The sequence below is a fragment of the Algoriphagus confluentis genome (genome assembly GCF_036245625.1).
Lineage (GTDB): Bacteria > Bacteroidota > Bacteroidia > Cytophagales > Cyclobacteriaceae > Algoriphagus > Algoriphagus confluentis.
Genome location: NZ_BTPD01000001.1, coordinates 513,024 through 570,694, shown reverse-complemented (window position 1 = coordinate 570,694; position 57,671 = coordinate 513,024). Strand labels below are relative to the sequence as shown.

The window sequence follows — 57,671 nt, the reverse complement described above, 5'->3', positions numbered from 1 at the left end:
TGCCATAAAGTCGCTGAGGTATCTGAAATTGACCCGATACGTCATCCTGACCCAAGGTGATTTCCTGATCGAGGTTTCCCGAATCATAAAGCGCTGCGGATTTTTCCAAGTCCTTGATCAATCCCATGCTGCTCTGATACCGTTCTTCAGCATTTTTGGAGACCAGCTTGGCTATGATGTCCGAAAACACTCTGGGATATTCTTCGCCAGATTCCCTAAGAGCCGGGGCTTTTTTGCTGATGTGGCAATGCACCCACTCCAGCGGGTCCTGAGCCTGAAAGGGCAGATTGCTTGTAGCCATCTCATACAAAGCCATCCCCAAGGTGTAATAGTCCGTGCGGTAATCGATATCCCGATTCATCCTTCCGGTCTGCTCCGGAGAAATGTAAGGGAGAGAGCCTGCGATACTGTTGGGAAAAGAAAACTCCTGATGCTCTCTGCTCAACTCGCTTGAGGCGCTGAAATCGATGACTCTCAGGCTTAAATCAGATGGATCGATCAGGACGTTTCTGGGGACCAAGTCCTTGTGAACGATTCCTTTTTCATGGATTCTACCCAGAATTTCGGCAAGATCCCGGGCAATTTTCAGTAGCTCCCTGATCGGAATTTTATGACCGGGAAGGGTATTTCGGTAGTCTTCCAGAGAAAGTCCAAAATACTCCATTTCGATGGCCAGATTTCCATTGCTGTGGCCGATCAAATCATATACCTCGATGACGCCCGAAACGGGAAGTTTGGTCACCATCTGGTATTCTCTGGTGATTCCTGCTATTTGTTCTTTCTTTGGGTATTTCTCGATAAGGGTCTTCAAGACTACGTTTTTTTGGTCTCTTTCCCTTTTTCCCACAAAAAGAATGTGAGGATAGGATTCACAGAGTATCCTCAGCTCGATATAGCCAGGCAGTTTTTCTTTGAAAGGGGTATCGAGCTTGGATTTCACAGGTTAAATATTGAAAAACCGGTTGAAAGTCTCGTGATAGGTCTTGGTGGCTTCTCCGATAAAAGGGTAACCATGACCACACAAAGCATGTTCAAAAGGGATTTCTTTGAGTCTGATAAAATCTTCGGCTTGAGGCTGACACTCCTGCATCCAAGCCAAACCCAAATTTCCGGATTTGAAAAATCCGATTTCCTCCATGGTAGGAATGGTAGTTTCATCAAAAAACTCATCCGGCTCTACCCAATTTTGAAGGGAATCACAGGCAATCATGATGCCTCCTTCCCGGTCTAGTCGAATGATGCTTTCGGGTCTTTTGGAGGTATGAAAAACGAAAAGAGAAGCGTTTTTCAGGGGTAGAGAAGCGCCTTCTTTCAGTTCGTGATCTACTTTTAATCCTTCCTGAACTCTCATTCCGGGCATCGCCCAAAATTCAGCCCCATACCGATCCACATAAAAGGGATCGTCTACACCATGCATGTCTCCAATTCGGATCACATGGGTCACTTTTCCCAGACTTTCCAATTCCATGAGCCCTTCCTCTTCCAGTCGGACGGTGTTAATAAGGGGCAGGTTTCCGTTTTCTCGGACGATAGTCATGTTGCGGCTGAACTGCCACATCGAACCGAAAAACTCATTTTTCATGGTGCCCATCACAAAGAATACGTCTGGCAATACTTCTTTGATTGGCCCATGAGGCATGGCAGGGTGGTAATTTTTCATAAGGTCTAGAGTTTTAATAAGGTAGAAATAAGTTTACAATCTTAAAAGTTAAATCGAATTGGGATAAGAAGTGTAGATTAGTTTCCCAGCATAGTCAAATTCTTTCCAATAGGCATGTAAATAGGCATTGAGATAATTTTTGGCTTCTTTGGAGATATTGCCGGAAAGGTAGTCCAAGAAGGTCTCTTCTCCCGTGCTGGTGTCGTGCCTTTTGAGATGGAACAGGGTCATGTCTTTTCCTCCCAAGATGGGTTTCAGAGAATCAAGCTTCCACCGGGCCTTACTCATGTCAAACACCTCTCCGCATAGTCCGGTAAGCAAGGGGTGCTTGTCCAGGGTCGATTCTTTCCATGAGGGGAAGTCTCCCTGAGGAGCTTGGAATTCAGGTAATTCAGGAAAAGGGTGGATTTCTTGTTGTTCCAGCTTTTTAATATACCCCTCGCTCAATCCTGCGGTACGAGCCCCTTGAAGGATGAGGTTGAGGTAGCGCCGAGTCGGAAGCAAGCCGGGTTTAACAAAGTCCGGTAGGCCTACATATACCCAGGCCTTGGCCTTGCCCGAATCGGTATGGACCTCGACTTCGATGCGGTCATAACCAATGCCGTAAGCCTCCAACTGATCCAACTGGGGCAATTGTTCATCTGGACAGGAGTAAAAGTTGCCTTCGACCCGGTCTTCGGGTTTTCCTGTAGGTTGGATGTTGCCCATACCTCCTTCATGAGCAAACCAGTGCTCCACGCTGAAGTCCAGTTTCCAACCTTGGAGTACTGCTTTTTGGATGTGGAGGGGAGTTACTCCTTTGGCACGGAGGGAAATCAGATTAAGGTTGGAGCCATATCCAAAATAATTAAACATTCTTTAGGGATTATAGCTGTATTCTTGGTCTTCCTGGATCATGATATTTTTTAATCTAGGATTGTCGGTCCAGAATTGAAGCAGATTTTGAAGCAAATACTCCGGGTTTTGAAAGGGATTTCTGGCCATGTGGGCCTGCCATCCTGCGGCTACCAAATCTTGGACGAGTATTTGTCTTTTTTCCGGGCTGTCGGGCTTGCCGGCATAGTACAAGTATTTGCTTGGGTGGTTGGCACAAAGGACAGGAGTGGTGCAGGATTTCCCTTCTTTGAGATTAAGGTAGATAAGAGACAGAGGATTTAGGTACCCCTTTACCCTGTCGGGAAAAGTCTTTTGCAGCCATTCCATCACAGGACCCCCATAGCCTACCACAGGCTGGGTTACTCCTCCTCCCAAATCAGAAAGCCGGGCGTTCAGCATTTTTCTGACATAGTCGGCAAAAGTACCATCGAAATGCCCGATACCTTCATTGTCTCCGCCCGGTGCACCCAGTGGCACAAAATCCACGATACTTTCCAAGAGCGTAAATCGAGTCCTTGAAAAGCGATTATAGCCCAATAAATTTTCCCAACGCCGATTGGTAGGGGAAAAGAGGTAGTCCAGGTAAACAAAAGTCTCTATGGGAGGGAAATGCAGAAGCTGAATCGATCGGGGTCTGGCCAGAGAAAGGCCCCAAGGCAAAATAAAGCGCATTTCCTTGCCCGTATCCTGAATTACTTTTTGGATTTCGGCTTTGTTCTGTTCATAGATTTGAAGACCTAATTTCCCTGCCTCCAAAAAAGCAGGGATTTTTTCCCGGTATATTCTCAAGTCGTGGTGGGGACTGGAAAGCTTCAGATTGAATTGTTCTCCAATTTTCCACACCATGGCCCAGGCTCCAAAGTAGCCGTCTCTTTCCAAAGTCTGATTGAAAAAATGAGCCATGTAGGTCTGAAGGGTGGTCAGGTTGGAGTTTTGCAGTCCTTCAGAGTAAGAGAAAAGTCTGGTGAATACATCTTCGTCTCCGTCTAAAATGATATCTATGCTTTTTTTCATACTTTAGGTAAAAATGAGTTAGAATGAATTAAATTTTGAAAATTTCCCCTCAAAAAAGAGATTCTTTTTCCATTGATATAAATTGAATAAAACTTAGGGGAATTTATCACTTTTTTCAGAATATTTTATTTTTTTTGAGTTTTTGTCCCTACATTTCTTTCAGTCAATTCAGCAATTGACCATCAGATTTTTGAACGTATCAACTAATTAATTTTAAATTATGTCTTCCTTTCTCATCGGGCGAAGTGCCCAGTCCAATTCCTATTTAATTTGGAAATTTTCGCTAACCAACGGACCCGTTTTTGAACAGGTGTCTTTAGCATCCTCCGCACAGCTTGAATCTACTGACAGAATTGCACAAATTGGCGGGTACCTACTGATTTGGGGAGCCGGTGAAGGCGCGGTCAACGGGAAAAACTATCCCTACAAACTTTTGGAGTTTGATCCCAGCTCTCAAGACCCGCTCAACGGGCCTGCTGTGCAGCAGGGAGTTTGGTCTTCCAAAAAGTTCTGGAATTACCGGAGTCATTATTCAAATGATCCGCATGAGCAAGACCATCTGCCACTCTACTCCATGGGCAACTTCATGCTTTTTTTTGTGGGAGGAGCGGGAAGAGGCACATACATGCTGTATAATTTTGATCCTAACCTGGCCAAACCCAATTCTTCTGACCCTTTGCCTTCCACTTATCTTCCCCAAGGGGGGTTTCCGACCATTCAGGAAGGACATGACTTGATCTATTTGAACAACTATGTACTGGATCGTCACATCAAGGAGTCTACATTCAGAATTTGGAGCTTTGATCCTCAAAATCCCGTGCCGCTTTCCATTCCGGAAGTGAATGGAGGAAAATGGAATAAAATCACACCTCAGCACAGCCTTATCGGATTGGGAGATCACTTGCTCACCTGGATACCGGGAGAGAGAGAGTACAGCATTTGGTCTTTTTCGCCAAAGGAAAAAGAACCTCTAAAGGAGGTGATTTCCGGACAGGAATTGCCTTGTGAAATGGCTGAATATGCTTCATTGACGTACTTTCAGACCAAGGATGCCGTAACTGCCACCCAGCCTGCACCAGGTACCATGGACTACTTCCGGACCAAAATTAAGCATGTGGTGTTCTACATGCTGGAGAGCCGCTCCTTCGACAACGTGGTGGGTTGGTTATACGAGAAGGACCGGTCAGCCATCCATACCCTGGGGAAGCATTCCCCTTATGCGGGTGTGGATCCTGACTTTTACAATTGGGATGGGGACAAAAAAGTATATCCCAAAAAGTTCAATGACGGTAAGCCCAGCGATAAGGTAGATCTATCGGATCAGCATCAGGACCCCTTTCATGACAATTCAGATGGCCTGCAGCAGATGTTTTATGAAAAGAATCCGGGCTATCCAGGCAAATCCAAACCGGATATGAGGGGCTTTGTCCAAAACAATTCCAGCACCGATGTCATGAACACCCTGACGCCTGAACAGCTTCCGATTCTCAATGGCCTGGCAGAAAACTTTGCCTCAAGCGATGAGTGGTTTTCTTCAGTACCGGGTGGAACGGACATCAATAGGGCATTTGCGTTGACAGGTTCGGCCATGAACCGTCTGGACACTTGGGAGGGAGGAAGTATCTATGCCAACTGGCCCCAATATCCGAGAAGACAGTCACTTTGGAAAGTGCTTTGGAATCAGGGGATTCAAGACTGGAAAATCTACAATGCCATCGAATGGCAGGGAGTTCCATTCACCTATCACCTCTACCTCCAAGGTCAAATCCCCAGCGTGGATGCAGATACCAAAGACTACATCGATACCGTGGAAAATTTTATCAAACAGGCCCAACAAGGAAAACTTCCGGCATTCAGTTTTTTGGAACCGGTCTGGATCGCACCAAACGGGACCACTTCCTACCATCCCGGAGCAGATATGGTTCCCGCCGAAAGGGCCCTCAATGAGGTATACGAGGCCATCAAAAACAGTCCGGCTTGGGAAGAAACCTTATTTGTGGTCACCTTCTCCAAACCGGGGGGGATTTGTGATCACGTGTCACCTCCCTATGCCACCAAGCCTTGGCCTAATGATTTGAGAGATGGATTTAGATTTGACCTGATGGGGCCCCGGGTGCCGGCGATAGTCGTGTCTCCTTGGGTAAAAGAAAAAACTGTGTTTCGGGCTGCAGGGACTACGCCCTACGATGCTACCTCTTTTGCGGCGACTTTGCTTCATTGGTTTGGAATTCCAAAAAATCAATGGGGTTTAGGGGATAGAGTCGATGCAGCGCCGACCTTCGAGGGAGTAATTTGCGAGGAGCAGCCCCGAAAGGATGCACCAAAGTTGCTTCCTCCTACGGATAAATCTTTTCCAAACACTTAAAAATACTTCCCGCCAACCCTGCGAAAAGTCAGCCTTTAAGGCTGGCTTTTTTTATTCTTGAAGGGTGGATTCCCCTGAGCTTTTCCCAAGAGTGAGCAGAATCACGGTCCCCAAAATCAATCCTGTACCCAGCCAATCCAGCGCCAAGAAACTCACACCCAACCAAAAGACAGCTGTAACAGCGGCAGAAAGTGGCTCCACACTGGTCAAAAGACTGGCTTTGGTAGCTCCGATGATCGTCACAGACTTGAGGAAAAAATAGAAGGCCAACACCGTACCAAAGACCACGATGTAAGTAAAAGCAGCCCAGGTCTCCCAGTCCCAAGTGCCAGAGAAATACCAGGGTTGGGTAACGAGGGAAAAAGTGACTCCTCCGATGAGCATGCCCCAGCCCGTCACCGCAGCCGGAGAAAAAGTCCTGAGCAATCCGACGGGCTGAATGGTGTAAAAAGCTAAAGCCAGGGCAGAAAGAATGCCCCAGAAAATTGCTTTTTCGGAAATGACGAGCTCTTCGGTAGAGCCATGGGTGACCAGGAGAAAAGTGCCTGAAAGGGCCAGGAATAAAGCAGCATACTCGATCAGAATCGGCCATTTTCGATGCTTGATAGCATAAAAGGCCACCACAAATACAGGCCCAATGTACTGAAGTATGGTAGCTGTGGCGGCATTGGAAAGGGATATGCTGTAGAAATACGTGTATTGGACTGCGACCATTCCCAAGATTCCGAAAAGAAGGAGACGGAGGGCATTTTTCGGCTTTCTCCAGATTTCAAAGGCTGTTTTTCTTTCTTGAATCAAAGAAAACGATATCAAAATCCATCCAGCAATACACATCCTCCAAGTGACCAGCCATGCAGGGTCAAGACCTTTCTTTTCGAACAAAAACTGGGCACAAGTGCCGGAAATCCCCCAAAAGATCGCCGAGGAAAGCGCCATGATGACACCGGGGACTTTCTGGTAAGAAGTAGGCTGAGACATAGGCTGTGGGTAAAAACAAGCGAAGATACCCGAAAAATCATCAGTCCCGGTCTGAATAAACTGGGTTAATTTGCAGGGTAAGACGGGAGAGGGAAGGCCGAAGGCCGAAGATGGGAAGAGCTTGTCTCCAAGGTAACGGGGAATGTCAAAACATTTGGAAATCAATCAGCCGTTACCTTTCCAAGTGGTCCTACTTGCTTCCCGTAGTGAAATAAGATTGAATTATTCAATTTCGAATATGAATTTAGACTTGGAAATTAGAAAAGCAACTTGGGCTGATGAAGAATCCCTTTGGGGGGTAATCCAGCCCATAATTCGTGCAGGTGGTACCTATGTGTTCGCTCCTGATTCTTCACGGGAAAAGATCATGGGCTATTGGCTGGGTGAGGACAAATTGACCTATATCGCTTGGATGAATGGAGAGCGTGTAGGCACTTTTTACCTGAAAGCCAATCAGCCTGATTTGGGAGACCATATTTGCAATGCAGGGTTTATGGTGGACCCAAAGCAAAAGGGGAAAGGTATTGGAAGATTCTTGGGGCAATTCGCTCTCAATGAGGCGAAATCCTTGGGCTATCAGGCTATGCAATACAATTTTGTCATTTCTACCAATCTTTCCGCTGTGAAACTTTGGAAAAGCTTGGGCTTTGTCATTATCGGGGAAATCCCTGAAGCTTACCGCCATCCCGAACAGGGTCTGGTGAGTGCTTTGTTGTTTTTCAAAAAACTTTGAAGGAATCCCGAACAGAATTTTCTTTGCTATGTAGCATTTTTGATTCGTCGCTCGTCTCTACTCTAAACCATGCATTGTATGAAATCCCTTCTAAGGATATTCTTGTTGCTTTTCTTCGTTTCCTGTGCTGATGAAGGGGATCTTGACTCAGCTTTCTTAGGAGTTTCTTATGAAGTCAGATTCGATAAAGTCCGCTTTCAGGTGAATGAAAAGCTATACCAACAGGTTAATTTTGACCGGGGGAGCAATTCCTTTTGCGCTAATCTGGCTGAAATCCGTGCTGTAAAACGAAGTGGAAATGAACTGCAACTGATTGTCAGGAGGAATTCTTCCTGTAATGGAGATTATCTTCTGGTTTGGGACGGGGGAGTGCAGGAAAGCAATCCTGAGCGAGTACAGCTGTACCTCTATCCTCAACTGACCGATTGTGGTTTGGGATCAAGTGTGGTCAATGATACCTTGAAAATAGACTTGAAAAGGGCATTTATGCCTCTGCAGGAGGGGGTGGTCAATCGGATGAGTCTCTACATCCGAGAAAACTGCAATTTCTTTGATTTCAATTGCGAAGGAAATTGTGATTTGGAGAAGAACTAATGGGGGATAAGCGGGGCTTGATTTAAGGAATACTAACGGGGTAAGATTTGATTTGAACTGGTCGGACCAAGAGTTGATTGACGGTTGCAAACGTCAATCCAGAAAGCATGAAGAAGTGTTATTCAAGCGCTACTATGGCTTTGTCATGGGGATCGGTCTTTCCTATGTCAAAAGCCGGGATCAGGCTCAGGAAATCACTCAGGATTCCTTTCTCAAATTTTTTGATTCTCTGAAAAAACTCGACCAAGCTCCAGCCATCAAGCCTTGGCTGAGAAGGATAACCGTCAATACAGCCATTGATTATTATAGAAAAAACAAACGGATACAAAATCACGAGGAAGCAGACGGGGATACACCTGTTTTTGACCCCGTGTATGCCCCGGACGACTTGGCCTATGAGGAAATTCTCAAGCTCCTCTACCAGTTGCCGGAAGACCAGCAAATCGTCTTCAACCTCTATGAGGTGGAAGGTTACAGTCATCGGGAGGTAGCCGAACACTTAAATATTACCGAAAGCTCCTCTAGAGTATACCTGACGCGGGCAAAAACGAAACTCCGTCAGCTGATCAAATTACATCTGAAAGAATATGCAGGAAGATAATCTGGACAAATGGCTCGCAAAGAACCTGCGCAGGCATCAGGACAATGATCCTGTTCCCTATGAAGAAGGGGCCTGGGAGGCTTTTCAGGCAAAAAGACCTGGGATAGGATTCAAATACGCCTACTGGGCTGGGGGAATCGCAGCATCGCTGCTTATTTTCTTGGCAGCCTATTTCGCTTTGGATTTGGGGAAATCTCAGGAGACAATTTCCAATGAAAGGGAACTCCTTACCGAGGAAAGGACCACCAATGCAGATCAGGAAGAATTTTTACAGGAGCAGCAAAACCAAGCCAACTCTGTCAATTCATCCGAAAATTTGGCGCAGAAGTCAGAGACCAAAAAAGAGCCGTCTTTTTCTTCCAAAGAAGAAAAGAATGACGGGAATCCTAGCCACGAAACTACCCGGCCGGAAAGAATCGAGCTTTCTAAACCAACGGAAAATAAACTGGCTGAAAAAACAATTGGTTCTCCTCAGCCCGATAATCCAAGCACTGCTCAGCTTGAAAGGAAAGAGAGTTCCTTACTGGCCCAAATCGCTCCGGAGGATGCCGAACAAAAAGATTCGCTGACTCAAGCTAAGGTAGAAGAACTTAAAAAGCAGATTGCCGAATTGACCGGAGAGCAGGAAAAGCAACCAGTCAGTGCTGAGGAATACCGGATCCGTTCCCTGTCATTGGGGTTTAGTCCCGGAGTGAGCAATTCCCAATCTGGAAATCAGTCGATTTCGGGAACCTCCTTGGGTTTGGGCGCTGAGATTAACTGGTCCTTGGGAGAAAAGCTGGCCTTAGGTTCGGGGATGGGAGTGAACTTTTTCAATCAAACCGCCCAGGGAGAAAGCTTCGTGCAGATAGCCAATGCTTCCTATCCAGTACGTCAGGAAGTGCAGGTATCCCAGGTACAGGTGGATGTTCCGGTTTACCTTACCTATCCTGTCAACCGCAAGCAATCCATTGCCATCCAGGCAGGGTTTTCCAATCTGATGGCCTTTACCAGCAATGCCCAGCAGGAGAATAGTTATCTCCGCCAAGTGGCGGTATTTGATGCCCAGTCGGCCAATTCGGATGGCTTCACCCTGAGGTCAGAGTCGGTGTCCAGCTTCACGGCGGTGGAAACTCCATCCTCCCGCTTTATCCCCTTTGCCACGGCCAATTTGGGGGTGAATATTCTGGTGTTGGAGTCCAAAAAAGCAGCGTACTTAGTGATGCCATTTTACAATTACCCCTTGCAGGATGTCTCAGGCACAGGCAATAACCCTGGTTTTTTTGGGGCAGCGCTGAAAGTCAACTTTGGTACGGTCCAAAAGAAATAAAACCGAAAGCTAAGCCAACGATACACCCCGGAGCGATTCGGGGTGTTTTTTTTGACTTAAATACCAAAACCTGACAGATCGTTTTTGAAGATTGACGGTTTATGTCAAATTTTTCCTCGTTTTTCTAAAATTCAAAAAATACCCATTAGTGGGTATAGGATTTTTAGTTTGAGAGTCTATCTTGCGAAAACTAAGGGGTTAAAAAAAAACGACCCGACTAGAGATTCTAACCGGGCCCCTTTAGATGTTTTCACAACGGAATAATCCTTATTGTGAATTGCTTCAAAATGGTAATGCTAATATAGATTTTAAACTTTCAACTTTTCAAAAAATATGAAAAAGATTTTGGGATTGGATCTGGGGACTAACTCAATTGGCTGGGCTCTGATCGAGCAGGATTTCGAAAAAAAGCAAGGGGAGATTTTGGGTATGGGCTCCAGAATTATACCGATGGGACAGGATGTTTTGGGAGAATTTGACAAAGGGAATTCTGTCTCCCAAACTGCTGAAAGAACAAGGTTGAGAAGTGTTAGGAGACTTAGGGAACGTCATTTGTTGAGAAGAGAACGATTACATCGAGTTTTAAATATTCTTGGATTTTTGCCTAAGCACTATGCAGATCAGATCGATTTTCACGAAAGACTTGGAAAGTTTTTGAAAGGAACAGAACCAAAAATCGCATACAATGGAATGGATTTCCTTTTCAAATCATCCTTCAATGAAATGCTGGATGAATTTAAAATTCATCAGCCACATCTTGTCGAGGTAGCTAAAAAAATACCTTATGATTGGACTATATATTTTTTGCGTAAAAAGGCCTTGACCGAACAAATTGAAAAGGAAGAACTGGCTTGGATAATTTTGAATTTCAATCAAAAACGAGGCTATTATCAACTTAGGGGTGAGGAGGAAGAGGAAAAGCCTAATAAGCTTGAAGAATTTTATTCTTTGAAAGTAGTGGAAATCAAAGTGGATGAAACTCCAAATAAAAAGGGAGACACATGGTATTCCTTGACCTTGGAAAATGGATGGGTTTACCGAAGGCCTAGTAAAGTGCCTTTGGATGATTGGTTAGGAAAGACAAGAGATTTTATTGTTACTACTGATATAGATGAAGAAGGAAATCCGAAACTCGATAAGGAAGGAAATCCAAAAAGAAGTTTTCGCGCTCCAAGTGAAGATGATTGGGGTTTGAAGAAGAAAAAGACAGAAAAAGAAATTCTTGATTCCTCCAAATCCGTTGGGCAATTCATTTTTGAAAGCCTTCTGACTGATCCCACTCAAAAAATCAAGGGAAAGCTGGTCAGAACCATTGAACGGAAATTCTATAAAGATGAACTGAAGCAGATTTTGGTTTCCCAAAAAAGATTTCATCCGGAACTCAGTGATGCTGATTTGATGGCGGATTGCGTCAGGGAACTATATAAACACAATCATTCACATCAGAATTTTCTTGCTAGTAAGGATATCCTTCACCTTTTTGTAGATGATATTATTTTTTACCAAAGACCTCTGCGAAGCCAAAAATCCACTGTGGCAAACTGTCCTTTGGAGTTCAAGACTTATGAAAAAGATGGAGTCAAAAATGTAATTCCTTACAAGGTGGCTCCGAAGTCCCACCCTATATTTCAAGAGTTTAGGTTGCTTCAGTGGATTTCTAATCTTAGGATTATCAGAAAAACTGATGACACGGATGTGACCATGAAGTTTTTGGATACCCAAGCAAAGATAAAGAGACTTTTGGATTATCTGATGACTCAATCTGAGATTGATTGTGGGAAATTGATGACATTTCTTCTTTCTTCAGAAGGGCTCAAAAAGAATGAAATAAAAACAGCGTCTGCAAAATATAAATGGAATTATGTTTTTGATTCTGAAACAGGAGAATCAAAAACGTATCCTGCTAATACCACCCGATCTGAATTTTTAAAAAGGCTAGCGAAAGTAGACGGATTTGACTTTACCAAGTATACTGATGAGTTCGAAGAATCGCTTTGGCATATTGTTTACTCAGTCACAGACAAGATTGAGTTTGAAAAAGCGCTTAAGAAGTTTGCCCGTAAAAACGCAATCGAGGTTATTTCTTTTGTGGAGAATTTCAAAAAGATCCCACCCTACAAAAGCCAATATGCCTCTTATTCCCTAAAAGCAATAAAAAAGCTGATTGCATTGATGCGATTTTACGAGAATTGGAACTCGGGGAATTTGACTGAGAACACGATTCTTAGAATCGAAAAAATTCTAGATGGAGAATATGACATTGAGATTAAAGATAAGGTCAGGGAATATTCTCAGTCAAGAAATCTAAATAGTGTAGAAGATTTTCAAGGTCTTCCAGAGTGGTTTTCTAAATACTTAGTCTATAGTCGTCACTCAGAGGTCTCCGAGTTAATCAAATGGACTTCCAGTGATGAAATGGCTGATTTTATTAAAGAATTCAAACAGCATTCCCTCAGAAATCCAATTGTTGAACAAGTGGTTTTGGAAACCTTGAGAGTAGTCAAAGATATTTGGGATACCTATGGAAATGGTCAGAAAGGCTTTTTTGATGAAATACATGTCGAGTTGGGTAGAGAGATGAAGAACCCCAAAGAGCAAAGAGCCAGATTGACCAATCAGATATCTGAAAACGAAAATACCAATCTAAGAATAAAGTCATTTTTAGCGGAACTACTTAATGACCCTTCTGTCGAGAATGTTAGGCCCTATTCTCCAATGCAGCAGGAAATCCTGAAGATTTATGAAGAAGGGGTGCTAAGGTCAGATATGGAGGTGCCTGATGACATTCTAAAAATAAGCAAGACCGCCCTGCCATCTTCATCTGATTTAAAGCGTTATAAACTTTGGCTAGAGCAAAAGTATAGGTCTCCTTATACCGGAAAAATCATTCCTTTGAACAAGTTATTTACTCCTGCTTATGAGATAGAGCATGTTATTCCGCAATCCAGGTATTTTGATGACAGTCTCAGCAACAAAGTGATTTGTGAGGCAGCAGTAAACAAATTAAAGGATAACAGGCTTGGGATGGAGTTTATCAAGAGTTTCCATGGGCAAAGGGTTACCTTAGGATTTGGTGAAGTGGTTGAGATTTTTTCTGAAAGTGCATACAAAGCATTTATTCAGGATAATTATTCCAAGAATCCCGCCAAGAAAAAAAAGCTTCTTATGGATGAATTGCCGGAACAAATGGTGGAACGGCAGATGAATGATACAAGATACATAAGTAAATTCATTACCTCCATATTATCCAACATTGTTAGGTCTGAGGCAAATGACACTGGCTTTAATTCCAAAAACATTATTCCTGGAAATGGAAAAATCACTTCGGCGTTAAAGCAAGATTGGGGACTCAATGATGTATGGAATGAATTGATTTTGCCAAGATTTGAACGGATGAATCAAATTACTGGAACCTCAGCCTTCACGGCTTGGAATGAGAACCATCAAAAATTCCTGCCCACCGTTCCTTTGGAATTTGCAAAAGGCTTTCACAAAAAAAGAATAGATCACAGGCATCATGCCATGGATGCCTTGGTCATTGCTTGTGCCACAAGAGATCACGTAAATTATCTGAATAATGAACATGCTCTTGGAAAGAAGTACAAGGGAAAAGATGAAATGCAGGCTAGAAGATTTGATTTAAGAAATAAGCTTTGTTTTAAGAAAAAGAACGGGCAATCTCAAGACAACTATGAATGGATTTTCACAAAACCTTGGGACACATTTACCCAAGATGCAAAAGAAAATTTAGACCGGATTGTAGTCAGTTTCAAACAAAATCTGCGAGTTATCAATAAGACGAGCAACAAATACCTCAACTTCAAGGATGAAAAGGGTAATCTAAGGGTAGATAATCATGGGAATCCGATAAAGGCACTTACGAGGCAAACCAAAGGGGATGCTTGGGCGATAAGAAAAGCTATCCACAAGGATACTGTTTCTGGTCTTGTCAATTTGAGAGTGGTTAAATCAGTGAGTCTAAGTATGGCCTTGGATAAACCTACCAACATCTTGGATAAAGGTTTAAAGAAAAAGATCGCTGAACTGATCAAGATGAATTACGATAAAAAGCTTTTGCTTAAATATTTCAAAGACAGGAATTATAAATTTGAAGGCAGGGATATCTCAAAGCTTGAGGTTTACTTTTTTGAGGAAGATTTGGCCGCATCCAGAGTGAATTTGGATACTTCATTCAATGAAAAGAAAATTCGATCCATAACTGATACAGGAATCCAAAAGATCCTTTTAGCCCATTTGGCAAAATACGAAGGAGTACAGGATGAAAAAGGAAAAGTTATTCCTGCCGAGAGTCTTGCTTTTACTCCTGAAGCAATTGAGGAAATGAATAAGAATATTCGATTTCTAAACGACGGAAAATTCCATCAGCCTATCTACAAAGTTCGAACCTATGAACCCAAAGGCAATAAATTTCAAGTTGGTTTTAAAGGAAATAAGCATTCTAAATACGTCGAGGCTGCCAAGGGGACTAATCTATTCTTTGCTATTTATGTCAATGAAGATGGAAAAAGGAGTTATGAAACCATTCCTTTCAACGTAGTCATGGAAAGGCTAAAACAAGGCGAAGGTCCTGTGCCTTCTGCCAATGAGAAAGGCGAAAAGCTCTTGTTTCACCTTTCTCCAAACGAATTGGTTTATGTACCTGACGACATTGAGGATGTCTTTAAGTTTAATCATGAAGACCTCGATCATTCTCGGGTTTTTAAAATTGTAAGTTTCACGGCAGGAAGACTTTATGGAATTCCCTTCAAATCAGCAAACTCAATCGTTGATAAATTAGAGTTTGGACAGTTGAATAAAATGGAATTCACGAAGGAGAAAGCTTCATGTATAAAACTTCAATTTAATCGATTAGGGCACTCAAAATAAAGAGGGATGAAGCCAGGCCAATCCTACCATATCTACAATCACGCCAATGGGTCGGAGAATATTTTCCGGGAGGAGAAGAATTATCGCTTCTTCCTCGAGCACTATACAAAGCATTTGGATAAGGTGCTGGATACCTATGCTTACTGTCTGATGCCCAATCATTTTCATTTGATGGTTGGAGTGAAGGAGGAGCTTGAGCTCATGACAACTTTTCCAAAGTTCCAAAACTTTGGAAAAGTTTACCTCTGACTTGCCAAAATCAATAAGAACCAAAAAAGCTAAATAAATGGAACCCGGCCAATCCTACCATATCTACAATCACGCCAATGGGTCGGAGAATATTTTCCGGGAGGAGAAGAATTATCGCTTCTTCCTCGAGCACTATACAAAGCATTTGGATAAGGTGCTGGATACCTATGCTTACTGTCTGATGCCCAATCATTTTCATTTGATGGTAGGGGTGAAAGAAGAGACGTTGCTCAGGAAAACTTTTCCAAAGTTCCAAACTTTGGAAAAGTTAGTTTCCAAGCAGTTTTCTAATTTTTTCAGCGCCTATACCCAAGCTTTCAATAAAGCCTATCAAAGACGGGGAAGCCTGTTTATGAAGAATTTTAAGCGTTTACCCATTTTAGATGAACATCAATGGCAAGAAACCTTTTTGTATGTCCATCTAAACCCAGTCAAACATGGATTTACCGAAAAGCTCGAAAACTGGAAATGGTCGAGTTGGCATGGATACGAAAATCAAAACAAAACCTCAAAGCTAAATCGAATTTACTATTTGAACTTTTTCGATAGTTGGGACCATGTCAAAAAATTGACAGAAACCAAAAAACAATTTGTCATAAGTCAAAATGTGGAATGAGCCAACTTTTCCAAAGTTCTAAAACTTTGGAAAAGTTAATTCAAATCATCTTCTCCCGTATGATCAAACGAACCCTTTTTTTCGGAAATCCAGCTTACCTCAGCACCAAAAACGAGCAGCTTCTAATATCTTTTCCTGAGCCAGATAAATCCGATAGGACCGTTCCCATCGAAGATTTAGGGATGATCGTCCTAGAAAACCAACAAATAACCATTACCCAAGGGTTGATTGCCAAGCTGACTGATAAAAAGGTCGCTATTGTCACTTGCAACAGTCAGCATCTTCCAGAGGGCCTTCTTCTTCCTATGCATGGGCATTCCGAGCAGACCGAGCGGATCAGATACCAAATCCAAGCTTCCCAGCCCCTCAAAAAAAATCTTTGGCAACAGACTGTATCAGCAAAGATTCATAATCAAGCCGCACATCTTATTGAAAAAGGGAAAGATTCCCCAAGGCTACACTACTTGGCTAAAAATGTAAGTTCGGGTGACTCAGGAAACCATGAAGCACAAGCAGCAGCGATTTATTGGCAAAGCTTATTTGCTATTCCAGATTTCAATAGGGAGCAAGCTGGTATTCCACCCAATAATCTGTTGAACTATGGTTATGCCATTTTGAGGGCGGTGATTGCCCGAGCTTTAGTCTCTTCTGGAATGTTTCCGGGATTGGGGATTTGGCATAGGAACAAGTACAATGCCTACTGCTTAGCAGATGATATTATGGAGCCATACCGTCCCTATGTGGATTTGGTAGTCAGTCACTTGGTAGAAACTGAGGATGATATCTCTGAAATAACCACAGGGATGAAAAAGGAATTGTTGAGTATTCCGGCTTTGGATGTGCGGATCGATGGTCAAAAAAGCCCCTTGATGGTAGCCGCTAGCCGGACGACCAACTCCCTTTTTGAGTGCTTTGCCGGAATCAGCCGAAAGATCATCTATCCAGAATATGGAGGATAAATTTTATTCCAGACTTAACCAATACAGAAGCTTGTGGGTCTTAGTTTTTTTTGATTTGCCTACCGAAACCCGCAAGGAGCGGAAGATTGCTACCAAGTTTAGAAAGAACTTGTTGGATGATGGCTTTGCTATGTTTCAATTTTCGATCTACATGCGCTTCTGTGCCAGTCGGGAAAATGCTGATGTACATACCAAGCGGATAAGGAATATGCTACCGGAGAAAGGGAAAATCGGGATTATGCAGATCACCGATAAGCAATTTGGGATGATGGAGATTTTCTATGGGAAAAAGGTGGTGGAAAAAGAATCCCCTGCCCAGCAGTTGGAACTGTTTTGATGGCTGGTAAACTTTTCCAAAGTTTCAAACTTTGGAAAAGTTATTTCGCTTTGGACTCAGCGATATCGCTTTTTTGAAGCTTCGTTTTTTTAATTCTATTTGAACATATAAAAAACAGCATACCAGCCACTTAGCGTGGGGTATGCTGTGATTCCTACAGGAAAGTACCATTTTGAAAGCAATTCACAACGATCAGGATCCAAGCGTCCTCCGGTATCGGGCTGTGATTCCTACAGGAAAGTACCATTTTGAAAGCAATTCACAACCAGTAGCTGGAATGATTGTAATCTCCATATGCTGTGATTCCTACAGGAAAGTACCATTTTGAAAGCAATTCACAACTGTAAACGATGATTCCCTTGGAATGCTGTTGCTGTGATTCCTACAGGAAAGTACCATTTTGAAAGCAATTCACAACTGATTATTCCATGATCATTCAGCGAGAATTGCTGTGATTCCTACAGGAAAGTACCATTTTGAAAGCAATTCACAACCCCGTGTTGCGGGGGCATAAAAACCATTAAGCTGTGATTCCTACAGGAAAGTACCATTTTGAAAGCAATTCACAACAATTTTTGATCTGAATCCATTCTTTGGTACGCTGTGATTCCTACAGGAAAGTACCATTTTGAAAGCAATTCACAACTGAAAGCCTTCCTTCCACTTTTTGCCTTCTGCTGTGATTCCTACAGGAAAGTACCATTTTGAAAGCAATTCACAACACTATTCTGCATTGAAAAGAAAAGGGAAATGCTGTGATTCCTACAGGAAAGTACCATTTTGAAAGCAATTCACAACGATAGTCCTGATTCTTCATTACTTCCTTTGCTGTGATTCCTACAGGAAAGTACCATTTTGAAAGCAATTCACAACGCTGGCTGAGTTTCACTTTAAATTCGCCCGGCTGTGATTCCTACAGGAAAGTACCATTTTGAAAGCAATTCACAACAAATCACGTTTTTCATTTTAAATCTTCCTCGCTGTGATTCCTACAGGAAAGTACCATTTTGAAAGCAATTCACAACCCAGTAGTCCAAATTATTTCCTTACCGATTGCTGTGATTCCTACAGGAAAGTACCATTTTGAAAGCAATTCACAACAACCCTGTTGATAATTATGGGTTAAGGTATGCTGTGATTCCTACAGGAAAGTACCATTTTGAAAGCAATTCACAACTGAGTTTGGTTTGAAGTCGGGTGATTTCAGCTGTGATTCCTACAGGAAAGTACCATTTTGAAAGCAATTCACAACATGCTCAACCTCCAAAATTTGATAAAATAGGCTGTGATTCCTACAGGAAAGTACCATTTTGAAAGCAATTCACAACTGAGGTTTTCGGGAGTGCCGTCCAAGACCAGCTGTGATTCCTACAGGAAAGTACCATTTTGAAAGCAATTCACAACTGACAAGGTATTGCTCCATCAGGAACTTGCGCTGTGATTCCTACAGGAAAGTACCATTTTGAAAGCAATTCACAACTATTGGGTTTGTGTTATTGGATTAGGATTAGCTGTGATTCCTACAGGAAAGTACCATTTTGAAAGCAATTCACAACTGATTACAGAATACAAAGAGGATCACAAAAGCTGTGATTCCTACAGGAAAGTACCATTTTGAAAGCAATTCACAACAGCGTGACTTTTTCTTTTTGTTCCAAAATAGCTGTGATTCCTACAGGAAAGTACCATTTTGAAAGCAAATCACAACGAATACTTCAATCTTGTTGCAAAGGTTGATGCTGTGATTCCTACAGGAAAGTACCATTTTGAAAGCAATTCACAACTGAAATACAGCACATCTGGATCTTCTCCTCGCTGTGATTCCTACAGGAAAGTACCATTTTGAAAGCAATTCACAACCAGCGTGAGATCCCGGAGGGAATTGAGCTCGCTGTGATTCCTACAGGAAAGTACCATTTTGAAAGCAATTCACAACGAGGACGAGCATGGTATCCTGGAATCCTACGCTGTGATTCCTACAGGAAAGTACCATTTTGAAAGCAATTCACAACCCCAGACTAAGTGTAGCCTTCATAAAGTCAGCTGTGATTCCTACAGGAAAGTACCATTTTGAAAGCAATTCACCGTAGATCCCTACCTAATTGCCAATACCCCCTTTCCCTTCTTTATCAAAATTTTTTTCTCCCTTAAACTTACTTTCTTAAAAATCAAGATTTTTCACCTAAATTCCTTTGGACTAAGTCAGCCTATGAAAAACTTTTCCTTACCATCCTTTCCGATGGCTTTTTTTGCCCTATTACTTTGGCTCCTGTCTGCAGTTTTGGCCCATGCACAGGAAGCTGATCCATCCTCTCCTTCCCAGTTGGAGCAGCATGTCGGTTTTCCCGTTTTAGGGGCTTTCGAGGATACACTCTTTTCGGTTTATTCCCGACTGGGTTCGCTTACCGCAGAGGAAAGGGCCAGAAGAATCACCGAACGGATTCAAAAAATCTCAAGAAACGGAAAATATATCGCCGATTCCCTGAAAGTCGAGGAATTGGAGAAGGCCTACGACATCCTCTATGGGCATGATATCATCGGTACTGTATCCCCCGGAGATATCAGGGATGAGCAATACGATATTCACAGTTTGGCACTGGCAGTCAGGGAGGTGATCAATCAGGACATCCTCCGCTATCAGAAGGAGACCAGCATGGAGGCCTTGCTCAAGCGGATAGCCTTGGCTCTTTCGACCATTTTGGCTGCCGTACTGATCATCTTCTTGATTCAGAAAGCCACCAAACGCCTGATCAAATGGATTTATTCCAAAGGAAACGGGTTATTCAAGGATCTGAACTACAAAGGCTATACGTTTTTGAGCTGGGAGAAAGAAAGAAGTTTGGTTTTAAGGGCGATCAAAGTGCTGAGATGGGTTTTCATTTTGATTCTTCTCTACCTCTTGTTGCCTGTTTTGTTCAGCATTTTCCCCTTTTCTGAGGATTGGTCAGACGACATATTAAACTGGGTCCTGCACCCCATCCGAAGTGTCTTTGAGTCTACTCTGGACTATCTGCCCAACCTGTTCAGGATTCTGGTGATTCTGATATTCATGAAATACCTGATTCAGCTGGTCCGGTTTATTTTCCGTGAAATAGAACTGGAAAGACTTCAGGTGGCCGGATTCCATCCGGATTGGGCGATGCCCACCTACAATATCGCCCGCTTTCTGCTTTTGGCATTTACTTTGGTCCTGATTTTCCCCTACCTCCCCGGCTCGGATTCTCCGATTTTTAAAGGAGTCAGTGTTTTTATCGGAGTGATTTTCTCTTTGGGTTCCTCCTCCGCCATCACCAATATGATTGCCGGCTTGGTCATTACTTACATGAGGCCCTTCAAGATCGGTGATCGAATCAAAATAGCGGATGTTCAGGGAGATGTAATCGAGAAAACCCTCTTGGTGACCAGGATCAAAACCACTAAAAATGAGGTCATCACCATCCCCAATTCCTCTGTCTTGACCGGAAATACGACCAACTACTCTTTGCAGGCAGAAGGCCAGGGATTGATTCTCTATACTTCTATCACTCTGGGATATGATATTCCTTGGCGGAAAATCCACCAAACCCTGATCGAGGCTGCTTTGGCCACTGAATTCGTCGAAAAAGAACCCAAACCATTTGTGCTTCAGACCAGTTTGGATGACTTTTATGTTTCTTACCAGCTCAATGTGTATACCCAGCAGGCGAGTAGGCAAGCCCATATTTACTCCCTGCTTCACCAAAATATTCAGGATAGCTGTCAAAAAAACGGCATAGAAATCATGTCTCCGCACTACAGGGCCAACAGAGATGGCTCGGCCTCGACCATTCCCGGAGTAGAAGGAGATTAAAAAATCCCGAAGCCTACCCTAGGCTTCGGGAGATTCAGTCAAAAAAATGAGGCGTCTTTAGTAAGCGATATAGTTGGTGATCAGCTGAATATCCAGCTTTTTGGGGCCTGAAGCTTCACTGCTTAGCCCTCGGATCACGAGCGTGTAAACCCGGTTTCCTTTCAGATCCAAAGTACCTGAGGTAAGCAGTGTCTCGCCGGTTTGGGAAGAGCGGATTTTCAGCACGGTATTGCCCGGACTGAGTTCCAGATAATCAGATACCTCCTTGTAGGAAGCCTCTTCCAAGAGAGGAGTACTAGCCTCATTGGCCAAGAGATCCACAGACTCGGTGTCCGGAGACAAATGCACCAATCTCAATTGGGCTTGAGAAGCACTGGGTTCTTCCCAAATATCCTTGACCAAGAAAGCATCCAAATTGACCGTTTCGTTGATGATAAATAGAGAGTAGACCGAGTCTGCTTTCAGATCAACTTCCTTTTCGAGAAGAGAACTGGCAGAATTGACCGCCGCAAATCGGAAATCCCTCACTCCGGGAAAGAAAGGACTATAGCCCAATACTTGGGTAAACTCCATGGGGTCCCGGTTGACCCGGTTGGAATTGGCAAAAATGTCCATAGCTGGAGCATCTGGAGAGCCCTGATAGATGGACACATAGGCTGTGGGAGGGAGGGGGGTGTTTTCCAGGTTGTCGAAGCAGGAACTCATCAATAAGGTGCCGCCTAGCGCCAAAGCGGAAAGGATAGACTTTGCTACTCGCATAGTAAGTGGGTTTAGTTTCAAATATGCTCTCAGGACGAATGGAGGGGGTTTTTCGCTTCAGTCCAGGTGAAAAAAATCTACTCTAAGCGTGTAAATCCTTGAATGATAGCCCACTCGATGAAGAAAAAAAATACATCAAATGCAGGGCGATTGGCATAAATCTAACGGATAAATCAGAACTTGTAGGCAAACCTGCCATAACCTATGTCCTCCGAATTAGATGCTTTGCGTAGCGCTCTTGCTCAGATCGAAAATGAAATGAGAAACAGTCCCACCCGCTATGCTTCTTTGCTGAGCTCTCTCCATTCCAGTCAGCTGGAGTCAGCCAAAAACCTGCTCAATTACCTGATTTTGCGTAAGACAGATATTCAGCAGCTTCAGGCAAACTTGCATGAAGTAGGCTTGTCCTCATTAGCCAGTTGCGAAAGTCATGTCCTTCGGCAAATTCAGGTTACCTTGGCCCGGCTGGGCGTGTCATTTGCTCAATATGATCCCTGCACCTTGGAGTTTGGGGCGGAGCAGATCCGGAAAAATGCAGAACGGCTTTTTGGGCTGCATCATGCGGAGTGGCCATCTTCGGTCATGGTAACTTTTGACCGTTCCTTTTTGAATGAGAAAAAGTACATCGAAAAGCTGCTTCAAAATGGCATGGGGGTGGCCCGCATCAATTGTGCTCATGATGACCCGGATACATGGAAACAAATGGTGGAGGAGATCCATCGGACTTGCAAAAAAACAGGCCTGTCCTGTGCTCTCCATTTTGACTTGGCTGGTCCAAAAATCCGGACGGTTCTCCTTCGAAAAGGGAAGGATGCTGGAAAAGCGGAAATCAAGGTAGGCGGACGTGTATGGCTCAGTGATTCGGGGAAGGGGTTTTCTTCCAAAGACGTGGTGGTCAGTCCCAATGAAGCAGGCCTGCTGGAGCATTTGAAAGTAGGCGAGCGGATTTATTTTGATGATGGGCTAATCCGTGCCCGGGTGGATCGGATTTCCAAAAAAGGGGTGGCCCTGAAGGTAGAGCGGATTTCCTCCAAAAAACCCTTACTCAAAAATGAAAAAGGGATCAATTTTCCGGATTCTGTTCTGGCGATTTCATCCCTGACGGACTTTGATCGAAAATGTCTGGCCATGGTGGTAAAGCTGGCGGATACTGTGGGGTTTTCTTTCGTGAGAACTCCTGAAGATTTGGAAGACCTGAGAAAAGAATTGGCTAAACTGACAGCTACTCCACCTCCCGTAATACTGAAAATTGAGACTCGGGATGCGGTGGTTCAGCTTCCTGCTTTGCTTTTGGAAAGTATGAAAGAGCCCTGTTTTGGAGTCATGATTGCACGGGGAGATTTGGCGGTGGAGATTGGCTTTGAACGTTTGGTAGAAATTCAGGAGGAAATTTCCTGGATTTGCGAAGCAGGCCATGTGCCTGTGATCTGGGCAACTCAGGTATTGGAAAATCTGCATAAATCGGGAATTGCTTCCCGGGCAGAAATCACCGACGCAGGCCGGGCAGCCATGGCCGAATGCATCATGATCAATAAAGGAGAACATACCCTCGAGGTGCTAAAGACCCTCAAGGATATAGCCAAGCGGAGTCGGGCCCTTAAGGTGAAAAACAGGCTGATATTTAGGCCACTACGGATTGCGGAGAATTTTCTGGAGCAAAACTGAACCGATTTTCTGGGCTTTTTACTCATTTTTCACCTTTTATGGAATAAGATTCCAGCTTTTCCCTAAGTCATTTGACTTTTGAAAAAGGCTTTGTACCTTTTATGTTACGCGAAATCACCCTTTCGCCAACTCATCCTACCTAACACACCCACAGCTATGATTTCAGAATCAGAGTTGGTCGCGCTTTCTTTGGAAAAATTCAAAGTCTGGGAAAGCTTTGATCTCAATAAATTCGAACAGCTATTCGACGAAGAAGGGCTGCTGATCTGCTACAATGGAAAGCCGGAATCCAAGGCTGAACTACTTAGGGAATTTGCCAATCCCAAACGAAAGCTGGAAGGGTTTTCCCTCAGCAGACCTATAGTGCGAATATTTGGGACTACTGCAGTCGTCCATACGGACGGAGAACTGAAAGTGGAGAAATTCGGGAAAAAAGAAACCCTATCCATGAATTTCCTGGATGTTTGGGTGCAGCGGGAGACCGGTTGGAAATTGGTCTCGGCCCATTTCAATCAGATCAACTGATTGTTAAAATGAGATTATTTTTATATCAGGTTCCTCTAGGCAGGGAAGGTCTTGACTTTTACCCAGACTGGGTTTGATTAATCCAAGGTCAATAAGTCTGTTTGGATTCCTCTCGGTTTTCAACTGATTTTTCAATCGGTTTTGGCTAACAATTTCCTAACTCAATCATTAATTTTTTTTAAAAATAGATGAGCTTTTTGTAAAAAATCAATGAAGTAACTTCATGATCTAATGATTTTCAATTCCGGTTCAAGGAAATGAGGTGTACTAACTTCGCGGTGTAATCCAACCTTAAACCTATTGAAAATGAGGAACTATACAAATTATGGAAAGGTCCGTTTCCTTCAAATCGGGCTAGTTGTCTGTGTGCTTTTTTTGTTTGGAGGAGGACAAGGGCTGATCGCCAGACCTTTCAGCTCTACCTATCCAACGGATCTGGCTTGGGAAGTGATTACCGGAAAGGTAATCGATGAGACAGGGGCTCCTCTACCCGGAGCCGCCATCTTGGTCAAAGGAACCACAACAGGGACCATCACGGATCTGGATGGAAATTTTTCTCTGGATGTAGCTTCTGATGCGGTTTTGGTCATTTCTTACCTTGGCTATACTCCACAGGAGGTAGCCGTGGGAGCTCAGGCCGTGTTGACGATCCGTCTGGAGCCGGAAAGCTCTCAGCTGAATGAGATCGTCGTGGTAGGCTACGGGACACAGAAGCGTTCCGATGTGACCGGAGCTATCGGATCCCTGAAAAATGAAGATTTCAACCGGGGAGTCATCACCAATCCGGTAGACCTTCTGCAAGGCAAAGTGGCCGGGGTAAATATCACCTCTGTCAGTGGGGAACCCGGAGCCAATCAGAATGTGATCATCCGGGGAATTGGGAGCTTGAGGTCAGGAACCCAGCCGCTGTATGTTTTGGATGGCTTCCTTTTGGACAATTCTGACACCGGAATCGCTTCCAATCCACTCAATTTTTTAAATCCCAATGATATCGAAAGCATCGATGTCCTGAAAGATGCCAGTGCCACCGCTTTGTATGGCTCCAGGGCTTCCAATGGGGTCATTGTAATTACGACCAAAAAGGGTAAATCAGGAACCTCTCAGGTCAACCTTTCCGCTTCCACCGCTTGGTCTTCCATGGCCAGCACGATCGATGTCTTTGGTGCAGATGAATTCAGACGTAGAGTAGTTGAGGTAGGGGGAAACCTGGAAGATTTTGGAGGAAATACCAATTGGCAAGAGGAACTGACTCAAGTAGGCTTTTCTCAGGACTACAGCTTGTCCATGAGCGGGGCTAATACGGAGCGATTTTCTTATTTCGCCTCTTTGGGCTATCAGGACCAAGAAGGCATCCTGAAAAACAGCAACCTAAGGAGGTATTCAGGAAAGCTGAACATGAATCAGAAGGCGTTTGAGGGAAGATTGATTGTAGACTACAATCTGACCGCTTCCTACACCGAGAATCTGCGCCCGGCAATTGGCTCCATTGCCAGTGATATGCTTTACCTGAATCCTACGATTCCGGCTTATACCAACGGCGAGCCTACCCTGCTCAATACCAACGCGCTCAATCCCTTGAAAAGAAATGAGCTGTACAGTGACGATGCGGCAAATAACCGCATTTTGGGAACCATTTCTCCTTCTTTTGAGATCATCGATGGGCTGACCTACAAGCTCAATCTCGGGGTGGACTATTCCAATACGGCCCGATATATCCAATACAAGCCTTTCACGGAAGTGGTCAACGAGTCCAATGTATCCGACGGAACCTTGGATGAGTTGATTTCTTCCAATACGAACAGTTTGATAGAGAATACCCTGACCTACAACTGGAACAATTACAAGCACAATTTCACCGTGTTGGTCGGTCATTCTTACCAGACCTTCCTCGATGAATTCAGAGCTACTTCTTCCCGAGGTTTTGCCGCCAACAACATTGAGCCGAGGTATCAGGACCACAATAGCACGAGTGAATTTCCAACTACGGTCAATGCCTCAGCGGTGAGAAATGAATTGCAGTCCTTTTTCGGCCGACTCAATTATATCTACGATGAAAAGTATCTATTCACTGCCACGTTCCGGGCCGACGGATCTTCCAAATTCGGGCAAAACAACCGATATGGGTACTTTCCCTCCTTTGCCTTGGGCTGGAATCTGAGCAAGGAAGGTTTTATGGCCACTTCCGTGTTCAACAATTTGAAGTTGAGAACCAGCTGGGGACAAACCGGGAATCAGGAAATCCCATCCAAAATCACCAAAGCCAGTTTCTCCGAAGATCGATTGGCTACCGGTTCGGGCAGTTTGAATACTTATCCAATTGACACGGACGGGAACTCCCTTGATGATTACCCCTATGGGATTGTTTTCACCCGTTTGGCTAATCCTGACCTTCAGTGGGAGGTTTCTACTCAGTTTGATGTAGGGTTTGACTTTGCTTTTCTGGATTACCGATTGACCGGTACTTTGGATTACTTCAACAAGGTTTCTTCCAACATCTTGTTGGAAGTAGTACCGGCAGACCCGGTGCAGCCTACCTCTACTTTCTGGGACAATATTGACAACATGAAAATTGTCAATCAGGGAATAGAACTTGCGCTAAACTACAACAGCAATCCACAGAAGACCTTTACTTATTCCATAGGAGGGAACGTCACCTTTATCCAAAATGAAGTTCGGGATTCTCCCTACTCCGTACTGACTACGGGTGCAGCGCAAGGTGCAGGTCAAACAGGGGCTACCATCAACGGCTACATCAACAATCAGCCCATCGGCGCATTTTACATGCTGCAGTTTGACGGGATTGGAGAGGATGGCCTGAACCGGTTCGTAGACGTGAATGGAGACGGTGAAATTCTCGACAATGACCGGGTAGTAGTAGGAAGTGCGATCCCCAATACGATCTACGGGATCAACACCTCCATGCGGTATGGAAACTTTGACTTGGTCCTGAACTTTAACGGAAGTGCAGGAAACAAAATCTACAATCATACCACGATGTCCCTGTTTACGAAAGCCCAGCTTTCCCGCTCCAACAACACCACCGATTTCGCAGTCCAGTTTCCCGAAGAATCCATCAACAACTCCAATACCGTCTCTACCCGATTCTTGGAAAACGGGGCCTTTTTCAGGCTGAATAATGCCTCTTTGGGATATACTCTCAACCCGGAACGATTGGGTATAGGCAATACCTTCCAGAATATCCGACTCTCCCTTACCGGTCAAAACCTGTTTGTCATCACAGATTATACTGGCTATGACCCGGAGGTCAATACGGGGTCTACTTCAGGAGGGATTCAAACCTTTGGGATTGACCGATTCACCTATCCTAGAGCAAGGACTTTCATGCTCAACCTGAATATGACCTTTTAAGGCAAAAAGGGATCAAGACAAGTATTCAAACATTTAATTATCAGAAAAATGAAGACCTTAATCAGTAAAAAAATAATACCCGTGATCTTGTTTTTTGTCACATTTCTGAGTTGTACTACTTTGGAAGAAGAGATTCTCGACGAATCCCTTACCGGTACAGGTCAGGCGGAGATCGTGAGCGGTTCTATTGCGCCGGTATACGGAATGCTTCGGCAGGTATGGTTGCATACGACCAATTTTGGATTGCAGGAAGTGGCCTCAGACGAGGGCATTCTCCCATATCGGGGAGGCACAGATTGGTTTGACGGTGGAAAATTCATTGCCGTACATCAGCACTTAATGACTCCGGGCAATAGTTTGGTTGGAGATTCCTGGACCTTCATCACCTTGGGCTTGTCACGTGCAGTAGCTGCAAAGGAGCAGTTAAGCTTGGAGGTGGAAAATGGCAATACTGCTGCTCAAAACCCCCTGTATGAGATGGTAGCCATCAAAGCTTACCTCAACATGCTGGCTTTGGACAATTGGGGTTTAGTCTTCAGAAAAGACCGCTCGGATCAACAATCGGAAATCCTCAGAGGGCAAGAGGCTGTCGATTACCTGGAAGCAGAACTGCTTTCTGTAGTCAATGTGATCAGCGGAACCAATGGTCCTGGCCGAATGAACAAATATGCGGTGGAAGGGCTTTTGGCTCGCTTGTATCTCAATGCAGCCGTGTACCGGGATCCCTACGGAACGCCAAATTTTAGAACCGAAGATCTCGACAAAGTAATCGAATACACTTCCAATATCATCAATGGTCCTTTTTCTTTGTCTCCGGAATATTTTGCCATCTTCAACGACGACAATGACACCAATCCGGAAGTCATCTTCTCCCTAGATCAGCGGGGTGTTTTGCAGACTGAGCATAGCCGTTGGCAATATTGGTCTATCTCCGGTGATCAGATCCCGAGACCGGAATTTCCGAATACCCGAGGCACGGATGCAGTGGCTGCGACTCCGGACTTTATCCAATCTTGGTATGACGCTTATGGAGATGTGGATCCAGCTGATGCCGATGCCCGCTTTTTTCAGGAAAACACCATCATTCCTGAGAATCTGAGAGACCTCACTGGAGTAAACCCAACCAATGATTCCGATCATTTCTATTGTGTAGACGCTTTGGACTTTGAAATGGACCGTGGAATTCTCAGAGGGATCATTTGGGGGCCAAGGAAAGACGAAAGCGGAAACATCCTCCTTTGTGGAGATGGCAAAGTCAGAATCTATCCGGTAATCAACCGCAGAAGCTCAGGAGCAAACATCCGATACGTTGACCACAACTTTCAGGTGGACTTTACCAATGAAGGCAGTCTTCACAATACCGGACACCGCTTTTCAAAATATCAGTTTAGCCGAACAGCACCCAACTGTTGCAGCAACAGCAGTGTGGACATCGTTCTGCTCAGATTGGGTGAAATCTATCTGATGCGTGCCGAAGCCAAACTGCGTAAAGGGGACAATGCCGGTGCTTTGAGTGATGTGAATGCTCTCCGAACTTCCAGAAATGCCAGGCCTGCACAGACCCCTGCAGCACTCAATTCCATCGATTTGGATATTCTGTTCAGAGAGTCTGGATTTGAACTGTACTGGGAAGGCTTGAGAAGAGTCTATCAAATCCGCTTTGGAAAATACGAAGACAGCTGGACGGAAAAAACAGATCGCGATCCCAACAAGCGCCTGTTTCCTATCCCTCAGCGAGCCATCGACGGAGCTTCCAATATTGAGGGATTCTTGGTTCAGAACCCAGGTTATTAATTTCTTATAGGTTGTAAATCCTAAAAAGCCGAACGGATTCCGTTCGGCTTTTTTCCTATCCTGAAAAGATAACAATTAATTGAGTGATCCGGATCTTCGGATACTCAAATCCTGCAGATCAAGAAAGAAATCATCCGAGGGTAAACCTGTACTCAATCCTCCCAGAATCCTTAAAAAAGAAGAAAATTGCCCATTTAGGGAAGAGTCCAAGGAGGAAAGCCTTCGATTGGGCAGCTGGAGGTAGAGTTCTGCCCTCTCCTGCGGGATTTGCCCCATTCCCAAGTCTCCTCCGTTTTTGATGAGGTAAAAATCCTCCAGCAGAAACCCTTTTTGCTTTGCTTTCTGATTTTCATCATACATTTTATCCAGCAAGGCTTCTCTTTTTTCCACAGGAGTATTCAGCCAGGTTTTCACTTGCTGAAGGCTGATTCCCTGAAGAAGATTTTTCAATCGCTCAGGCCAATCCGATTCTGAAAACCTGAGCCGGATTAACTCCTGCAAATGCATTTGGGTGTATTCGAGGTAATTTTCCGCATCCAGGATTTTCAGGTTCCAGGTTTTGGAGCTCGCCTTTTGATTAAGCCATTGATGCTCCATCCGATAAAGATCGAAGAACTCGTCAAATCGGTCTGCGTGCTGAATGAGATGAGTTTGAATGTGCATAGTAGATGAATCTAGAAGGTGAAATGTCTTGTAGGCAGGAGGGAAGGCTGCCAGAGAAGGTACTTGGATATTGATCAATACCGTGGAGTCAGCCTGAGCTAGTTTTCCGGTGTCGTTGATGTGCATATGACCGGCAAAATGAACCCGTATGCCGGCTTCGGCATACAGCTTGGAAACATCCGGAAGCGGGACCCGAGCCAGCTGCAACTTTCCGGCACCAAAAAGCAGGGCCATTTCTGCCGATCGGTCCTGGTGAAAATCTGCCAAGGGATAGTGGCTGAAAGAAATCAATGTTTTTCCTCTTGCTTTGGCTTCCTGACTCACTTTTCGGATCCAGTTCAGCTGGTGCTCTTTGCTGGCTACAGCAACATTGAACCCGAGGGAAGACCCTCTCCAGGCTGAAGAATCCATCCTTTCTGTAGGCCCCGAATAAGTGTATACATTGGCGTCTATCGCCAAAAGCCATAATCCGGGAATTGGTTCTACCAAGTAGCTGGCATCTGGAAGCAGGAAACCGGATAGGGGATCGGCAAAGAGGCGATGATCCATTCCGGCCTTTTCCCGGATAGGTTCATACGAATAGCCTTCATAATCCCAGTCCAAAAATGGGTGAGTCCAGAAAATGTCTTCCGGATCTTGACTAAACCCGAAGGATTGAAGTGGATCAATGAGCTCAAAATACCCCCAATTGGCTAAGGGTGGACTGATCGCTGCACTCGAATCAGATACAAGGGAAGGATCGCTGAATACCGCCTGATTTTGGCCTTTTTCGCCCAGAAAGTCTCTTTTCCCATCTGGTCCTCCATAGGGATATACGGGGTCGTGATTCCCAGTAGTCAGGAAAAAACGCATCCCATACCTTTGGTTGTATTCCTTTAAAATCCGGCTCAAAGCCAAGACGTTCATGGGTTGGCCGTCATCGGTAAAATCACCCGGAAGGACCACCCATTGAATTCTCTTTCTCCTGAGATCCTCCAAGGCGCTGAGGAGTGCAAAATAATTTTCGTTGAAAAGACGGGTGGAATTCAGTTGGCTTTCCATCGTCCTAATCGTGGCCATTTGACCGGTTTTCTGGTTTAGGACGCCTTTAAATTCCTGGGATTCAAAGTCTCCGTAGACATCTTGCAAGTGGATATCTGCCAGAAAAGCCACCTTCACATCCGTCACAGACTGGGCAAGAGTCCAAGAGGATGGGCAGGAGACCAAGATGCCTGCTTTCATCAAGGCTGCAAACAGTCGGGGATACTTCACTTTTTAATCAAGACTGGGTTGGGCCTTTGGTACGATTGATTTTCAAACTTTACCGAATAGTCCGATTCGAAAAATCCGGAGGGCAAGTAATAATCCGTCGAAATCACTTGAGCACCTGAAGCTTTTGCCTTTTCAAACTGACTGTAATCTCCTGTCCGAGCCTGTTTGGTATCCGAGTCGGCCCGGGTTCTGATCAGATATCCTTTTTGGACCAGTTCTTGGATGTATTCTTCCTGAGTGACGGGGTTGTTGATGATGCGGAAGCCAGCCTCGGGATTGCCTTCCTTGAGATTGACAAAAAGAGCTGCATTTTCCAGCTTGGGTTTGGCTTGGAGATAGCGCCGGATCTTTTCTTCGCTTTCGTCCAGGACAAAAAGAAATTTACCTCTCACTTCATCTATTTCCGGCCAGTTTCCGGCCAGTACCGCCTCTTCGAGACTGGCATATTTTCCCCGAACTTGATCAGGCGTGATTAATTTGTCCAATCCGAGGTGGGTTTTGACCTCTAAATCAATGCTGTCCAAGGCAGCTGAGGAAAAGGGCAGAGGAGCGATGGTCATCGGAACTTGTCCGTCTTTGGCGTTGATCAAAACAAATACAGGATGGTGGTCCGGATGGGCTTCACTCCAGGATTTGAGTTCCAATAGGGCGTTTTTGAAAAGAAGATGATGAGACATAAAATCCAAATCCTGTACATGAAACAGCTTTAGACCGGGTTTTTCCAGGTCTTTGTTGGGATCGTAAATGGTCCCCTCTGGCAGCATAGCCAAGCCTTTGGGCCGAGCATAGCGGCCACCTTCAGGATCATGAAATACGTCCAACTCCAGATTTCTCAATCCCAAGTCCAACTGATCAGAGAGCGGGATATGGGCATATTCCAGACTTTGGGCTGCCCCCGGGTTCACCTTGCTGAGGTAGTCCAAAATCGGGCGGGGCATATCACTTTTGTAGCTGTTGTGACTTCCGATTACTTGGGTTTCGTTCAGTTTTTGGGCTGTTGCCGAAAGCGAAAACCAAAAAATCACCAGGCAGAGGGAAATGTGTTTCATTTTTTGAGTTAGAATACCGAACCACCAATATCCATGATTTAGGCGGAAAGGGATTTACCCTTCTATCAAGTTTTTGTTACCAAAGGGAAAGACTTGAAACCATTTTTATCCTTTTGTTAAGGTTGAGTATTTCTGCCCTTAGCTTTCTGGATTTAAGGATCGGGGACTTAATTTTAGCTATGAAAAAAATCCTTTTGCCATTTTTCTTCCTTCTGACTTTTACTCAGGCAGGACTTCTTGCTCAGCAAACCTTCAGACTTCACTCCCACAATGATTACCTCCAAAAAGTACCTTTTTGGGAAGCTTTTGGAGCAGGTGCTGCCTCCATCGAAGTAGATGTAATGCTGCAAGAGGGAAGTTTGGTGGTTGCCCATGAAAAAGAAAGCATTCAGCCCGAAAGGACGCTTCGATCTTTATATTTAGACCCGATCCAAAGGGCGGTGGAATTAGGAATGATTGACGAGTTTGGCTTTCATCTTTTGGTGGATTGCAAAACGGAAGCCTATGCTACCTTGGAGCAGGTAATAAAGGAGGTCTCCCCTTATTCTCCCCTGCTTTTCTCGTCTCAAAACCCAGCAGGTCTCCGGCTGATTGTTTCAGGCAATAGACCCAAGCCGGAGGATTACGACAAATATCCCGAATGGATATTTTTTGACTATCAAAGCAAAAACCTCTCTCCGGATCTGCCTTGGGAGAAAATAGGAATGGTGAGCCTTAGTTTTCGTCAGTTTTCGGTTTGGAATGGCAAAGGGAGACTGGTCGAGAAGGATCGGAAGGGCTTGGAAGACTTTATTTCTTTGGTTCACAGCTTTGGAAAGCCGGTGCGTTTTTGGGGGTCTCCGGATAGCAAGACGGCCTGGAGAGCTTTTCAAGATTTGGGGGTGGATTTTATCAATACGGACCAACCCAAAGCTGCTCAGGAATATTTGGCCTCCTTGAATCAGAGGGTCTATGCAACTGATTCGATTTATTCGGTCTATAACCCCAGCTTTGCGTCGGACGGATTGGATGCGCCTATACGAAACATCATTTTGCTGATCGGGGACGGCAATGGACTGGCCCAGATTTCCGCTGCACTTTTTGCCAATGGAGGAAACCTGAATCTGGCACAAATCAAAAATATGGGGCTGATCAAAACTCAGGCTGCGGATGATTTTACCACCGATTCTGCGGCAGGGGCCACAGCTTTTGCCACTGGGCAAAAAACCAATAATCGGGCTTTGGGAGTTGGTCCTGATGGAGAGCGATTGAGAAATTTGCCTGAAATATTGGCTGAAAGGGGCTTTTCCGCAGGAATCATCACCACGGATCAAATTACCGGGGCCACTCCGGCAGCGTTCTATGCCCACCATCCGGAGCGGGATGATACCGATCAGATTGCTGCTTTTTTGCCGAAAAGCGCCTTGAGTCTGGTAATTGGTGGAGGGAAAAATACTTTTTCTCCTTTACAATCAGAGTTGGTCAAGGAAGGGTTTATACTGGTCGATCAGCTCGAAGGATTGGGTGAAATGGGGGCTGATCGAATTGCCTATTTTTCTTCTCCGGGTTCTAATCCAAGCATGGAAAAAGGCCGGGGGGATTTTCTTACCCAAAGTGCCGTGGAAGCTCTTCAGTTTTTTGGCCAAAAGAAAACTCCCTTTTTCCTGGTGATCGAGTCGGCCATGATCGATTCAGGAGGCCATTCCAATAGTACTTCCACGATCGTGACAGAAATGCTGGATTTTGATCGGCTGATCGGGGAGATGATGCGCTTTGCGGATCAGAATCCCGGTACCTTACTTCTGATTACTGCTGATCACGAGACAGGAGGAGTATCCATTCCGCAAGGAAATGTGGAAAAAGGAGAGGTGGAATTAGGATTTCACAGCGATGATCATACCGGGATTTTGGTGCCGATTTTTGCTTATGGACCGCATTCGGGTCTTTTTAGAGGGATTTATGAAAATATCCACGTGGCTCATAAACTAATTGAGCTGGCCAAATAGTTCTACTACTCAAATTGGTTTTTCTTTTAGTTCATTTGCGTATTCAGATGGGAGGGGCATTGCTAGTCAATTCAAACCAATCATTCCTTCTTTAAAAAACGGAGGGCATAAACATGAAAGATGGATTAAAAACTTTGATCTTTTTCTTTAGGTAAATGCGAATTATGAGAAAATCAAATTTGATTTTTCAGATTATAAAATTCTAATGTATCAAAAATCAATGTGTAACCGAGTAGGTATTTATGTTTTCTGAAAGAATGTTAAAGTTTTCAAACTAAAATAAAAAAGATAAGATTTAAGTTTCGGCCTATTGGATATGTGAATTTCGGCAATTACCTTCACTTAAACTTTTAAACAAAATTTTATGAAAAAATCTTTGATTCATTCCTACTTCGGAATGGCTTTAATTGCAATTTTAATTGGGGGGGGGGTGTCAAGAGGCCTCCGATGGATTTGATTTAAATGCAATCGAACCGGAGGTGATCAAACTGAAGGATGGCATTTTGCATTTTCCAAATGATCAAATCTTGAAAATTTTATGCTAGGGGTAAAGGATTATCCTTTTGAAGGCGACGAATCCTTTGTAAGCTTATTTTCCTTGGCAGAAGGGAATAGAGGATCGAATCTCAGGGTTTCAGAGGAAGAACAGTCAGCATTGGCTGATTTTTTGGATACTCCTCTTTTGAAAATGCTGGATCAGGACGGGCTTGTAGCTATTGGAGAATATTTTATCGTCTTGGATTTTGTGGACAGAAAGGCCGCCGTGACCAAGGATGAAAGTAAAGTATTTCTGCTGAGGAGTAATGCCTATGAGGATGAAAGTATTCAAGTGTATTCCTTTGATGACGAACTGCTAAGCATCCTGTTTGACGATAACCAAGCTACAGGCCACTGGGAAGATTCCGCAAATTCTCTTTTCCATTCTAACCTGAGAATACAAGAGTGTGCGACGGGTACTCCAAAACCAGGATTGAATTTGCCTTACAGACCTGAAACTATTAACCCCAATCCATCAGTTGATAGACAAGAAGAATGGAGTCGCGATGAGGTTATTGGAAATCGCCAATACAGAATACGAGCAAAACATGCGTATCAAGCAGCCGCTGTTTACTTTAGGCTGAAATCTGAACTGGAGCATTACGATAGATTAAATGATGCGTCCAGTGCCTTTGGGCCGCTCGAGGATCCTTTTGCTTCGATATCTTATTGGGGAAGTTTCACACCTAAAAACCGATCTACCGTTACACTTGATGCATGCTATTCGGATTGTCAGGGATGCGGGCCTCAGCCGGCTAATACCCAAAAAGTACAAAAGATTCATCATGAAGCAGGTCGAAGACTGACTCAAGTTAATCTGAATATGATTTTCAGAGGCCGAATTGGTGGGGCACAGGCGGGCAACAATGCTATACCTTTTGAATTTAGATTGACTCCCATTATTCGCTAGCATCAATGAAAAGAAAACTAGCCACTATTATTTTCATTTTTACCCTGCTTAGCACTTACACTCAAGGTCAAGAAAGCAAGTGGTCTCTTGGAATTCAGGCAGGTAGAACCCAGTTATCCGGATATACTCGAATTTCCTATGAGCAAATTCCTGAATTTGAAGCCCAAGGAATGGGGGGGGTGAATATTCAAGTTTATGGACGATTCAATTTCTACAAAAGAGTATCCCTATTTGCCATAGGAGGGATTAATAATCTTGTTTCCGGAATGAGATTTCAGGGACAACGGGGCAATAACTTTGGAACCAGCGGGGTGACCCCTCAATTCTTTGTGGGCTTGGATTACGAAATCCCTTTTGGAAATTCAGGTTTTGGAATTATTTCTAAACTAGCTTTTGGGATAACTGGAAGTAATGCATGGGAAAAAAATAGAGAAAGATATCAAATGGATGAGAATGGATTTCCAATTATTGGCTATTCAACTATTAGAGATGAGATCACTGGAAATGTAGAGGATCGTTCCATCTATATTAGAGATGTTGAGGTTTTCGCCTCTGAATATCAATTCATTCATCACATCCGCCCAGAATTGAGCATATATAAAAAGTATAATCGCCACCAATTTTCTGTTTCGGCTGTCTTTGCCCTAGCACCAGATAGAGACTTTTATACTGAAAGTTATTATCATTTGGAGTTTAAAGGAGGAAGGCATACAGCGAATCATCATTTTGGAGGACATTATACCGCCTTGCTTTTTGGATATGAGTTTAGATTGGGAGGTAAGAAGAGGTAGGTAAATTAGATAACCAACTTGTTTGGTATAAGTCCGTAATTTGACTATTATAATCAGTTTTTGCTCTATCTTTTCATTAAAAAGACTGCATTGGGTATGAGATGCAGTCTTTTTTAGTATTAAGCTTTTGGAAGGTTAAAAAAATAAAACTTAGAGTAAGCCAATTATTTTCCAGAATACTTTTTCAGTTCTTTTTTATCCAGTTCCTTGATAATCAGTTCCTCAGGATGGGAGGAGGTTAATTGACTTGCTATGGATTCAGTAGATACTTCCTCTCCTCCAGCAAAAATATTCACCGGAAAATTGATCCACATCACTCCTTGGGTTTGTATTTCCCATCTACTTTGGATCATTTTCACATGATGTTTTTGGGAAGAGGTCTGAACAGAAGAGATTCCAATTACCTGGCCTGGAATGACTATTTCTCCTACTTCTACGGAAGCAGAGGACTTCTGAAGTCCTGAAAGTCGGGTGAACGTACCGTCTTGGTGGTAGATTTCGATGTAGTTTTCTTTGGAAAAATCATCAAGTCCAGCTTCCCCTTCTTCTTGGTTCATCTGGACCTCTGAAATGATTCCTTTTTTCGGGGCGCAGACTTTGGTCTCGGAGTGAAAGTAAATTCCAACTCCTGTGTAGGGAGTAGTTTTAGAAGACTGATTATTTACCGAAAGAGGCCTCATGTCCACTACAGTCCCTTCTTCCACAGGTAGCAGGTAAGGCCCCAAGGAGAGGACTTTATTCTGAAAATCGCCTTTGTATAATTTCGTGTTGTAGTTGAAGGAGGTATTTACATTTCCGTATATGGACAGCAACTTGACGAGAATGCTTTTTCCTGGCTTTGCAACCTTGAATAGGAGCTCTCCCTCCGGAGATTCCAAGTTTTCCAGTTTGTTGAATCGAATTTCGATCGTGTAGGGAATTGCTTCTTTATTGAAGGACATCAGGGTCAGATTTCTTTCCTGATCTTGTTCGGCTACGATCTGAACCTGGGAAAAGAGCAGGTTTGAAGTAAAAAATAAGACTAGGGTAGGAAGGAATTTCATGAAGGTCAATTGGAATTAAATAGGCTGATTGTTTTGAATTTTTGAAAATATAAAAATTGAATTAAAAGTTAGTTTTAAATGATTGATTTTATAAACAAAGCCATTTCCCTTCCTTTGCTCAATGAGCCTTTCTTGAAAAGTGGGCTAACAATCCTCTGAATTTGAAGTAATTTCTGAATTTTCCTTCCACTCAATCCAAATCCCCTTTCCACTTCGTACCTCCTTCCAAATTCGGAAATGATGCAGGAAAGATCGGTAAACCATCACAAAACAGCGAGAAAACAAGCTTTTGAATCGGGCAAAGCAGGGCTGTCCATGAATCACTTGGCGGATTTTATTACCAAGCACCCACTCCCTGCCCCACAGTCCATTGCCAAGCTCCAACTTTTTCTGGGTAAGGTCTGCAATCATTCCTGCACCTTTTGTCCTCATGATGCCCAGCCCCAAAGTGCGGATTTTATGCGCTACGATGTGGTACATCAAGTGGCGGCACTGATCGAAAGGGAAAACTTTGAGGAAGTGATCTTCAAAGGCGGAGCCCCTGAGCTGACTCCTTATTTCCGATGGCTGGTCAGACAAATCAGAGAAAGGAGTCCACAAACCCGACTGGTCCTCCATACGCACATCACCTCCATGAAAAACCCCGGATTCCGGAGCTCTTTGCCCAATTTTTTAAAGGAAAATGAGGTTAGCCTGGTCGTCCATGTGCCGACCTTGGATGGGGACGAGATGGATTTACTCCGTGGACCGGGTTCTTACAAAACGTTTCAGTCTGTCACTAGATATTTCAATCGGCTGGGATATGGCACCCATGCTTCACTCCACCTGGATTTGATTTGGAATCATAGAAAACATCCCGGAACCGAATCTTCCAAAGAATTCATGGATTCCTGGGCCACCAAGATGGGATTGGTCTTTAGCTCATTTGATGAGAAAATGTATGCCCCGGTAGGGAGACAACAATCCTGCTTAGTGCAAGAGGGGCAGGAATTGGAGCATCTTCAAGAGTTGTTCTCCCATGCCGGGCATCATTCTCATTCCAATCTGCCTTGCCAGGAATCTTTGACGGTAGATTGGGAGGGGAATGTGTTCAATTGCGAAAACCACCTGTCGGTAAAAGACGGAAGAATCCAATACCGACTCTTTCACTTAACAGATTGGAGCAGAGAAACATTGAATCAGGTGCGGATTCAGCCTGCGCTGCATTGTCTGAGCTGCATGGCTTGTTTTAAAAATTAATTCAAAAATTTTCAAAGTTCCCTCAATCCAGATTCAGCTGTTGCCTCGTATGTCCAAAAAAAATGTATCAGCCATGATCAAAAAAATTATTCTAACAGCAGGTTCAATTGTTTTGGTGCTCCTGGTGGTATTGGGAGTACACATCTATCAGGTGACGGGAAAAGGGATGTCCGATGGGCCCAATTGGTCCATGGGGAAAATTGAAGTGAGTCCCGATCTGGATTCTACACGAGTGGAGGCGGTTCAGGAAGAGTATCTCCAAAGGCCTTACATCCGGGCTTTTCGAATCAACAGGGAGCAAGGTCATTTTATTTTGCTCTACGATCGCAAGCAGGTGAGCGGGGATGAGTTGGCAGGGGAGCTGGGAGAAAAGCTCCAAGTTTCCGCCAGTCTATACCGTCCCAGTGCAGAGGAATTGGCCAGTAGCTGTCCGGCCATTCCCAAGGATAGTTTCACCTATCAGTTAGGAAGTCTATTTCAATCCATATTTACTAAACTTTAACAACTATGAATCTCAAAAATTATTCTTTTGCAAAGCTTTGGGTATTGGGAGTTTTTGTCTTTTTCGCTTGCGGGGAAGATGAGCCCATGCCACCCATGGACACCTCGTTTTATTCTACCGAATTGGGTGGGGAAACCATGGTGCAAGATCCCAACAACCCTGGACAGATGATCGAGCAGGGATTTCTAAACCTACGCACCGTCGTGACCAATACGGTGTTGGAAATCGCTACTAATGAACAAGGTAAGTACGACGATTTGCAGCCTTACTTCTCAGTGCTGCTCAATGAAGTCGGTAGAAATGATTTATCCGGATTTACTACCCTGGTAGACGATTTTACCCGATTCTTGGCAGAAGCCACTGGCTCCAGAAACTTCCAATACACGGGATTGAACATGGCTGATGCGCACAATTCTACCAATCCGAGAATGAATGGATTGATAAACAATGCGGATTATGATCTTTTCATTGAGGCAGTGGTAGCAGGTGCTGCAGAAGCAGGAATCACCAGTCCTTCAGTACTGGGCCCCGTGGCAGAGCTTTTGGAATCTGTAAGAGCTCCTATCGTACAGCGTGATGACAACGAGGAATTGGACCTTTATACCCGATTGGGTGGTTCAGGCTTGGTCGCTGACCCGGATAATGCAGGACAATTGATAGAAGCCGGCTACTTGCCGCTTAGGGCTGTTGTGACTTCTACAGTTTTGGTGATTGCCACAAATGAAGGTGGAAAATACGATGACTTGCAGCCTTACTTTACCGTTCTTCTCAACGAGGTAGGAGCAGGAAACACCAGTGGATTTACCACCTTGGTGGGAGACTTTTCAGACTTCCTTGCAGCCAACATCGGATCTACCAATATCACTTATAACGGTTTGAACATGCGGGATGCGCACGATCCTGCTGTCAACTCCAGAATGACAGGATTGATCACGGCAGAGGATTATGATCTCTTTATACAGGCTGTGGTAGAAGGGGCTTTGGAAAACAATGTACCCGAATCCATCATCGGCGAATTCGGAGCAATTCTGAACAGTGGCGGCTTAAGGTCTGCGATCATTCAGGCTTAAATCAACGAACTTTACTGAATATGGGGTGAAGTAGAGTTCGAAATCCCCAGGTTAGGCGACTTTTATGGGGAAAATGGGCAGCTTTCGGGCTGCCTTTTTCTTTGGAATAGGTTAAGAAAAACAGCCCAAAGAATTCTCCTCGGGCTATTTTGTTTCAGATATTTTCTAAAACCTTCGAGGTTTTTGAAAACCTCAAAGGTTTACTCTTCCGCCGTGGTTTGTGTCTTCACAAACCACTTTTAACCATGTATCACATCTTCAGATTCTCCATCTCCAACTGCGGCGCAAAAGGCTGCTCGTAGTAGCGCTTGCCGGTTGCCTTGTACAAGGAGTTGGCTAGGGCGGCGAAAACAGGAGGGAAGAAAGGTTCTCCCAAACCAGTCGGATCTTCCTTGCTGTCCACAAAGTGGATTTCAATTGATTTAGGAGCCTCTTTTTGCCGAATCATTCGGTACTTGTCAAAATTCGTTTTGTTTGGCACTCCATTTTCAAAGGTCAGTTCTCCAAAGAAAGCATTGCCAATCCCATCAATAATAGCCCCTTCGCCCATATTGGTGGCGGCGTCCGGATTGATGACCACTCCACAGTCCACTGCGGCATAGACTTTTTCAACTACAGGTTTTGAATCGACGATTTGGGTGTCTACCACCTCTGCTACGTAGGAATTGTGACAGAAATAAGCCGATACGCCCCGATGAACTCCTGCCGCTGGAGCATTCCAATTGGATTTTTCACGGACGAGTTCGAGAACTCCCGCATAGCGCTTGGCATCGTAATCGTTGTTTTGCCCTACCGGATTGGTTTCTGCCCGCTTGAGCAATTCCAAACGGAATTCGATGGGATCTTTGCCCATTACTTCCGCCAATTCATCCAAGAAGCTTTGCTCAGCTGCTGCGATAAAGTTGGATCGCGGTGCGCGGAATGCCCCAATAGTGATGTTGGATTCGATTTGCCAAGCTTCCGCCAAGTAATTGTCGATGGCTCCGGCTGGGAATCGGTTGGCATGAAGGGGAGTTTCCGGAATCCCGCCTGCTTTTACATGCAGGGCCAACAAGTTGTTGTTTTCATCCAACGCAGCCCGATACGTGGCAGAATAGGTAGGACGGTACACCCCCGCTGACATATCATCTTCGCGTGTGTAGACCATCTTTACCGGTGCTTGGATTTTTTGGGAAATTAAAGCCGCCTCTGTCATGTGATGGCTATACGCTCTCCGACCAAATCCACCGCCCATTCGGGCCAGATTGATCTGAATGTTTTCCTTCGGAATTCCCAAGCTGCTAGCTAAGGTATTGGCAATGAATTCTGGTGCTTGGGTAGGTCCATAGATTACTGCTCGATCTCCTTTGACATCTGCGAAGCAGTTCATCGGCTCCATGGTATTGTGTGCCAAAAAGGGAGCGTTATAAGTTTTTTCAATGATTTTGGCAGCTTTTTTAAACATTCCCTCTGGATCTCCGTCTCGTCTGACCACATTGCCGGGTTTCTGGATGTACTCGGCCATTCGTTCTTTATGACGGTTGGTGTTTTCTAGACCCGCTGGTACTGTGACTTTTGAGTTGCCTCGACCACCGAATCCCGCTACTTCGAAGGAGGATTCTGGTGCATTGTCCCATTCGACTACCAAGGACTTTTTGGCTTGCATCACCTCCCAAGTAGAGTTGCCCACAATGGCGATGATCTCTGGAAAAGTGGTGGTATCAAAGAAATTTCTTCCGTAGTCGTCTTTAAATAAGTTGATCGAAAAGACATCCATAATCCCAGACATGCTACTTACTGAGCTTTTGTCAAAAGATTTGAGTTTCATCCCGAAAGCAGGAGGATGCACGATTGCGGCATACTTCATGCCTTCCACTTTATGGTCAATTCCAAAAAGCGGTTTTCCGGTTACGATTTTTGCACCATCGACATTCTTTTTGGAGTTTCCGACGATTTTGAAGCTGGAGATCTCCTTTAACGTAACCTCCTCAGGTACCTCTATGGTGGCAGCAAGTGAAGCTACTTCTCCATAGTGGGCTTTTTTACCACTTCCTTTGTGTTCAATAATTCCAGCTGAAGTAGTGATTTCTGTAGTGGGTACATTCCAGGTTTGTGCTGCTGCTGCGATCAGCATGGCCCGGGCTGTTGCACCGGCGGTTCGAAGTGGCGTCCAACCCTGTCGAATTCCTTGACTTCCTCCGGTGAATTGACGCTCGATTCGAGTCGGCCAGAAGTCAGCTTGCTCTACGAATACATTTTTCCAATCCGTATCGAGTTCCTCTGCCAAAATCATCGGCATAGAGGTTTTAACATTGGAGCCGAATTCCGGGTTGGGAGAATAAAGCGTAACCGCTCCGTTTTCTCCGATTTTGATATAGCTATTTAATTCAAACCATTCTTTGGGCATTCCCAACACCTCTTCTTCAGTCGGCTTGCATCCTGCCAGCCAGCTAAAGCTGAGCATCATTCCACCTCCTGCCAAAGCCGAGGCTTTCAGGAAGGATCTTCTGTTCATTTTGGTATTTACAGTAGTCATGATTTTCGGAGCTTAGAGGTTTTGTGAAGCGGTTTTAATGGCCGCTATGATTCGGGTGTAAGTTCCGCAGCGGCAGATATTCCCATTCATCGCATTGTCGATATCGGTATCGGATGGAGTTGGATTTTGTGCTAAAAGTGCCGCGGCGCTCATGATCTGTCCCGCTTGGCAATAGCCACATTGGGGCACATCATGCTCCATCCACGCTTTTTGAACCGGATGATCTCCATTTTCGGAGAGCCCTTCAATGGTGGTGACTTGTGCACCTTCTGCTGCCGAAACCGGCAACTGACAGGAACGCACTGCATTTCCGTCCAAGTGAATGGTGCAGGCGCCGCATTGGGCGATACCGCAACCGAACTTAGTACCCACCAAATCCAAGTGATCTCTCAATACCCAAAGCATGGGGGTATTCGGATCCACATCGACTTGTTGGGATTTGCCATTGATAGTGAGGTTGAATAGGGCCATAGATATTTTAATTTAAGAGTTAAATATAATGATCTCCACCTTGTGAGACATTATAGAATTCAAACAGAAAGCTTGGAATATCAAACACAACGATGGAAGAGCTACTTTTAGAATGGGTTGAAAGTTAGGTGACTAGTGCGTAGGGCAAGGCTTACAAGCTTAATGGGAAAAGCACCAAGATCCCAATAGAAAATCGGCTAGGGTAAATGGGGCAGGATCGGGGATTCATAAAAACTACTTAATTATCTGTAATCATACCCATAGTCATTCATTCTTTGTTTATCCGGCAGGAAGACCCCTGCCCGTCCCTGCCTTACCAGCGGGCAGGCGGGAGAGAGCGAAGCCGGCTAAAACTGGACTTCAAGAGAGATTTTATCCCTTGCGTACGGCCTAAGGGGGTCAAAGCGGAAAATCAACTCTATCTAAACTGCGAGGTAGGAATTAGCTGATACCTCAAAGGTCACTAAAGAACTTATCCTGGTCTGTATTGGGTTCAGGATTTTCTCCCTTTCGGGCCTCTACTATGGCCCTTTCAGTTTCTGAATTTGGAATTTCCCCGACTTCACGATAAAGCAGATACTCGATGTAATTATTCAGGCTTTACTTTTCAGCTTCCGCTTTTTCTTTGACAAGGTCCAGCAGTTTTTTTTTCAAATCTCAGGGCAGTTTGAACTTTCATGGGTTTTCATTTTTTTGGCAATTTAAAGGGATATCAATTCGCTATGTAAGTGTTGTGCCGATGACCAAGCCTAAATTCAATCAAGACGCTGATTCCTTAGATCAGGACTTACCAAATCCTATTTTTCCCGAGCTATTTTTTTCAATCCTACTTCATATTACCTTGATTTTCAGCGTATAAACTGAATCAAGTCAGTTAAAAAAAAATAGTTTTTTTACTTAAAGACTTGGTTTTTGACAAAACATTCTTTAGATTCCCTTCTGTTTTATCTGATAAAAGTCCCACACTACTATGAATAAAATTAGCCCCCCCTCGCCACAAACACATACTTTCCTAACACGAAAAATAGCATTTCTCGGCCATTACTGCAATCGACCAAAAATCCTGCTTGTTTTCCTTCTGGCCGTATCATGGTTTTTGTCTCATCAGGCACAGGCGGTAAATGTTGTTATCGAGGGAACATCCACCTTTGTTTGCCCTGATAAATCAGTTACTTACACCGCTAGAACTTTTGAAGAGACATTTGGAATTGAAATTTATTCGTGTACCCTGCACTGGGAAGTATTTAAAGGAAGTGCACTCGTGGGTCAGGGATCTGGTGTAAATTTTACTTACACTTTTCCCGATGTCGGTCCTTATCAAATCAAGGTGGTAGCTAATGGATGTGGAGTATTTTTTGATACAGGAGAAAAAATTGTTTCAACAACTTCCCGGGTACCCATACCAAGCCCAATTTCAGGCCCAGCGATGTGTACTTCTGGCCAGTCCTACACCTATATAACCAGTCCTACTTTAGCTAGCATTTTCCCTCCGCCTTCTTTAGGAGGAAATTGTTATTACCACTATCCATACCGATGGGAAGCTCCGGCAGGCTGGTCTATTAATGGAGCTGGAAATATAGTTGATCACAATGAAACAGTCAATATAATTGCCCCCGCTGGAACTCCCTCCGGAAGTTATATTATCTCTGTTCGAGGTATGATACCAAAACCGAGCTCAAGTGATTTCTGGTACAGTGAAAAAAGAAATTTTTCGGTTCAGATAGGACCATTCAATCAAACGCAGGTCTCAGTATCTGGTCCAGGAATGGTTTGTAATGGCAATTCATATACCTTCACCGCCAATGTTCCTACAGGACACCAAAATGGATACACATATAATTGGACTTACCCGTCTGGATGGACAGTTCAGAGTACATCAAACAATACCAAAACATTCTTTCTTCCTTCTTCAAATAATACATATGGGCCAGTCCGAGTATCTGTCAACAATGGATGTGGAGCGACTCATTTTACTGGCATTACCGTCATGCCGTGTGGGTATATGTATTCTTCGGGTGATTTTAATATCTATCCCAATCCTTCACATGGTGAATTATTTGTAGAGTATGGTGGTATTGAAATCAAGTCAGTGGTGCCACAAGAGGAACAAGCCAAGCCTCAAATAAACAAACCTAGAATGTTGGTTTTTAAAGTGGATGTTTTCGATCGAAGTGAAAAACTGGTAATCAGTGGCGAGTCCAAGGATAACAAGGTACATCTAGATACCAGAGATTTACAACCTGGAAATTACTTTCTACATATTTATGCAGGTGACCATGTGTTCAGAGAGCAAATTATTATTGAAAATTGATCAAGACATCTATTACAAGTTTCACACCTCAAACAAAATTGATAAAACATGAAGCCTCAACATAAAAATTCGTTCTTTCTGATTTTGGTCTTTACCCTCTTGTTATCCTTTGATGGACTGACTCAGTCCAAAGGAGATCCTTTTACTGCCAAAAAAGCCATTTATTTGGAACTAGGCGGTAGTTCTGGAGTTTATGGCTTTAACTATGGCACAATTTTCCACCAAAAAGGAAAGCTTAAACTGAATGCTAGTGCGGGTTTTTCACTATTGATAAGAGAAACATCAAATTCGAGGATTTTTTGGCTACCTGCAATTCCTTTAGAACTGACAGCTCTTTATGGAAAATCAAACCACCATTTGGAAATGGGGTTTGGGGTTTTGCCCTATTTAGATGTAGTCTCTTTTTTTGATTCAGAGTCACTAGTTTTTAAGGATAAAGTTGTATTTGACACTGCTATACCCCTAAGAATCGGATATCGATACCAAAAACCTGAAGGTGGTTTCTTCTTCAGGATTGGCTACACGCCTTATTTCATTGCACCCATTGGAGGTAGAGAAGATTGGACGTTTATGCCCATTTTTGGAGGCCTGAGCTTTGGCAAGAGTTTTTGATGGATATCAAGTTTCCTAAGCCATCTCTTCACCTCCTCTAGCACTTCCACTTGCTTCTTTCCCTCCATTACAAATAGCACCCCGTCCCGTTCAATTCCTCCTTTTGTAGAAAAGCCTTCTAAAACCTGACTCTTCGGACATAGTTCCTTCACTATCTTAAAACTACTTCCAACTCCATATCCTGCATTGGTATTGAAGGGAATAACTGTTTTTCCACTTAGGTCATTTTCGTGCAGAAAGCTTTTCATAGGAGGGGGGAGTTGCATTCCCCAGGTGGGAAAACCTATGAAGATGGTGACATATTTCGAAACATCAACCTTTGTTTTCAGCGGAGGTAGAAATCCTGTTTCGTTTTCTCTAGCTACTTGAGCTACTATGGCTTGATAATTTTCTGGATATGGTTTTTCCAGTTCCAATTCCACCAAATCGCCTCCAACTTTTTGCTGAATCATTTCTGCAATTGCTTTGGTGTTTTTTGTTCGGGAAAGATAGACGATGAGGATTTTTTCAGAATCCAACTGCGTGTTTTTCACTGACTTTCCTGAATTAGTTTGACAGGAGCTTGAAAGTGAAAAAAGCAGGAAGATTACCAAGAAAATATTCCTCATCGCGTTTAGTGTTTACTGCCCTCCTGGAGTCATCAATCGGGTGAAGGAGAGTGAGCCTAGCTTCCAGCCGTCTGCCTTTTTGATATACACTTCGGTTACTTCAAATGGATTGGTAACCTCTCTGCCCCCAACTTCCGCAACTAGTGTAATGCGGTTGAGTAGAATAGCCGTGTTATCGATGATTTCTACAGAAACTTCATGGATGTCTGCTTGTTTGTACCAAATTCCACCGCTTCGAATGATATCGACTTCGCGTTGCTTGCCCCAAGAACCACCCATGTGGACGAATACAGACTTGTCGTCGAACAGCTCGGCGAGTTTGTCAGCTTCTTTGTCGGCCATCCATTGCCATTTGGTTTTGGAGAGGTTGATGATTTCTTGTTGCTCGGGAGTAGTTTGGGAGAAAGTGACTTGCGTGGCCAAAAGGAGTGCAAATAGGCTGATTAGTGTCTTTTTCATTGGAAATTAGTTGGGAAAAGAAATCGTGTTGAGATTCAATTTTTAAGGATTACAAATCCTTTAGCTACGGCCTCGGAATTACAAATTCCGAGGAGCATGGCCTACTTTTGAATCTCGTGGGTATCTCGTACGCTGCTGAAAGTCAAAGCCAGCATTTTCCAATCGGCACCTTCTTTTTGGTAAACTTCTGTCACGGTAAATTCAGTCACCACATCATTTCCCCTCACATGGGCTGTCAATGTGATTCTATTCCAAACGACTGCTGTATTTCCAAATAGTTCAACAACCGTATCGTGGACCTTGGCGTCTTTGTACCAGATGCTGCCTGTTTCGATGATTTCCAGTTCACGGGCGGTGGTCCAGGTTCCACTCATGTGGACGAATTTGGCTTGAGGGTGAAATAGGGGGGTGAGTTTTGCAATGTCCTTGTCAGCAATCCATTTCCATTTGTTCATAGAAAGTTCGTAAACCTCTTTCTCAGTGGAGGATTGTGCAAATGACCAAGTTGAAGTAAGAACTAAAAGCGTTAGTCCGAATAGAAATTTATTCATATGAGTTTGATTTTTTTTTCTATTTCAAAGCTATATCCCTTTAATTCTAAACCACTTACCCGGATTACTGAATTACTTACCATTTTTACAGGTGGGCAGTTTTATCGGTATTTAATCCCGGTACTCTTTCTATTTTTGATTCAAATCCTTTTGCCATGGAAGAAATCGTAGATCTCTGGAATGTAAACGACTACTGCAGCCCTTTGAAATTATCCAGCATGCACCCTTTGGTCACAGTGGTGGATTTGTCCAAGGGAGAGTGGCCCAAGAATCCGGGGACCAAAGCAGTTCACTACCATTTTTACGGGGTTTTTCTCAAAGAGGGGGAGGAATGCGAGATCAGGTATGGTCGAAAGAATTATGATTTTCAGGAAGGAACCTTGGTATTTGTAGGTCCTGGACAAGTGGTCAATATTTCTAAAATCGGAGAGCGACCAAAAATGTCCGGATATGCGCTTTTATTTCACCCGGATTTACTTTTAGGCACTTACCTTGGTAAAAAAATTGAGGATTATAATTTTTTCTCCTACGAGACCTATGAGGCGCTGCATATGTCACCCAAGGAAAGACAAATCGTTTTGGATTGCTTTGCAAAGATTCAAGACGAGCTGTCCGAGCGAATAGACAAGCATAGTAAATCGGTCATTCTTTCAACCATTGAGCTGTTTTTGAATTATTGTCAGCGTTTTTATGACCGACAGTTTATTACCCGAGATACAGTCAATAAAAATGTGATAGAGCAATTCGAATCATCTCTTAAATCCTATATCCGATCAGGTAAGGCATTAGAAAAAGGAATTCCTTCTGTTGCTCAGTTTGCCGAAGAGCAGAACCTCTCCCCTAATTACTTTGGGGATCTGGTGAAAAAAGAAACCGGAAAAAGTGCCCAGGAATTTATCCAACTGAAGTTGATCGAAATAGCAAAACAGCGGATTTATGATCCAAACTTGTCAATTGCAGAGATCGCATACAGTTTGGGATTCAAATATCCTCAGCATTTCACCCGGCTTTTCAAGCAACAGGTCGGAGTTTCGCCTAAGGAGTATCGGAAGTCGGTAAGTTGAGCTCTGTTTTTGGAAATCCCTTTTTCTCAATCCAATTCTAGTTTCTGGATTTTTGGTGGATCGGTCCTTTCCTTAGTAGCTTATCCAGTTTCCCAGATTGCTTTTGAGTTGGGCAACATTCAGGTCATCGAGGGGTTTTTCCCAAAAGTCAAGGACAAATTGATTTGCCTGTGCCTTATGCCGATCTGCCTTGTCCAGTGAGGAGGTGACCATAATGACCTTGATGTCGGCTAGCTTTACTTTGCTTTCCATCTTTGCCAAGAGTTCCCAACCATTCATTTTCGGCATGTTGATATCCAAAAAGATCAATAGGCGTTGGTTGGATAAATCCTTGCTTAAGATGTGTGCAAAGGCCAGTTCCGGGTCGGAAAAAGTGATGGGGGCTGGGTGTAGATTTCCGGTTTTAATGATGATTTTATGTAGAAACAAAACCGATGGATCATCGTCTACAATCATCACTTCTGTAAAAAAATCATTCATTTTTTTTCAATTTTTCAGACCTGGCATGGGTGTCCTTGACTATTCTATCCACTTGGTGTAGGGCATTCAAGAGATCCAGTTCCAATTCTTCCTTGCTTTTCTCTACCTGATCGTATTTTGCATAGTTAACTAAAAAATGGCTAATTGCCATGGCACGGGTCAAGGGAGCTCTCAATAGGTGAGAGTGATTCCAGGTAAGCTCCTTCATTACCAGGTTTTGTGCCTCAATTTCATTCAATGCATTTTTGAGTTTTTCATTGGTTTGACTGAGTTCACGGGTTCTTTGGACCACCTTTCTTTCCAGCTCATATTTCATTTTTCTATTGAAATAGGACATGAACAAAAAGTAAAACAAAAGGATAAACACCAGACCTAAAATCAGTTTAAAGGCAAGGGTTTCGGTGAAAGAGGCAGTTACCTGAATAGGAAGGGTATAGACTTTTTCTTCTTCAGCGAATCGGATGATTTTTATTTCCAGCTTGTAATCTCCCGGTTTAAGTCCATTGAAATACAGCTGTCTTTGCTCCTTGATGGGCAACCAATTTTCGCCGTTTCCAGCTATTCTGTAAAACAGGGTATATTGGGAAGGATTGTCCAAATCGATCAAATTGAATGAAATCTGGAACATTCGCACTCCTTCCGGGATTACTACCTTGCCTTCAATAGAGGATTTCAGATCTCCGATTTGAAGTTCATCCCAGATAAAATTGACCGGTTCTTTTGGGTCAAGTGTGAGATTGGCTGGATCAATGATTCCGACTCCTTCCACAGTAGGTATCCAGATTTTGCCTGAAAAGTCCCTAAGCGAGGCCGGAAAGATCAATCCGTTGGTTTCCGAATTAGGCATTCCCAATCTCTGATCAAACAAATACGTGTTGAGAATAAAACCTTCTCCTTGGTGGGTTTTGAATTTTTGAAGGTCTGATTTGGAAAGGTATTGAACTCCAAAATTGCTGCTGATCCAAACTCCACGATTGCCGTCATCAGTGATACTGTATACCGTCTTGGATTTCAATCCCTGGGATCTGTTCAGAATCTTGAATTCTCCATTTTTCAGCAAGATCAAGCCTCCATGAGTCCCCAGCCAAAGGTCTTTCTCCTGGTCTTCGTAAATGGAATACACTACATTTTCGCCTGGGGGAAGCGGGAGGGGAAGATGCTGGACTAGTTGGCCGTTTTCAAGCCAAAACAAGCCTTGATTCATGGACCCAATCAGAATTTGCCCATTGCTTAGTTCCAATGCACTTACAAATCGGGTGTTTTCAAACTCCCGGTCAAGGCTCACAAGGTGAAGTTTTCCCTCCTGATCCAGGAAATGGATTCCACCCCTTCGGGCCAATATCCAGAGGAGGTCTTTTGAATCTCGGTAGAGTGCGTGCACATAGCTGCTTGTTAGGCCGTTTTCCTGGGTGAATTGACCCTGGACTTGGCCGGAATTCATGTCGATTATTGAAATTCCGGCGTTTGTTCCGAAATAGAGCTTTCCTTGGTGAGAAGAGATGCTGGTGTTGCTATTTGCAACTAGTCCGTTTTCTTCGGTCCAGGATAAGATTTTTCCTTTTTTTATCTGATAAAGCCCATTTGCCTTGGTGCCCACCCATATACTGCTATCCTCGCTTTGATAGATAGCTTTGATATTTTTCTCGCTGAGTTCTTCGTAGTTCAGTTGGGTGACCTTGGCAGGTTTGAAAGCCAAAAGTCCTTTTCCCATGGTCCCAAGAAAAAGCTTATTCTCCTCTCTGTTGATTTTCCTGACTGTGTAGTTCCTTAGTTCCGGATAATTGAAGCGCTGGACCTTGCCATTTTCGATTACCATAAGCCCTTTTTCCAAAGAACCGGCCCAAATTCTGTTTTCCGAATCAACGGTCAGGCTGCTTAGATTGATGTCTTTGATTGCTTCGGACGGGATTTGCTCAATCAATTGATACTTCTTGTCCAATTGAAAAATACCTCCTTCTGAAGAATAGACCCAAATCTGAGCCGGAGTTCCGAAGATCTTGTTGGCAAGAAAAGTTTCGGAAGATATAGCTGTCATGGTTCGGGAGGAAATATTCAGTTCAAATAATCCCTTACTAGTCCCCACTAAAATCAGGGATTCATCAATTCTGAAAAAACTGTTGATTTCCGGTTTTTCTTTGGGTTTCCAAAAATCCAAAGGTTCAAGCTGATCCTCCTTCCATTCGTAGATGTCACCCAAGTCCGTACCGATCAATAAGTTGTCTTTTCCAACCTCAATAAGGGCCCTTATCCAGGTATTGTCCGTAATGCTGGTGCAATCGATGATTTTGAGAATGTTTTTTTCCAGCAAAGCAATACTACGGTCGGCCGATGCCCAAATTCCTGTGGGTGATTTGTAAAATGAGTAATAGGTCTGTTCCAGCATTTGGGGGTAATTTTGCTGGTCGAAGACTTTCAAAGATGCCCCATCCAATCGTACAAGGCCCTCCTCAGTAGATGCCCAAAGGTAGCCGTGATTATCCTTTTCGAGAGCGAAAATCATGTTTTGAGGCAGGCCATTGGTATTGTCCCAGGCTTCAATCATGTAATTGCCTGAGAAATAAGAGCTATCCAAGATGGCCTTATGCTGGGAAAAACACGGTAGTAATCCCAACCCCTGAAGGAAAATCTGAAAAATGAAGATTGGTAGTGATTTGGAATTCAAGGGGGTAATAGATTAAAGAACAATATCAGTACAAAGCTAAGTCTTTATTTTCAGGCGTTTTTGGTTTGATTGGTTATTTTGTTTCATCCTAAATTAATCGGATTGGAGAAATAAACTCTTCTGTTTTGCCAACCGGTTAGATTTTTTTATAAAAAGTGTGTCCATATTCCCGCCTATTTTCATGGATAGTGTGATTTAAAGGGATAAACTTCATTTTCTAAGTTTAGGAATTGTTGTTTTTCTGTCTCCCTCATCTTGTAGGTCAGCGATTGGATAGCCCCTCTGTAGGTCAAGTGAAGGAGCTCCCTATTAAAAATGGGAAGTGGGAGGATAATTCAAAAAAAAATAAAAGGTAAATCCGCTTTCTTACCAATAACGAAACTTTATCACTTCTCACCTCGACTTGGTTCGAAAAGTTCACCAACCGTCGCTCGGTAACCGTCAATTTTTTTAGGTGAGAAGGGGAGTGAAATCTAACCAAACCCGGAGGTCGAGCTCAGTCACTGAGCTTGTCGAAGTGTGGAGGCCATTTCAATCTACAGGCATCCTAGCGGACGTACTTAAAAATAATTTGAAAATTATCCCTTTTTGGCTTTTCTGTCAGGCAAAGGATTGATTGGCTCAAGTCCATAAAAAAAGGCCGGTTCCTTAAATCCAGCCTTTTCTTCTCTAGCCTCCTCAACCTTATTTTGGAAGCAGTACGGTGTCGATCACATGCACCACGCCATTTGTTCCTGCCAAATCAGCAGCTACCACAGTAGCACCACCGATCATTACTTTTCCATCCTTGATCGATACAGTCAAGTTTTGACCATTCAAAGTGGTCACCACCTGTCCGTCGCTTAAGTCTCCGGACATCACATTACCAGCTACTACGTGGTAAGTAAGGATTCCTGTCAAAGCGTCTTTGCTTTCAGGCTTCAAAAGTCCCTCTACCGTGCCGGCAGGAAGGGCTTCAAAAGCTGCATTGGTAGGTGCAAATACGGTAAATGGTCCTTCACCACTCAAGGTTTCTGCCAATCCAGCCGCCTGAACTGCAGCCACTAAAGTGGTGTGGTCAGGGGAGCTGACAGCAATGTCAACTACCGTGTTGGATGGGGCAGGAGTTTCTTCTACTACTTCTACTACTACTTCCTCGGTAGACTCTTCTTTGGGAGCACTGCAAGCTGTCCAAAGGCCCAAGGCTAGGAAGGTGGCGGCCACAGCCGAAATTCTGTTCATTTTCATTGGGTAAGGGGTTTGATTTTCATGTACAAAACATGATTCCCTCTCTAATGTTTTGAGATTCTGATAAATATAAAAGGGCAGGATTTCATTAACTTCTGAATTTCATGGTCTAACAAGGGCATAAAGTACTTTTTTCCATAGGAATGTTTGAATTGTGTAAGTTTTGATTTGAAAAGGATTATTGAATAAGATAGAAAAGGCTGAGTTTTGCATTGGTTTATCTCCCAAATCATGCCTTTCATCAATAGATTTAATTGTTTCTCTTCCGATGGGAAGAGGAAAATCAGCCGATTCAGTTTACCCATTGGTTTATTTCTTTCCTTGATTTTAGTAAGCAGTTCTGCCAAAGGACAGGAAGACTCCCAACGGCATATTGGTGGCACTGTCACGCTTACCAATAATGGTATCTCCATCATTCCTTCCTTTTCATTAGGGAGGCCAGCAGTTTTTTTTGACTTGACTATGGGGGGTGAACGATTTTCCTTTGAGCCCATGCTTCGGTTTGGCTTGGATGGAAAGCCTTGGTCATTTGTGCTTTGGGGGAGGTACAAGGTGATCAAAGACCGGCGCTTTTCGTTGACTGTGGGTGGTCACCCTGCCTTCTTGTTTCAGGAGGCTCAAGTGATGGTGGATGGAAAGCCCGAAATGAGAATGGTGGCCAATCGCTATGTGGCTGGAGAAATCAATTCCAGCTTTAAGGTGAGTAAAGACTTGACTTTAAGACTTTACTATTTGAAAGGCGTAGGGGTTCAGGTTATGGGACCAAAAAGTTCTGATTTTCTGGCTTTAAGCCCTGAATTTCCAGACATCAAATTAGCAGGGGAGTTTAGCATGGTCATCAATCCCCAGTTCTTTTTCCTGAAAGTAGATGAGAATTCAGGGTTTTATGTCAATTCGGGACTTACCTTTAAAAAAGGAGAGTTTCCGGTGCAGTTTCAGGCCTTTGGTAATAAAAAGCTTAATTCCACGATCCCGGGAGATGATCTGGTTTGGAACTTGAGTCTGCTGTATAAGTTTAATACCTCATTTGAAAAAAAATAGATCATGGATAATGCCGAAAGTCTTCGAGAGTTTTATGAGAGAAAATTCAATTGGATTCCAGAAAACTTAGCCGCGGAAATCGGTCATTTCAATATTTTCCGCCTTGAGCCATACCTGGAGGGCAAAATGAAAGCCGTGCCCTACCGGAGAAGGGACTTTTATAAAATTATGCTGGTCAAAGGCCCGGGTACGGTTCAGTATGCAGACCGGATCAATGAGGTCAAAAGACAGGCGCTTTCCTTTTCCAATCCGCTGGTTCCCTACAAATGGGATCATTTGACTCCTGATACGCAGGGTATATACTGCATATTCAATCCGCATTTCTTTCTCAATTTTGGGCAGATCCAGCAATACGAGGTGTTTCAGCCCAGTGGGAATCATATTTTTGAGTTGACGGACAAAGAGGTGGAGGCGGTTGAACTGATTTTTGAAAAAATGGAGGCGGAGTTCAGTTCCGAATACAAATACAAATACGATGCAATCCGGGCTTTGATTTTGGAGCTGATTCATTTTGGGATGAAGCTGCAGCCTGCTGAGATTCAAAAAACCCAACACAGAAACGCTTCCCTGCGGATTGCTTCCATCTTTTTGGAATTGCTGGAAAGGCAATTTCCGATCGACGAAACCCATCAAACCATTGGAATCAGAAGCCCTTCGGACTTTGCAGATCAGCTCAATGTCCACGTCAATCACCTCAACCGGGCAGTCAAAGAAATGACCGGAAAGACGACTTCTAAGTTGATCGCAGACCGGGTACTGCAGGAAGCCAAAATCCTGCTAAAACAAAGCAACTGGAATGTATCAGAAATCGCTTATGGCTTGGGATTTAATGAAGTGACCCACTTCAATAATTTCTTCAAAAAGCACGTAAATTTATCTCCGACTCAATTCAGAAAGGGATGAAAAATATGAATTTAAAACTAGTTTGGGTTTATTTTCTGTCAATCGGATTTGTTGCACAGGCTTGGGCCCAGCAGACTAAATCCATAGCGGTCACAGGAGAGATAGCCTCAGAAATCGTTTTGGACTGGGGCCTGATTTCAGCTCAAGAGGCAGAGGAAATCGGGGACTTTTCCATCACCAATCATCTCGGAGAACCTAGAGGAGTACTCCAATCCGCCAAGGGTGTACCGGTAAGCTCCTTGTTAAAAGATTTGGCATTCAAGACACCTTCACCAAAACAACTCAGCGAGTTTTACTTTGTATTTGAGGCAGAGGATGGGTACAAGGTGGTATTTTCCTGGAATGAGCTTTTCAACAATCCTCTGGGAGAGGAAGTTTACTTCGTGACCTTCGCCAATGGAAAGCCCATGGAGGAAATGGAAGACAGCATTCTGGTCATTTCGAAGACCGATTTCCGTACCGGAAGAAGGCACGTGAAAAATCTGGAGAAAATCCACGTGAAAAGAGTGCCTTGATTCAAGTCTTTATGAGTCCATTTATCCCGAATGACTTTTTTCCCAGGGAGGGAATTCTCAACTTGTGCCTATGCTGATTGACCCTTTCGGACGTATTCACGATTACCTCAGGATCTCACTGACAGATCACTGCAATTTCCGCTGCACTTATTGTATGCCGCAAGAAGAAATGGAGTGGATGCCTCAGTCCAAGCTGATGAGTAAGGATGAAGTAATCGAACTGGCAAAAACCTTCATCAATCTTGGGGTCAAAAAGATTCGTCTGACCGGAGGAGAACCTTTGGTGAGGAAGGAGTTTCCCGAGATTTTGGAGAGATTGGCTGATTTCCCAATAGAGCTTACCCTTACCACAAATGGCGTTTTGATTCACAAACACATTGACGTATTGAAGAAAGCCGGCGTTCGCTCAGTCAATGTCAGCTTGGATACACTCAACAGGGAAAAGTTTTTGAAACTGACCCGTAGAGATCAATTCGATCTAGTTTGGGAAAATATGCTCCTGCTCCTTCGAGAAGGCTTTCGTATCAAAGTCAATGCAGTGGCCCTTCACGGATTGATAGAAGATGAAATTTGTGATTTTGTAGCGATGACGGAAAAGCTTCCCATCCATATGCGATTCATCGAGTTTATGCCTTTTGCAGGCAATCACTGGCAAAGCAAGAAAGTGGTCACAGCGGCTCAAATGCTGGATTTGGTGAAGGAAAAATATGAAATCGTCAAGCTGGAAGACAAAAAGCACGATACGGCCAAGAAATACAAAGTACCCGGTTTTGCCGGTACTTTTGCCTTTATCACTACCATGAGTGAGAACTTCTGTGCTGGCTGCAACCGAATCCGCCTGACAGCAGATGGAAAAATCAAAAACTGTCTTTTTGGAAAGGAAGAGCTAGACCTTTTGGGAGCCTTGAGAAGGGGAGAAAATGTGGACGAAATCATCCGACTCTCCATTTCCAGAAAGCATAAAGCCTTGGGAGGACAATTTGACCCAGACTACCTGAAGGCTAATCCCGATGCCATCGAAAACAGAAGTATGATCAAAATCGGAGGCTAAATGATATCCGTTTCAGAAGCAAAATCCATTCTTCAAAAGCTTAATCTTCCGAATAGAGCTGTCAGCTTACCCATTTCTTTGGCCATAGGTCATTTTTTGGCCCAATCTCTCTCTTCAAAAATCGATGTGCCTTCTTTTGACAACTCTGCCATGGATGGCTATGCCTTTGCTTGGGAGGAAGGAATTGATCGCTTGGAAGTCATGGGAGAGGCTGCTGCGGGCTCTTCTGACTTACCCAAAATCGAAAAAGGACAAGCAGTCCGAATATTTACCGGAGCACCACTGCCTGCTGGGGCAGATTCGGTGATCATGCAGGAAAAAGTGAAGCGGGTGGGTGATTTCATCCAATTTAAACCTGAGGATGCCACTCAGGGAAACCATGTTCGCTATCGGGGAACGCAATGTAGACAGGGTGAGGTCGTGGCCGAAGCCGGTGCCAAGATTACTCCCGGCTTGGTCAGTCTTTTGGCCTCGGTGGGTGTAAATGAGGTGCTGGTATCCCTAGCTCCAAAAGTCGCCATCATCATTACAGGCAATGAAATCCAAGAATTGGGAAAGCCTCTCGAGCCCGGACAAATCTACAATGCCAATGGCCCTGCCTTGGAGTCTTGGTTAAAAAACTTGGGTATCTCAGAAATACAGCAAATCAAGGTTCAGGATCAAAAAGAAGCTGTGGTAGAGGCCCTTTCCCAAACGTTGGAGGAGTATGATTTGGTGATTTTTACCGGAGGTATTTCGGTGGGAGATTATGACTTTGTCAAAATCGCTGTGGAAGAAAACGGGGTGAGACAGCTTTTCTACAAACTCAAGCAGAGACCCGGCAAACCCCTTTATGCTGGAGAAAAAGAGGGTAAGATCGTTTTTGCCTTGCCCGGAAACCCTGGTTCGGTGCTTTCCTGCTTTTTGCAGTATGTAAAACCCGTCATTCAATCCTGGAAACGAGATCCTGAAGCATGGAATTATTTTAAAAATCTTCCACTTTCCCAGGATTTTGAAAAGAAAATTCCACTCACTCAATTTTTAAAAGCAAGAATCCAAAATG

45 protein-coding genes and 1 CRISPR repeat array (2 of these 46 cut by a window edge) are annotated in these 57,671 nt (G+C 43.9%); of the genes, 28 read left to right on the top strand and 17 right to left on the bottom strand.

Annotated elements, in window-relative coordinates; all coding sequences use genetic code 11:
* The 4 genes in view from AAA943_RS02490 to AAA943_RS02475 are tightly spaced (at most 48 nt apart) and all read right to left on the bottom strand, a layout consistent with a single transcriptional unit that may run on beyond the window.
* Positions 1-940 carry the 5' portion of an AAA family ATPase gene (locus tag AAA943_RS02490; protein ID WP_338222665.1) on the bottom strand. Its footprint begins 4,475 nt before the window's first position, so the window shows 940 of its 5,415 coding nt (coding positions 1-940); it begins with the start codon at positions 938-940; the stop codon falls past the left edge of the window.
* A gap of 3 nt (positions 941-943) precedes the next feature.
* Positions 944-1,660: an MBL fold metallo-hydrolase gene (locus tag AAA943_RS02485; protein WP_338222664.1), complete on the bottom strand. Its 717-nt coding sequence runs from the start codon at positions 1,658-1,660 to the stop codon at positions 944-946.
* Between the two features lie 48 nt (positions 1,661-1,708).
* Positions 1,709-2,515, bottom strand: a complete 807-nt coding sequence (locus AAA943_RS02480) for a gamma-glutamylcyclotransferase family protein (protein ID WP_338222663.1) — start codon at positions 2,513-2,515, stop codon at positions 1,709-1,711.
* Between the two features lie 3 nt (positions 2,516-2,518).
* A complete protein-coding gene (locus AAA943_RS02475) occupies positions 2,519-3,550 on the bottom strand; it encodes a hypothetical protein (protein ID WP_338222662.1) in 1,032 nt (343 codons plus the stop codon).
* Between the two features lie 220 nt (positions 3,551-3,770).
* Here AAA943_RS02475 and AAA943_RS02470 point away from each other — a divergent pair, with 220 nt between their 5' ends.
* Positions 3,771-5,915: an alkaline phosphatase family protein gene (locus AAA943_RS02470; RefSeq protein ID WP_338222661.1), complete on the top strand. Its 2,145-nt coding sequence runs from the start codon at positions 3,771-3,773 to the stop codon at positions 5,913-5,915.
* Positions 5,916-5,966: 51 nt separating this feature from the next.
* Here the strand turns inward: AAA943_RS02470 and AAA943_RS02465 are convergent, their stop codons facing one another.
* The gene (locus AAA943_RS02465; RefSeq protein ID WP_338222660.1) at positions 5,967-6,893 is read right to left on the bottom strand and encodes a DMT family transporter; all 927 of its coding nucleotides are present in this window, start codon (positions 6,891-6,893) and stop codon (positions 5,967-5,969) included.
* 238 nt (positions 6,894-7,131) lie between these two features.
* Between AAA943_RS02465 and AAA943_RS02460 the strand changes: the two genes are divergently transcribed.
* The 10 genes from AAA943_RS02460 to AAA943_RS02415 all read left to right on the top strand — a co-directional run bounded on the left by AAA943_RS02460 (position 7,132) and on the right by AAA943_RS02415 (position 21,007).
* The gene (locus AAA943_RS02460; RefSeq protein ID WP_338222659.1) at positions 7,132-7,626 is read left to right on the top strand and encodes a GNAT family N-acetyltransferase; all 495 of its coding nucleotides are present in this window, start codon (positions 7,132-7,134) and stop codon (positions 7,624-7,626) included.
* 78 nt (positions 7,627-7,704) lie between these two features.
* Entirely contained in the window at positions 7,705-8,220 is a 516-nt protein-coding gene (locus AAA943_RS02455; protein ID WP_338222658.1) for a hypothetical protein, read from the top strand.
* 52 nt (positions 8,221-8,272) lie between these two features.
* Entirely contained in the window at positions 8,273-8,821 is a 549-nt protein-coding gene (locus tag AAA943_RS02450) for an RNA polymerase sigma factor (RefSeq protein ID WP_338222657.1), read from the top strand.
* Complete coding sequence (locus AAA943_RS02445; RefSeq protein ID WP_338222656.1) at positions 8,808-10,130, top strand: hypothetical protein; 1,323 nt, start codon at positions 8,808-8,810, stop codon at positions 10,128-10,130. The genes AAA943_RS02450 and AAA943_RS02445 overlap by 14 nt, the downstream gene beginning before the upstream one ends.
* A 333-nt stretch (positions 10,131-10,463) precedes the next feature.
* Positions 10,464-15,017 carry a type II CRISPR RNA-guided endonuclease Cas9 gene (gene cas9 / locus AAA943_RS02440; RefSeq protein ID WP_338222655.1) on the top strand — a complete coding sequence of 1,518 codons (4,554 nt, stop codon included), beginning with the start codon at positions 10,464-10,466 and terminating at the stop codon, positions 15,015-15,017.
* Between the two features lie 6 nt (positions 15,018-15,023).
* Positions 15,024-15,266, top strand: a complete 243-nt coding sequence (locus AAA943_RS02435; RefSeq protein ID WP_338222654.1) for a hypothetical protein — start codon at positions 15,024-15,026, stop codon at positions 15,264-15,266.
* A gap of 37 nt (positions 15,267-15,303) precedes the next feature.
* Positions 15,304-15,882 carry a transposase gene (locus tag AAA943_RS02430; RefSeq protein ID WP_338222653.1) on the top strand — a complete coding sequence of 193 codons (579 nt, stop codon included), beginning with the start codon at positions 15,304-15,306 and terminating at the stop codon, positions 15,880-15,882.
* A gap of 59 nt (positions 15,883-15,941) precedes the next feature.
* Positions 15,942-16,841, top strand: a complete 900-nt coding sequence (cas1, locus tag AAA943_RS02425) for a type II CRISPR-associated endonuclease Cas1 (RefSeq protein WP_338222652.1) — start codon at positions 15,942-15,944, stop codon at positions 16,839-16,841.
* The gene (cas2, locus tag AAA943_RS02420; protein WP_338222651.1) at positions 16,831-17,178 is read left to right on the top strand and encodes a CRISPR-associated endonuclease Cas2; all 348 of its coding nucleotides are present in this window, start codon (positions 16,831-16,833) and stop codon (positions 17,176-17,178) included. Before cas1 ends, cas2 begins: the two co-directional genes overlap by 11 nt.
* Before the next feature lie 144 nt (positions 17,179-17,322).
* Positions 17,323-19,266: a CRISPR direct-repeat array (repeat unit 46 nt; unit sequence GCTGTGATTCCTACAGGAAAGTACCATTTTGAAAGCAATTCACAAC).
* Between the two features lie 121 nt (positions 19,267-19,387).
* Entirely contained in the window at positions 19,388-21,007 is a 1,620-nt protein-coding gene (locus AAA943_RS02415) for a mechanosensitive ion channel family protein (RefSeq protein ID WP_338222650.1), read from the top strand.
* A 57-nt stretch (positions 21,008-21,064) separates the two neighbouring features.
* Here the strand turns inward: AAA943_RS02415 and AAA943_RS02410 are convergent, their stop codons facing one another.
* Positions 21,065-21,766 carry a DUF4397 domain-containing protein gene (locus tag AAA943_RS02410; protein WP_338222649.1) on the bottom strand — a complete coding sequence of 234 codons (702 nt, stop codon included), beginning with the start codon at positions 21,764-21,766 and terminating at the stop codon, positions 21,065-21,067.
* Between the two features lie 204 nt (positions 21,767-21,970).
* Here AAA943_RS02410 and AAA943_RS02405 point away from each other — a divergent pair, with 204 nt between their 5' ends.
* The 4 genes from AAA943_RS02405 to AAA943_RS02390 all read left to right on the top strand — a co-directional run bounded on the left by AAA943_RS02405 (position 21,971) and on the right by AAA943_RS02390 (position 29,119).
* Positions 21,971-23,431: a pyruvate kinase gene (locus AAA943_RS02405; protein ID WP_338222648.1), complete on the top strand. Its 1,461-nt coding sequence runs from the start codon at positions 21,971-21,973 to the stop codon at positions 23,429-23,431.
* Between the two features lie 156 nt (positions 23,432-23,587).
* Positions 23,588-23,956, top strand: a complete 369-nt coding sequence (locus AAA943_RS02400; RefSeq protein ID WP_338222647.1) for a nuclear transport factor 2 family protein — start codon at positions 23,588-23,590, stop codon at positions 23,954-23,956.
* 306 nt (positions 23,957-24,262) lie between these two features.
* Positions 24,263-27,325 (top strand): SusC/RagA family TonB-linked outer membrane protein, encoded by a 3,063-nt coding sequence (locus tag AAA943_RS02395; RefSeq protein WP_338222646.1) that lies wholly within the window; start codon positions 24,263-24,265, stop codon positions 27,323-27,325.
* A gap of 48 nt (positions 27,326-27,373) precedes the next feature.
* Positions 27,374-29,119, top strand: a complete 1,746-nt coding sequence (locus AAA943_RS02390; RefSeq protein ID WP_338222645.1) for a RagB/SusD family nutrient uptake outer membrane protein — start codon at positions 27,374-27,376, stop codon at positions 29,117-29,119.
* Between the two features lie 75 nt (positions 29,120-29,194).
* Here the strand turns inward: AAA943_RS02390 and AAA943_RS02385 are convergent, their stop codons facing one another.
* Together AAA943_RS02385 and AAA943_RS02380 are read right to left on the bottom strand one after the other, a co-directional pair.
* The gene (locus AAA943_RS02385) at positions 29,195-31,033 is read right to left on the bottom strand and encodes a metallophosphoesterase (protein ID WP_338222644.1); all 1,839 of its coding nucleotides are present in this window, start codon (positions 31,031-31,033) and stop codon (positions 29,195-29,197) included.
* The gene (locus AAA943_RS02380; protein ID WP_338222643.1) at positions 31,030-32,082 is read right to left on the bottom strand and encodes a phosphatidylinositol-specific phospholipase C1-like protein; all 1,053 of its coding nucleotides are present in this window, start codon (positions 32,080-32,082) and stop codon (positions 31,030-31,032) included. The genes AAA943_RS02385 and AAA943_RS02380 overlap by 4 nt, the downstream gene beginning before the upstream one ends.
* A 179-nt stretch (positions 32,083-32,261) precedes the next feature.
* Here AAA943_RS02380 and AAA943_RS02375 point away from each other — a divergent pair, with 179 nt between their 5' ends.
* From AAA943_RS02375 to AAA943_RS02365, 3 genes are all read left to right on the top strand, one after another.
* Positions 32,262-34,067, top strand: a complete 1,806-nt coding sequence (locus AAA943_RS02375) for an alkaline phosphatase (RefSeq protein WP_338222642.1) — start codon at positions 32,262-32,264, stop codon at positions 34,065-34,067.
* 538 nt (positions 34,068-34,605) lie between these two features.
* Positions 34,606-35,514, top strand: a complete 909-nt coding sequence (locus AAA943_RS02370) for a hypothetical protein (RefSeq protein ID WP_338222641.1) — start codon at positions 34,606-34,608, stop codon at positions 35,512-35,514.
* 5 nt (positions 35,515-35,519) lie between these two features.
* Positions 35,520-36,305 (top strand): hypothetical protein, encoded by a 786-nt coding sequence (locus tag AAA943_RS02365; protein WP_338222640.1) that lies wholly within the window; start codon positions 35,520-35,522, stop codon positions 36,303-36,305.
* A 164-nt stretch (positions 36,306-36,469) separates the two neighbouring features.
* Here AAA943_RS02365 and AAA943_RS02360 read toward each other — a convergent pair whose 3' ends face one another.
* Positions 36,470-37,348: a M23 family metallopeptidase gene (locus tag AAA943_RS02360; RefSeq protein WP_338222639.1), complete on the bottom strand. Its 879-nt coding sequence runs from the start codon at positions 37,346-37,348 to the stop codon at positions 36,470-36,472.
* 237 nt (positions 37,349-37,585) lie between these two features.
* Between AAA943_RS02360 and AAA943_RS02355 the strand changes: the two genes are divergently transcribed.
* The 3 genes from AAA943_RS02355 to AAA943_RS02345 all read left to right on the top strand — a co-directional run bounded on the left by AAA943_RS02355 (position 37,586) and on the right by AAA943_RS02345 (position 40,159).
* Positions 37,586-38,587, top strand: a complete 1,002-nt coding sequence (locus AAA943_RS02355) for a radical SAM protein (protein WP_338222638.1) — start codon at positions 37,586-37,588, stop codon at positions 38,585-38,587.
* 73 nt (positions 38,588-38,660) lie between these two features.
* Complete coding sequence (locus AAA943_RS02350) at positions 38,661-39,089, top strand: heavy-metal-associated domain-containing protein (protein WP_338222637.1); 429 nt, start codon at positions 38,661-38,663, stop codon at positions 39,087-39,089.
* Positions 39,090-39,094: 5 nt separating this feature from the next.
* Positions 39,095-40,159: a globin family protein gene (locus AAA943_RS02345; protein WP_338222636.1), complete on the top strand. Its 1,065-nt coding sequence runs from the start codon at positions 39,095-39,097 to the stop codon at positions 40,157-40,159.
* Positions 40,160-40,409: 250 nt separating this feature from the next.
* Here AAA943_RS02345 and AAA943_RS02340 read toward each other — a convergent pair whose 3' ends face one another.
* On the bottom strand, positions 40,410-42,674 hold the full coding sequence (locus AAA943_RS02340) for a molybdopterin cofactor-binding domain-containing protein (protein WP_338222635.1): 2,265 nt from the start codon (positions 42,672-42,674) through the stop codon (positions 40,410-40,412).
* A gap of 12 nt (positions 42,675-42,686) precedes the next feature.
* Positions 42,687-43,145, bottom strand: a complete 459-nt coding sequence (locus AAA943_RS02335) for a (2Fe-2S)-binding protein (RefSeq protein WP_338222634.1) — start codon at positions 43,143-43,145, stop codon at positions 42,687-42,689.
* Positions 43,146-44,115: 970 nt separating this feature from the next.
* On the opposite strand from AAA943_RS02335, the gene AAA943_RS02330 reads away from it, so the two are divergent.
* Entirely contained in the window at positions 44,116-45,456 is a 1,341-nt protein-coding gene (locus AAA943_RS02330) for a T9SS type A sorting domain-containing protein (protein ID WP_338222633.1), read from the top strand.
* Positions 45,457-45,983: 527 nt separating this feature from the next.
* Here AAA943_RS02330 and AAA943_RS02325 read toward each other — a convergent pair.
* The 3 genes from AAA943_RS02325 to AAA943_RS02315 form a co-directional block, all read right to left on the bottom strand.
* The gene (locus AAA943_RS02325; RefSeq protein WP_338222632.1) at positions 45,984-46,601 is read right to left on the bottom strand and encodes a flavodoxin family protein; all 618 of its coding nucleotides are present in this window, start codon (positions 46,599-46,601) and stop codon (positions 45,984-45,986) included.
* An 87-nt stretch (positions 46,602-46,688) separates the two neighbouring features.
* The gene (locus AAA943_RS02320) at positions 46,689-47,135 is read right to left on the bottom strand and encodes a nuclear transport factor 2 family protein (RefSeq protein WP_338222631.1); all 447 of its coding nucleotides are present in this window, start codon (positions 47,133-47,135) and stop codon (positions 46,689-46,691) included.
* Positions 47,136-47,236: 101 nt separating this feature from the next.
* A complete protein-coding gene (locus tag AAA943_RS02315; RefSeq protein ID WP_338222630.1) occupies positions 47,237-47,686 on the bottom strand; it encodes a nuclear transport factor 2 family protein in 450 nt (149 codons plus the stop codon).
* A 155-nt stretch (positions 47,687-47,841) separates the two neighbouring features.
* Between AAA943_RS02315 and AAA943_RS02310 the strand changes: the two genes are divergently transcribed.
* Entirely contained in the window at positions 47,842-48,750 is a 909-nt protein-coding gene (locus AAA943_RS02310; protein WP_338222629.1) for a helix-turn-helix domain-containing protein, read from the top strand.
* Between the two features lie 72 nt (positions 48,751-48,822).
* Here the strand turns inward: AAA943_RS02310 and AAA943_RS02305 are convergent, their stop codons facing one another.
* The 3 genes from AAA943_RS02305 to AAA943_RS02295 all read right to left on the bottom strand — a co-directional run bounded on the left by AAA943_RS02305 (position 48,823) and on the right by AAA943_RS02295 (position 53,119).
* Positions 48,823-49,230: a response regulator gene (locus tag AAA943_RS02305; protein ID WP_338222628.1), complete on the bottom strand. Its 408-nt coding sequence runs from the start codon at positions 49,228-49,230 to the stop codon at positions 48,823-48,825.
* The gene (locus tag AAA943_RS02300; RefSeq protein ID WP_338222627.1) at positions 49,223-51,772 is read right to left on the bottom strand and encodes a ligand-binding sensor domain-containing protein; all 2,550 of its coding nucleotides are present in this window, start codon (positions 51,770-51,772) and stop codon (positions 49,223-49,225) included. The genes AAA943_RS02305 and AAA943_RS02300 overlap by 8 nt, the downstream gene beginning before the upstream one ends.
* An 804-nt stretch (positions 51,773-52,576) precedes the next feature.
* Positions 52,577-53,119 carry a fasciclin domain-containing protein gene (locus AAA943_RS02295; protein ID WP_338222626.1) on the bottom strand — a complete coding sequence of 181 codons (543 nt, stop codon included), beginning with the start codon at positions 53,117-53,119 and terminating at the stop codon, positions 52,577-52,579.
* A 231-nt stretch (positions 53,120-53,350) separates the two neighbouring features.
* Between AAA943_RS02295 and AAA943_RS02290 the strand changes: the two genes are divergently transcribed.
* The 5 genes from AAA943_RS02290 to AAA943_RS02270 all read left to right on the top strand — a co-directional run.
* Positions 53,351-54,160: a hypothetical protein gene (locus AAA943_RS02290; protein WP_338222625.1), complete on the top strand. Its 810-nt coding sequence runs from the start codon at positions 53,351-53,353 to the stop codon at positions 54,158-54,160.
* Positions 54,161-54,163: 3 nt separating this feature from the next.
* A complete protein-coding gene (locus tag AAA943_RS02285; protein ID WP_338222624.1) occupies positions 54,164-55,063 on the top strand; it encodes a helix-turn-helix domain-containing protein in 900 nt (299 codons plus the stop codon).
* A 5-nt stretch (positions 55,064-55,068) separates the two neighbouring features.
* Positions 55,069-55,578 (top strand): hypothetical protein, encoded by a 510-nt coding sequence (locus tag AAA943_RS02280; protein WP_338222623.1) that lies wholly within the window; start codon positions 55,069-55,071, stop codon positions 55,576-55,578.
* Between the two features lie 70 nt (positions 55,579-55,648).
* Positions 55,649-56,629: a GTP 3',8-cyclase MoaA gene (moaA, locus tag AAA943_RS02275; RefSeq protein WP_338222622.1), complete on the top strand. Its 981-nt coding sequence runs from the start codon at positions 55,649-55,651 to the stop codon at positions 56,627-56,629.
* Positions 56,630-57,671, top strand: partial view of a molybdopterin molybdotransferase MoeA gene (locus tag AAA943_RS02270; RefSeq protein ID WP_338222621.1) — the 5' portion only. 134 nt of this gene lie beyond the right edge of the window; 1,042 of the gene's 1,176 nt are visible here — the first part of the coding sequence; its start codon is at positions 56,630-56,632; its stop codon lies beyond the right edge, outside the window.

Coding starts and splice junctions, on each gene's coding strand:
- AAA943_RS02485 (WP_338222664.1), bottom strand. CDS start 1,660: ATGAAAAATTACCACCCTGCCATGCCTCATGGGCCAATCAAAGAAGTA.
- AAA943_RS02480 (WP_338222663.1), bottom strand. CDS start 2,515: ATGTTTAATTATTTTGGATATGGCTCCAACCTTAATCTGATTTCCCTC.
- AAA943_RS02475 (WP_338222662.1), bottom strand. CDS start 3,550: ATGAAAAAAAGCATAGATATCATTTTAGACGGAGACGAAGATGTATTC.
- AAA943_RS02470 (WP_338222661.1), top strand. CDS start 3,771: ATGTCTTCCTTTCTCATCGGGCGAAGTGCCCAGTCCAATTCCTATTTA.
- AAA943_RS02465 (WP_338222660.1), bottom strand. CDS start 6,893: ATGTCTCAGCCTACTTCTTACCAGAAAGTCCCCGGTGTCATCATGGCG.
- AAA943_RS02460 (WP_338222659.1), top strand. CDS start 7,132: ATGAATTTAGACTTGGAAATTAGAAAAGCAACTTGGGCTGATGAAGAA.
- AAA943_RS02455 (WP_338222658.1), top strand. CDS start 7,705: ATGAAATCCCTTCTAAGGATATTCTTGTTGCTTTTCTTCGTTTCCTGT.
- AAA943_RS02445 (WP_338222656.1), top strand. CDS start 8,808: ATGCAGGAAGATAATCTGGACAAATGGCTCGCAAAGAACCTGCGCAGG.
- cas9 (WP_338222655.1), top strand. CDS start 10,464: ATGAAAAAGATTTTGGGATTGGATCTGGGGACTAACTCAATTGGCTGG.
- AAA943_RS02435 (WP_338222654.1), top strand. CDS start 15,024: ATGAAGCCAGGCCAATCCTACCATATCTACAATCACGCCAATGGGTCG.
- AAA943_RS02430 (WP_338222653.1), top strand. CDS start 15,304: ATGGAACCCGGCCAATCCTACCATATCTACAATCACGCCAATGGGTCG.
- cas1 (WP_338222652.1), top strand. CDS start 15,942: ATGATCAAACGAACCCTTTTTTTCGGAAATCCAGCTTACCTCAGCACC.
- cas2 (WP_338222651.1), top strand. CDS start 16,831: ATGGAGGATAAATTTTATTCCAGACTTAACCAATACAGAAGCTTGTGG.
- AAA943_RS02415 (WP_338222650.1), top strand. CDS start 19,388: ATGAAAAACTTTTCCTTACCATCCTTTCCGATGGCTTTTTTTGCCCTA.
- AAA943_RS02410 (WP_338222649.1), bottom strand. CDS start 21,766: ATGCGAGTAGCAAAGTCTATCCTTTCCGCTTTGGCGCTAGGCGGCACC.
- AAA943_RS02405 (WP_338222648.1), top strand. CDS start 21,971: ATGTCCTCCGAATTAGATGCTTTGCGTAGCGCTCTTGCTCAGATCGAA.
- AAA943_RS02400 (WP_338222647.1), top strand. CDS start 23,588: ATGATTTCAGAATCAGAGTTGGTCGCGCTTTCTTTGGAAAAATTCAAA.
- AAA943_RS02395 (WP_338222646.1), top strand. CDS start 24,263: ATGAGGAACTATACAAATTATGGAAAGGTCCGTTTCCTTCAAATCGGG.
- AAA943_RS02390 (WP_338222645.1), top strand. CDS start 27,374: ATGAAGACCTTAATCAGTAAAAAAATAATACCCGTGATCTTGTTTTTT.
- AAA943_RS02380 (WP_338222643.1), bottom strand. CDS start 32,082: ATGAAACACATTTCCCTCTGCCTGGTGATTTTTTGGTTTTCGCTTTCG.
- AAA943_RS02375 (WP_338222642.1), top strand. CDS start 32,262: ATGAAAAAAATCCTTTTGCCATTTTTCTTCCTTCTGACTTTTACTCAG.
- AAA943_RS02370 (WP_338222641.1), top strand. CDS start 34,606: ATGCTAGGGGTAAAGGATTATCCTTTTGAAGGCGACGAATCCTTTGTA.
- AAA943_RS02365 (WP_338222640.1), top strand. CDS start 35,520: ATGAAAAGAAAACTAGCCACTATTATTTTCATTTTTACCCTGCTTAGC.
- AAA943_RS02360 (WP_338222639.1), bottom strand. CDS start 37,348: ATGAAATTCCTTCCTACCCTAGTCTTATTTTTTACTTCAAACCTGCTC.
- AAA943_RS02355 (WP_338222638.1), top strand. CDS start 37,586: ATGATGCAGGAAAGATCGGTAAACCATCACAAAACAGCGAGAAAACAA.
- AAA943_RS02350 (WP_338222637.1), top strand. CDS start 38,661: ATGATCAAAAAAATTATTCTAACAGCAGGTTCAATTGTTTTGGTGCTC.
- AAA943_RS02345 (WP_338222636.1), top strand. CDS start 39,095: ATGAATCTCAAAAATTATTCTTTTGCAAAGCTTTGGGTATTGGGAGTT.
- AAA943_RS02340 (WP_338222635.1), bottom strand. CDS start 42,674: ATGACTACTGTAAATACCAAAATGAACAGAAGATCCTTCCTGAAAGCC.
- AAA943_RS02335 (WP_338222634.1), bottom strand. CDS start 43,145: ATGGCCCTATTCAACCTCACTATCAATGGCAAATCCCAACAAGTCGAT.
- AAA943_RS02330 (WP_338222633.1), top strand. CDS start 44,116: ATGAATAAAATTAGCCCCCCCTCGCCACAAACACATACTTTCCTAACA.
- AAA943_RS02320 (WP_338222631.1), bottom strand. CDS start 47,135: ATGAAAAAGACACTAATCAGCCTATTTGCACTCCTTTTGGCCACGCAA.
- AAA943_RS02315 (WP_338222630.1), bottom strand. CDS start 47,686: ATGAATAAATTTCTATTCGGACTAACGCTTTTAGTTCTTACTTCAACT.
- AAA943_RS02310 (WP_338222629.1), top strand. CDS start 47,842: ATGGAAGAAATCGTAGATCTCTGGAATGTAAACGACTACTGCAGCCCT.
- AAA943_RS02305 (WP_338222628.1), bottom strand. CDS start 49,230: ATGAATGATTTTTTTACAGAAGTGATGATTGTAGACGATGATCCATCG.
- AAA943_RS02300 (WP_338222627.1), bottom strand. CDS start 51,772: ATGATTGAAGCCTGGGACAATACCAATGGCCTGCCTCAAAACATGATT.
- AAA943_RS02295 (WP_338222626.1), bottom strand. CDS start 53,119: ATGAAAATGAACAGAATTTCGGCTGTGGCCGCCACCTTCCTAGCCTTG.
- AAA943_RS02290 (WP_338222625.1), top strand. CDS start 53,351: ATGCCTTTCATCAATAGATTTAATTGTTTCTCTTCCGATGGGAAGAGG.
- AAA943_RS02285 (WP_338222624.1), top strand. CDS start 54,164: ATGGATAATGCCGAAAGTCTTCGAGAGTTTTATGAGAGAAAATTCAAT.
- AAA943_RS02280 (WP_338222623.1), top strand. CDS start 55,069: ATGAATTTAAAACTAGTTTGGGTTTATTTTCTGTCAATCGGATTTGTT.
- moaA (WP_338222622.1), top strand. CDS start 55,649: ATGCTGATTGACCCTTTCGGACGTATTCACGATTACCTCAGGATCTCA.